Genomic DNA, 40520 nt, shown 5'->3' on the forward strand with positions numbered 1-40520 from the left:
ATCACGTCATAGCAGTTCTCATAAATCGATTGTAAAATTTGAAAATTTTGATTAAAATCTCTAAAAACAGGAAATTGCTGTTCTTTTGACGATAATGATTCTTGCCTCAGCGGTTTGCGCTTCCAAAACAACCTGCGAAACAACAAAACAATCTCCTTTCCCAAGAGCAAGGCCCAATTTTAAGACATCGTAAAAGCCAATAATCATTTTTTCCAAATTCCAGCTTTTTTAGTCCTGAAGACTTAGATCCCTTGCCACGACTAAAATGAATTGCTATCCAATACATTCCATGTATCAATAATCAATATTTGTGTATCGAATGACAAACAATAACAATCAGCATAGAGAGCCACAAGACGGGCAGTAAATCAGGCCCCTTTGATGAACCGGCCTATTTTCCTAAGGAAAGGAGAAGCAAACATTAATCGGTCAGATTTCTATAGTCGGCCCAATGTACAACTTGTATTGCAAACGTCCAGTTTTGTCGCAGGGTTTATGGTTTGGGTGATTCTTTCTTCCCTGATTCCGTTTATCAAGGAAAGCATATCCCTGACTTCCAATCAACAGGCATGGGTTACAGCAGTCCCGGTCATATTAGGCTCCTTGTTGCGTGTCCCGTTTGGATATTGGACCAACCGGTTTGGTGCCAGACGAATGTTTACAATAGCCTTCCTCATTCTGCTGCTGCCCGTCTATTACATCAGTGTCGCGGATTCATTTCTGGATTTGTTGGCGGGAGGGATGTTGTTGGGGATTAGCGGGGCGATTTTTTCGGTAGGTGTAACTGCGCTCCCCAAGTACTACCCCAGAGAGAGACACGGCTTTATCAATGGAATCTACGGAGCAGGAAACATCGGTACCGCTGTAACCGCTTTCTTTGCTCCGATAGTGGCCAAACAGCAGGGCTGGGCTGCAACAGTCAGACTTTATCTTGTACTGATTGCTGCGGTTGCTTTGCTCAATTTTTTGGCGGGAGACCGGAAAGAGCGGAAATCCGGCATTCCGCTGATGGAACAGATCAAGGGCGTATACCGCAATGAAAAGCTCTGGCTGCTGTCCTTGTTTTATTTCATCACATTTGGTTCGTTTGTGGCATTTTCCGTGTATTTGCCCAATTTTCTGGTAACCCATTTTCATCTGGACAAAGTCGATGCCGGCTTTCGGACGGCGGGATTCATCGTAGTGGCTACATTACTGCGGCCTGTTGGAGGATGGCTGGGAGACAGATTTAATTCGTTTCAGATTCTTATGTTTGTTTTCGGAGGTTTGATGGTGGCAGCCATTCTGTTGTCCTTTATGCCGCATCTGCCCCTTTTCACGGTCGGCTGTTTGGCGGTTGCTACCTGTGCGGGGATCGGAAATGGAACGATTTTCAAACTGGTACCGCTGTATTTCACCAAGCAGGCTGGCATTGTCAACGGTGTAGTGGCGGCGATGGGAGGATTGGGCGGTTTTTTCCCGCCGATCATCCTTACATTGCTGTTTAATTTGACCGGGAATTATGCGATCGGATTTATGGCCCTCTCGGAATTTGCTTTGGCCAGCCTGATCCTGGTGATCTGGATGTATTATCAAGAAAAGTTGGACCTGAAAGACCGCATTTTTGAACATACGGTGGAAGGAATCGTGGTGACGGATCCGAAAGGGGTCATTCAGGTGGTGAATCCTGCGTTTACGTCAGTGACCGGATACGAACCGAATGAAGTAATCGGCAGGAATCCCAATATCCTAAAATCGGGCAGACATGACCGGCAATTTTATGAAAACATGTGGGAGTCATTGGAGAAAAACGGGTATTGGCAAGGCGAGATCTGGAACAAACGTAAAAACGGAGATATTTATTTGGAATGGCTGACGATCAGCGCCATCAAAAACGAAGGGGGAGAAGTGAAATATTACGCGGGAACGTTCAGTGACATCTCGGAGCACAAACAAGCGGAAACACTGATTAACGCCAAATACAAACACAAACTGAAAAACAAGACAGGCTGCTGACGAACTTGTGTCGCAGCAGCCTGTACGTTAACAAAACAATAGGTTTTCCTCCTGTCAGGTTCCCTCTTGCCGACAATATCCCCTTTATCTCATCTACCAGAGTACGCATAGGGTCATGATCCCGCTTCAGCAGGGGGGCTGTCTCCGAAGAGTCGGGGTTGTATCAAGGAAAATTCAGTGAATAAACCCAACTTTTTGGGAAATACAACTACTAGGCTCTTAGTGAAAGGAGATCAGCATGAGCAGAAAAATCTCTCCCTTGTTGAAAAAACTCAGATATTTCGGGCAATCGCAAGAGATTGCAAGCCATGCCGAACTGTCACCCTACGAAAGGGATTCGGAAAAAGTCTATCGCCGCCGTTGGCAGCATGACAAGGTGGTTCGTTCCACCCACGGGGTGAACTGTACAGGATCCTGCAGTTGGAAAATTCATGTGAAGGACGGAATTATCACCTGGGAAACCCAGCAGACCGACTATCCGACCACAGGTTCGGATATGCCCGAATACGAGCCGCGGGGCTGCCCGAGAGGGGCGAGTTTTTCCTGGTATATCTACAGCCCGCTGCGGGTTCGCTACCCGTATGTGCGAAGCGCTCTTCTCCGATTGTGGAGAGAGGCGATGAAAGAGACCGGGGATCCGGTTGTAGCATGGAAATCAATTGTAGAAGATCCGGAGAAAACAAAACGGTATAAGAAAGTGCGGGGAAAAGGAGGATTCGTGAGAGCCGATTGGGATGAAATCAATATGATGATTTCCGCCGCTCTGATACATACCATCCGACAATACGGTCCGGACCGCATTTTCGGGTTTTCGCCGATTCCCGCCATGTCCATGGTCAGCTATGCGGGCGGTGGACGATTTCTGTCGTTGTTGGGAGGATCGTTGCTAAGCTTTTATGACTGGTATGCGGACCTTCCACCGGCAAGCCCGCAGATTTGGGGAGAACAGACAGATGTTCCGGAAAGCTCGGATTGGTTTAATTCCAGTTATCTGCTGGTCTGGGGATCCAACCTGCCACAAACGCGAACGCCAGATTCCCATTTTATGGTGGAAGCTCGCTACCGGGGCGCCAAGGTGGTCGCGGTCAGCCCGGATTATGCCGAGTTTGTCAAATTTGCCGACAACTGGCTGGCGATAAACCCCGGCATGGACGGAGCACTGGCGATGGCGATGACGTATGTGATTTTGAAAGAGTTCTATGTGGAGAAGCAGACCGGGTATTTTACCGACTATGTCAAGAAATACACGGATCTGCCGTTTTTAATCACACTGCAAAAAAGAGGCGACCAGTATGCGGCCAACCGCTTCCTTCGCGCCAGCGATCTGGGGCTGGCCTTGACGAATGCAGAATGGAAAACGGTTGTCTGGGACGAGAAGTCCAAACAATTTGCCGTTCCCAACGGCACCATCGGTCATCGTTGGGATCAGGACGGAAACTGGAATCTGCATCTGAATGATTCGGACAACCAACTGACGGGAATCGAACCGGCTCTTACCTTGCTGGGATGCGAAGACCGGATCGTAACCCTTGGGTTTCCCCACTTTGAGCAGGAAGAAAGAACTATTCTGCGGCGTTCTGTTCCGGTCAAGGAGATTCGACAAAACGGGAACACCCTTTACGTTACAACCGTTTTCGACCTGCTTTTGGCAAAAACGGGAGTATCTCGCGGACTACCGGGCGATTACCCGCAAGATTATGACGATCCGAAGCCTTATACACCCGCCTGGCAGGAGGCCATTACGGGAATCGACCGGAAGCTGGTTGCGCAAATTGCCCGTGAATTCGCTCGGAATGCAATTGATTCGAAAGGCCGCTCGATGATCATTATGGGCTCGGGCATCAACCACTGGTATCATTCCGACTCTATCTATCGGACAATCTTGAATCTGGTTCTGTTAACCGGTTCGCAGGGGGTGAACGGAGGGGGCTGGGCCCATTATGTGGGCCAAGAAAAGGTGAGGCCGCTGGAAGGATGGCAGACGGTGGCGATGGCTCGTGATTGGGGCGGACCGCCTCGGCTGCAAAACGGTACGTCATTTTTCTATTTTGTAACAGAACAGTGGAAATACGATGACCAGGCGATGGCAGAGCAGATTTCGCCCCTGTTTGGCCAGCCTCGCTACAGGCATGCCGGGGACTATAATTATTTGGCGGCCCGGCTCGGATGGTTGCCGTCATATCCTCAGTTCGACCGGAATCCAATCGAGATGTTTGACCAGGCCCAAGCGACAACGGATGAACAAGCGGTTCAATACGCAGTCAAACAGATCAAGCAGGGCAGTCTCAAGTTTGCCATTGAGAATCCGTCGGACCCGGTGAACTTTCCGCGGATCATGTTTGTATGGCGGGCCAATTTGATCGGCAGTTCGGCAAAGGGACATGAATATTTTCTCAAACATCTGCTGGGCACCCATCATGCAAATCTGAGCGGACAGAGCTTCGATTTGAAAACCGATGAAATCCAATGGTCGCAAAACTCGCCGGAAGGAAAGCTGGATCTGCTGATCAATCTCGATTTCCGCATGTCCGGCACGGGCCTCTATTCGGATATCGTGTTGCCAGCCGCCACTTGGTACGAGAAATACGATATCAGCAGTACCGATATGCACCCTTTCGTGCATCCGTTCAATCCGGCTATCGCACCGCCGTGGGAAGCTAGGTCCGATTGGGATTTTTTCAAAAAATTGGCCCGTACTTTTTCTGAGCTAGCTCCCAGATATTTCGAGACTCCCGTTAAGGATCTTGTTGCCACTCCCCTGCTGCATGACACGCGGGATGAGATCGTACAGGCATTTGGGCTGATCAAGGATTGGAAAAAAGGAGAAAACGAACCGGTTCCCGGAGTGAATTTTCCCCATTTGCATGTGGTGGAGAGGGACTATTCAAAATTATATGATAAATTTATCTCCCTCGGTCCGATGATCAAAGAACAGATTGGAGCGAAAGGTCTTGCCTGGCACGCCAGGGAAGAATACGACAAACTGAAGGCGATGCTTGGCACGGCCAACCAGACGTCAGAATGCAAGGAATGCCCCAGCCTGTTCACAGACCGCAATGTGGCGGAAACCATTCTAACCTTGTCCAGTACGACCAACGGCTCGTTGGCAATGAAGGCGTGGGCGGCGATGGAGCAAAAGACCGGACAGAAACTGAGGGATCTGGCGGAAGAACGGGCGGAAGAGCACATCACCTTCCAAGAGATCACCGCACAGCCGAGAAAAGTGATCTCCTCACCGGTGTTCAGCGGGACGGAAACGGGAAACCGGCGCTATTCCCCGTTCACCACCAACGTGGAACGGCTAATCCCTTGGCGGACTTTGACGGGCAGACAGCATTTTTATCTCGACCATGAAATAATGCTGGAGTTTGGGGAAGAACTGCCGACTTTCAAAGCCCCTTTGCGCAAGGCTGCCTTTTATGAGATCGACCGGCGCCCCGCAAGCACGGAGAAAGAAATCACCCTGCGCTATTTGACGCCCCATTTCAAATGGTCGTACCACAGCACCTACGGGGACACGTTACCGATGCTGACCATGTTCCGGGGCGGACCGCACGTCTGGCTGAATCATCAGGATGCGGAAGAGGTAGGGATCTCGGACAATGATTGGCTGGAAATGTACAACCGCAACGGGGTGGTGGTGGCAAGGGCCGTGGTGAGTCACCGTCTGCCGAGAGGTGTCGCGTTTATGTATCACGTACAGGATCGGTTGATTAATGTTCCGGGCTCCCCCATCAGCCAACTGCGGGGGGGAACGTTTAACAGCCCGACCCGCATCCATGTGAAACCGACCCAGATGATCGGCGGCTATGCCCAACTGAGTTTTGGCTTCAATTATTACGGGCCGACCGGCAATCAACGGGATGAGAAGGTGATCATCCGGAAGGTGGGACAGGAGGTGAACTGGCTTGAAGATTAAGGCACAGTTCGGCATGGTCATGAATCTTGACAAATGCATCGGTTGCCATACCTGCAGCATCACCTGCAACAACACTTGGACAAACCGGCCGGGGGCGGAATACATGTGGTGGAATAACGTGGAAACGAAACCGGGTATCGGCTACCCGAAAGAATGGGAAAATCAGGACGTCAACAAGGGCGGATGGGTATTGAACAACGGAAGGCTGGAACTGCGGGCGGGGGGGCGTGCGAACAAGTTGCTGCACATTTTTTACAATCCCGATTTGATGCCTATCGACGAGTACTATGAACCCTGGACCTATGACTACGAAAACCTGACTGACAGCCCGGAACGGAACCATCAACCAGTGGCGCGGCCCAAATCACAATTGACCGGTGAGTATATGGATCTTGCCTGGGGACCCAACTGGGAGGATGATCTGGCAGGGGTCTACCAGACTGGCAAACGGGATCCCAATATAATGGTACTGGAAGAGAAAGTGAAATTTGAATTCGAACAAACTTTCATGATGTATCTACCGCGCATTTGCGAACACTGCATCAATCCGCCCTGCGTGTCCTCCTGTCCGTCCGGGGCGATTTACAAGCGGGAGGAAGACGGCATTGTGTTGGTCGATCATAACGCTTGCCGGAGCTGGCGTTTCTGTATGACGGGTTGCCCTTATAAAAAAGTGTATTTTAATTGGAAAACCCACAAAGCGGAAAAATGCACCTTTTGTTTCCCGAGAATAGAAGCGGGACTGCCGACCGTCTGTTCGGAAACCTGCGTCGGACGGCTCCGCTATGTCGGCCTGGTCTTCTATGACTTGGACAAGGTGGAAGCAGCCGCTTCCGTTGCTGATGAAAAGAAACTGTACGAGGCCCAGTTGCGCATTTTTCTGGACCCGCATGATCCGGAGGTCATCCGGGAAGCTCGCAAAGCCGGATATCATGATGACTGGATTGAGGCTGCCCAGCGGTCGCCGGTCTACAAACTGGCTGTCACGCAAAAAATCGCCCTTCCTCTTCACCCGGAATACCGCACCCTGCCGATGGTTTGGTACATCCCGCCGCTTAGCCCGATTATGGGAGGTTTTGAAGGAACACCGGACGGGATTGATCCGCAAGTTATTTTTCCGGCGATTGACCAACTGCGTATTCCAATCGAATATTTGGCCAACATGTTGAGCGCGGGGGACACAGAAGTGATTCGAAAGGTACTGAAAAAGATGGTGGTCATGAGAAGCTACATGCGGGCTGTCAATTTGGGGAAAACACTTGACACGAGCATTCTGGAAGCGGTCGGGTTGACCGAACAGACCGTGCGGGACATGTATGAATTGGCCGCCATTGCCAAGTATTCGGATCGTTACGTGATTCCTTCCTCACACCGGGAGATGGCGGACAACATGTATCTTGGTCAGGGAACGGCCGGGTTTGATTTTATGGAAGAATGCTCTGGTTGTGCAGTCAATCACAGTCTTCCGGATGAGTACAAATTCGGAGTAGAGTATTGGGGAGATAACAGTGGACGAACATCAGAGAATCTTTAAACTGGCTTCCATTTTGCTGCAATACCCGGACCGGGAATGGACCGGAGATGAAGATTTGCGGTGGGAAATTTCCCGTTTGGATAATTTGCCCGTGCGGGAGTTATATCTGCAATTTCTGGAGTACCTGAAGAACACGGATTTTGAACGGCTGTGCGAGATCTATGTCAACACATTTGATTTTGCCGATAAAACCACTCTGTATTTAACCTATAACCTGTTTGGTGACAACCCGGAACGCGGCCCGGCTTTTGTGAAGCTGAAGGAAGAATTTGCAAACGCCGGATGGTTTCTTGCGGAGGGGGAATTGCCGGATTTTCTGCCGGTGGTTCTTGAGTTTGCCGCAATTGCCCGACCGGAACACGCCAAAAAAATCCTTATGATCCATAAACAGGCCATTGACCGGTTGTTAGCCGAACTGGAATCGTCCGACAATCCCTATCGGTGGGTTATGCGCGGATGTGTCCGGGCACTCGATTCCTTTCTGGCAGAAAGAAAGGTTTCTTAGGAAATAAAACAGGGAATGGAGGATTTTCCGTGAGCTTACTTGATCAATTCCTGTGGCTGATTTATCCATACATGATGTTGACCCTGTTTGTCGCTGGCCATATCTGGCGTTACAACACGGACCCATTCGGTTGGTCTGCCAGGTCCAGCGAATTTTTGGAAAAGAGCCGTCTGCGCCAGGCCAGTCTCTTGTTTCACTGGGGAATTGCGTTTGTGTTCTTCGGGCATGTGGCGGGAATTCTGATTCCCAAGCGTGTCTATGAAGCGATCGGGGTAACGGATCGGACGTACCATTTCGGTGCGGTTTGGATCGGCGGGGTTGCCGGAGTGGTCACCGTAATTGGCATCGTTTTGTTTCTTATACGCCGTCTGACAATCCGACGGATTCTGGTCAACAGCGGAAAAAGTGATTTGATTGTGCTGATTCTGTTGGCTCTCGTCATCGTCACCGGCTTTACGAACACAGTTGGGTATACGGCAACTGGGGGTACATTTGATTACCGGGAAACGGTCGGGCCGTGGTTTCGTGGTATTTTAACCTTTCGTCCTGCCACTGAATTGATGCTGGGGGCGCCGGCAGGCTTTCAAATCCATATCCTGACCGCCCTGCTGCTGTTCGGAATATGGCCGTTTACCCGCCTGGTCCATGTCTGGAGCTTGCCGCTTGAATACCTGAACCGGCGTTATGTGGTATATCGCAGCATGCGCCCGAAAAAGTTATAAAAACTTGATCTGCATCAATTTATCAATCATCTGAATCATGGATAGTAAAGGAGGGAGGATCAAACGGCGAGAAGGAGGAGAACTGCATATGGACGAGTTTACATTTAAAGATATGAAACAAATCAAACGGAGTAAATTGGGAAATCAAGTCCCGCTCGAACTGTTTCGCGCGATTCGTTTGATTGGCATGTATCAGGGGCTGCCCATGGGGGGAAAGGGGACCACCGTCACCGTGGGGCGTAAAATCGGCGAAAGCATGCCGGTGACTTCACTGGAGGATTTCACAAAACTGTTCCTGGAGTTAAAAATCGGGATTCCCAAGATTATTCGCCAAGATGACGACGGGATGAGGATTGCTATTGAAGATTGTTTTTGTGAGGGACTGCCTGTATTCAAAGGAAAGCTGGTTTGCGATTTGGAAGGCTCCATTATGGGAGGCGCGCTCAAAAAAATCATGGGGAAACAGGTGGCGGTCCGTGAAGTGAAATGCAATGTGAACGGGGATGAGCATTGCGAATATGAGATCAAATTCTATTGAAATCATGTTGGGAACCTATCAAAACCGCTGTAGCGGTTTGTTTACTCTTTGGCTAGTTGACTTAACCCGGCCGGGTCGAGAATTCGTATTTTTTTGCGATTATTCATTTCCAGAAGCTTCAATGTTTCAAAATGAGCAAGTTTTCGGCTGAGCGTTTCAGGGGTGACACCGAGTAAAGCGGCCAACTCCTTTTTTGCCACAGGCAGCCGGAAAAATTCTTTTGAGAAACCAACTTTTTCATGAAAAAACAGTAAAATTCTCGCCAGCCGGCGTTCCACTCGCAAGAGACTGAGGGCGCCAATCCATTCATCGGATTGGTACAGTTTCTCGCTCATAGCCAGCAGAAGGCGGTAGGTCATGTCCGGATTGGTTTCCAGTATGGACTTAAAGTCTTTTTTGTGAATCAGACAAACGATGGTGTTTTCGAGCATTTCGGCGTTCGCATAATGGTTCTTTTCCAGCAGGAAAGAGAAATGCCCGAAAAAATCCCCCGGAAACAGAAAGCGTATGATTTGTTCTTTCCCGACAGGAGACAGTTTTGTGAGTTTCACCACGCCTTGATGAATGATGTACAAGGTGTCCGAAGACTCTCCCTCGCGAAAAACAAATTCGCCTTTTTTATAGCTGCAGGTACGTATCACACTTTCCAAAGTACTGATTTCTTGTTCGGTTAGGCTTTCGAAAATCGGGACATTGGGAATACAAGAAGATTTGGAATAATAGTTCCCGCAGGACATACACTTCCTCCTCGTCGATTCTGTAATTAAGAATAACTGTAATAAGAATAACAAACCCCCAATCCATCGGTGTGACCTTGATCACATTTCGGATTGGGGTTTTGGGGTTTGCCCTGTTGGAGTCCGTCTCTGTCGGTCGAGGAATTCGCGCAGCACGCGGTTGAATTCCCCCGGTTTTTCAAGTTTGGCCATATGTCCGGCGTTGCGGAGAATCACCAGTTCCGAATTGGCGATATATTTGTGCATGAGCACCTGGATCCAGACGGGTGTGATGAGATCGCAAGCGCATCCAATGATCAGGGTCGGGACTTTGATCTTTGGCAGGAGACGCCGGTTGTCTACCTTGACGCAGGCCGCGACCGTTTCCTTGTAGGCTTTTACTTCCGGTGCGATCGCGCGGTGGAATCTTCGCACGATCGCCTCGTCCCGGGAATACAGGCATGTGAAAGCGGCCAACCGCGTGCGGACCGCTTTTGGCAGAACGTTGAGCCGCCACGTGTAGAGATTGTAAAGCAGGCCTGCCCAAAGATCCGGTACGAAAAAATACGTGCTGACAAGAATCAGGGACCGGCATCGCTCCGGTGCCAGCCGGTAGATCTCCTGGACAACGATTCCCCCCATCGACAATCCGCAGATGTGGGCCGATTCGATTTCGAGATGATCCATTAAAGCCAGCGTGTCTTTTGCGAAATTGTCGATCGAAATGCCTTTGGCGTTTACGGAACGTCCGTGCCCCCGCAAGTCGGGAATGATAAGATCATAAGCGTCGGCCAGGGCGTGTTGGTGTTCCCAGCCCTCCTTGCGCTCCCCCAAACCGTGTATCAGGATGAGCGGTTCCCCTGACCCGAGCCTGTCATAGTGGATCGTGGTGTCTCGAATCGTCGCGCTGAACATGGAAAATTACCTCACTCTACAGGGTGTAAGTAGCATATTCGGACACATCTTCCGTTGTGAAGTCGTCGTATCCGTTATTCCCCATAGCGGAAACGGACAAACGTTTGAATTTGTGAAAATTTTGTAAAGCGGGTATACAAAACGAACATATAAGTGTAAAATACATATAGATGATAATTGAAGGTGATGTTGGATGGCAGAAGGCAAGGAACAAAGTGGACTTGGCGGTCCACCCAAAAACTTTTTGGTGCCGTTTATCCTGTTGCTGCTGCACCGCGTACCCGTTCACGGCTACGAACTGATCCAGAAGCTGACGTCGCTTGGTTTCCAGGCTTTGGACCCCGGAAACATTTACAGGATGCTGCGTCAGCTGGAAAAAGACAATTACGTCCGTTCGGAATGGGACACTTCTTCCGGCGGACCCGCCAAACGCCTGTACAGTCTGACTGAGATCGGCGAGGCGTATCTGCAGACGTATGCGGGAGAACTGGAGCGGTACCAGTCGATGCTGAACCAATTTTTCAGCATGTACACCCGTATGCTCGATCTCTATATGCCTCCCTACCGCGCGGAGGGAGACATGGAGAAAAAGAGTAATAAATCCAAAGCGAGGAGGAATTCCGATGGAAGCGAAGGAGAAGAATGAAATGGAAACGAAATACCGGGTTGATGCGTTTGTTGATGCCGTATGGGACAATTATGAAGCGGGGATGGCGCGTGCCCGCAAACAGCTGCAAGACAGCGAGGATGCGTATCTTAACGCCTGCAGCGCAGCCAGAAAATGGTTTGGCGAACAGCGCGGCAATTTCGAGAATTACGTCAGGGATGTGACGAAAAAAAGCTACGATTTGCTGAACCTGCAGGAAAGCCAATTGGAAACCGTGGTCGAGAAGCTGGAAAACCTCGCCTGGACGCCGTTGAAATTCACGCTGGATCTGATGGAGCAGGCGGAAAAACGCTTTGAAGAAAACAGCAGGGAATTCGTCAAATTCCAGCGCGAACGCCGCAATGCGTGGACTCAACTGGCCGACGAATACGCCGCGATGGCGAAAAACAATCAACGCAGGTTTTTACGCACTCTGGAAGATAGTATTCGTCCGTTTGTGGGAGCGGAACGCTGACTTTTCCGAACTGCGAGATGATCAGGACGCCGATGTTCCGGCGTCTTTTGTCTGAAAAGGAAAAGTCTGCAACTCATCTGTAACCGAGGGCATGTAAAATTCAAACGAATGATCGTTTGGGGAGGTTATTATGCGGTTAAAGGACAAAGTAGCCCTTATAACGGGCGGGGCTAACGGTATCGGCAGGGAAACGGCGCTCCTTTTCGCGAAAAACGGCGCCAAGCTGATGATTGCCGATTTTGACGAGGACGAAGGGCTACAAACGCTGCAAGCGCTTCGCAAGGCGGGGGCCGAAGCCGAGTTTGTCAAAACGAACGTCAGCAATCTCTATGATGTGCGGCAGATGGTGGATGCCGCAGTGGCACGGTTTGCAAGGATCGATGTGTTGGTGAACAATGCCGGAATCACCCGTGACGGGTTTTTGGTGAAATTGGAGCCGGAGCAATGGGATCAGGTGATCGCGGTCAACCTGACCGGTGTATTTTATTGCACACAAGCGGTGGCCAAAGTGATGATCAACCAGGGGTCCGGCGTCATTCTGAATGCATCGTCGGTGGTCGGGCTTTACGGAAATATCGGACAGACGAACTATTCCGCCACAAAATCCGGGGTCATCGGAATGACCCGGACATGGGCGAAGGAACTTGGCCCCAAAGGGATACGCGTCAACGCGGTGGCTCCCGGATTCATCATGACGGGCATGACGGAGAAAGTTCCGGACAAGGTTCTCGAGCAGATGAAGGAAAAAACCCCGCTGCGCCGTTTGGGCCAGCCGTCCGATATCGCGAACGCTTATTTGTTTCTCGCTTCCGATGAAGCCGGTTTTATCAACGGAGCGGTATTAAGTGTGGATGGAGGATTGACTTTCTGATGCATTGCGCGACTGATTGGTTAGACAGCCGATCCCGCCTTACCCCTGACAAGACAGCGATTGTCGAGGCCGACACGGGCGTCCGCCTGACGTACAAACAGTTCAATCGACGGGCCAACCGTCTGGCGGGTTATCTGCACCGCCTCGGTCTCGGGAAAGGAGACCGGGTTGCACTGCTGGCTCCCAACTCTTCCGGTTATTTGGAGCTGCTGTTTGCGGCGGGAAAGATTGGAGCTGTGTTCGTGCCTTTAAACTACCGTTTTTCAAATTCCGAACTGTCTTATGTGCTCCGGGACTGCGGGCCGCGCGTGTTGGTGTATCACGATGCTTACGAGCCCACTGTCGCGGCGCTGCGGAAACAGGCGGAAATACCGGTTGTCCTGAAGGAATCCGAATACCAATCAGTCCTGTCGGAAGCCGGCGAGTTTAACGGATATGCGGAAACGGACCTGGAAGATCCCTGGGCAATCATTTATACCGGAGGCACCACCGGGTATCCGAAAGGGGCGATTTTGTCCCGCCGGGCGATTATCTGGAATGCGATCAACACCATCGTGAGTTGGGGAATCACGGCGCATGACATCACACCGGTATACTTGCCGATGTTCCATACAGGCGGATTGAACGCCCTTGCCACACCCGTCCTGTATGCGGGCGGCACGGTCGTGATCGGCAGAGAATTCGATCCGGTTTCCGTTATCCGCGTGCTGGAACAAGAGAAATGCACAATCGCCTTGTTTGTGCCGACCATGTATCATATGTTGATTCAGACGCCCGAATTTGCGGAAGCGTCGTTTTCCTCGATGCACACGTTTCTCTCCGGGGGAGCTCCCTGCCCGTATCCGGTTTACGAGGCCCTTTGGGTGAAAGGTCTCAATTTCAAAGAGGGATACGGCTTAACGGAAGCGGGGCCCAACAATTTTTACATCGATCCGCAGGATGCCAAACGAAGGATCGGCTCAGTCGGGGTTCCGATGTTCCATAACCGCGTCCGCCTGGTCGATCAAAACGGAAATGACGTGCCGGATGGGGAGACGGGTGAGATCTGGATTGCGGGGCCGCACCTGTTTTCCGGGTATTGGAACAAGCCGGAAACAACATCCGAAGCTCTGGTCGACGGGTGGCTGCGGACCGGCGATCTCGGCAGGCGCGACTCCGAAGGGTACTACTACATTGTGGGACGCAGGAAAGACATGATCATTACAGGCGGCGAAAACGTGTATCCGCTGGAGGTTGAACAATTGCTCCAATCCCATCCGGCGATCAGCGAAGTTGCCGTAATCGGCCTGCCGGATCCGAAGTGGGGAGAGGCGGTCACCGCAGTCGTTGTGACGGCGAAAGGCAGGCACGTGTCGGAAGAAGAGCTGAAAGCGTACTGCACCGGCAAAATCGCCGGCTACAAAATACCGAAGTCGTATCTGTTCGTAGACGAATTGCCCAAAACATCCGTGGGGAAAATCGACAAACAAAGAATCGTGCAGGAATGCAAAAAAATCGGTTGACACCGGCGGCCCTTGCGGAAGTTTCCGCAGGGGCGGTTTGCTATCCTTGAAGTCTTCGTTTCGTATCGACGTCATGGCCAGCCAGACGTTTTTCGAGGGATTTGCGCCAATTTTCCGATAAAGCGTCGACTTCGAGAAGCTGCTTGATTCCTTCCAGGTTGCTATTGTCGCGGTGCATAATGCGGTTTCCAAAGGCAACGGTGACTGCTTTCGGATGGCGTTCCAGAAGCTGCAATACCGGTTTTTCCTCCACCCAACCTTCTTGCAGCACCCGGAAGTAAAATCCTGTGTAACCGGTGTGTTGAATCCGGACTGGTAGATCGGGCGCGTCGTATTTTTTGGCCAGCTTGTGGCAAGGCTGCCGGGGCTGGCTGACTTGGACGATTGCGTCGCCCAAGCGATAAATGTCTCCGATGCAAACGTCCTGCTCCAGCATTCCAGCAACCGTCAGATTTTCCCCGAATGCCGCAGACGGCAAAGGACGCGCCAGTTCCTTTTCCCAATAGGGGTAATGCTCATGGGAATACACGCATACCGCTTTGTCCCGCCCCCCGTGATTGACCAGATCCGCTTGTCCGTCACCGGAAAAATTCGAGAACGACAAATAAATTTTTTCACGGACGGGGGTTTTGAAAATGCCGGTGGAAATTTCCAGCCCCTTGTACTCAAAAGCTGTCGGTTTCCCAACGTTGATCGAGATCACTTGTATGGGCGGCAAAAGCATAGCGCTTCCTCCAAATTCGGTTATTTTCGGGACGGAGTGTATGTTACGGCCCCGCATAATTTACCATACGTAAAATCATAACTTTGTCAACCTTTATGATGATATACAGCCAAAGAGGAGATTTACGCTTTGCAAACGAAAAAGGTATCCGAGACAAATTCGGAATTTTCAGGAACGGGAGAGCTTGAAATGAATCAACAACTCCATGTGCTTTCGACAAAATTGGTTCCTCCCCGTGTCAAAGCGCAATGCTTGCTGCGGCCGCGGCTGGATGATCTGTTTCGGCAGGCGGCCAACTACCCGGTCACGGTTGTGCAAGCGGAAGCGGGGTATGGAAAAAGCACGGCGCTGGCCACCCATTTGTATCCTTTTTTCGACCGGGTTGCCTGGTATACGGTGGAGGAAAACGAACGGGATGCGTTGCTGTTTCTGTACTATTTGATTCATGCGTGCAAGACCATCGATCCGGAAATCGGCGAACGGTCACTCCGATTCCTGGAAGCGGCGGATTCCCCCGTCGTTTCCGTCATTCCCCCTTGCGTGACATTGTTGTTGAACGATTTGCTGGAACGGGCTCCGGACCCCACCCTGCTCGTGCTGGATGACTTGCATGCGGCGGCGGAAGCGCCGGAGGTTCAAACCATCCTGGAGGTGTTGATTCGCTATCTGCCGCCGCAGGTGCATCTCGTAATCGGCACCCGAAACGCGCTGCATCTACCGGCCATTGAACGGTTGCGTTCGACATGCGATTTGTTGGCTGTGGGCAAGCGGGAGCTGTCATTCACCACCGAGGAGATCGAACGGTTGTTTCGGGAGGAATACGGCATCTTCCTCGCGAGTGAACAAATGCGAGAACTGCAGGAACAGACGGAAGGCTGGATTATCGCCCTGCAGATGGTCTGGAAAGGGCTCGAAAGAGGCGTCACCCTGTCCGAATTGTGGAAAGAGCAGCCGGAAACGGAAAGGCAACTGTTCCATTATCTGGCGGAAGAGGTGTTCGACCGGCAACCGGAACTGACCCGCCGGTTTCTTGAACGAACCTGCGTGCTGGAATCGATGGAGCCGGAGGTTTGCAATTTGCTCACGGGACGGTCGGATGCAAGCGACATTCTCTCGCAACTGGAACAAAACGGTCTGTTCGTGACGGAAACGGGGACCGGTCATTACCGTTACCACCGATTGTTTCGGCAGTTTTTGCTGACCCGTTTTTTGCTCGATGGCAGCGAGGAAGAATGGTTTGCGCTGCACCGGCAGGCGGCCGCTTTTTACCGTCAAAAAGGGGATTGCGAGCTGGCTTTGAAACATTATTACGAGGCGCAAAACCTGCAGGCGGTTGCAGAACTGCTGTTGGAACGGGGATCGGAATTTTTGCAGAGCGGCCGGCTGGAACTCCTGAAAAATTGGATCGAACGCCTGCCGAGCGACATGCTGCAGCGGCATCCCAAGCTCCTGTTCTGGCGGGGAGAGATTGACCGCGTCTCCTCCCGGTTTTCGGAGGCGGGCCACTGGTACACTTTGGCGGAGGGCGGTTTTATCCGGCAGGGGGATGTGTTGGGCCGCAGTCGGGTCTACCGCGGTCAGGCGCAATTGTATTTGGATACGATTCAGCCTGCGAAAGCGATCTATTGGCTGAAAAAAGCGGCGGAAGTCTTGGGCGACCACCATCCGGAAGAAACGGCTGCGGTGCTGCGGCTGATCGCGGAAAATCACACCAACAGCGGGCGTTTGCAAGAAGCGGAGGAAGTGTTGAAGCGGGCGAACCGGCTGATGCCAGGCATTCCCAAAGATGAATTGGACATACGGATCCATTTGCGAACAGGCCGGCTCGCTTTGGCGCGGCAATTGACACTTGAAATCATAGAGGAAGAACAGCGGGAAGGGGAGCGTCTGCGCAAGAGAATCGCCAAATCCCACCGGGAAAAGCATCTTTTGCTGTCCCTGATCGACGCGTTCATGGGAGAAGCGGCTTCCAGCCGGCGGAATGCCGAACAAGGCATTCGAATCGGCCGCGAACTGCAGTCTCCTTTTGTCGAGATGGTCGGGCACATCCGGCTGGGACATGCGGCAGTTCTTGCGGGCCGCCTGGAAGAAGCGCGGGAATGCTATCTCCGTTCCATTGAAATGAGCGACAGCTTGAAGGTGGAGCGGGGGAAAGTGGAAGCGCTGATGGGATTGTGCATCGCCCTGGGTCTCGCGGGAGAAGTGGAGCGGGCGGAACGGTATGCGCGGACGGGAGTGGAGCTGGCTCTTGCCGTGCACGACATGTGGTGTGCGAACATGATCCGCCTGTCCCTGGGCCTTATCCGAACCATGTGGGGGCAGTATGAAGATGCGCTGCCCTGGCTGTTGGAAGCGGAAAAAGGGTTCGCCGCCTGCGGGGACCGGTTCTGCCTCGCAAACGTCTTGTTGTGGCTCGCCATTCTTTACCGGAAAACCCGGCGGGAAAAAGAGTTTTCCCGCGTGATGCCGTTTCTTTTGCAGGAAGTGGAAACCGGCGGATATGAGTTTCTGTTTTTCAAAAGAACCTTGTTTGGACCAAGTGATCTGCAGATGATTGTCCCGTCGTTGCTGCAGGCCCGCGATCAACTCCGGCTGAAAACCGCGGACGATCTGCTCAGGCGGATGGGATTGAAAGAAATCCGGAAACATCCCGGCTATACGTTGCAAGTCCGAACCTTGGGGAAGTTCGCCGTCTTCCGGGGAGCGGAAGAGATCGGACGGAAAGAGTGGAAACGGGAGAAATCCCGTCAGCTTTTTCAACTGTTTGTCACCCGCAGGGGGCAATTCCTGCAGCGGGACGAAATCTGCCTTTTGCTTTGGCCGGACGCGGATGAGAACACGGCCAACCGGGATTTCAAAGTGGCGTTAAACGCGTTGATTACCGCCATCGAACCGGAGCGGGAAGCGCGTTCCGAATCTTTTTTCATCGAACGGTTGGACACGGCCTACCGGCTGCAGCAGAGCGTATCGGTCTGGATCGATCGGGACGAATTTGAAGCCCGCGCCGAAAAGGGGCTTGCGCTGGCGGAAAAAGCAAGGCAAACCGGAGCGGAAGCCGCAACAGAAGCCCTGGAAGAACTGGAAGCGGCGATCGCCTTGTACGCAGGGGACTTCCTGCAGGACTACCCGTACGAGGAATGGTGCGCCGACGAACGGGAACGTCTGCGGGGTCTGTATCTCCGCGCGCTGGAAAGAACGGCCCGCATCTATCAGGCCCAGGGAGCCTTGCATGAAGCGATTGGTTGCTGCGAACGCATTCTCGCGGCGGATTCGTGCTGGGAGCCCGCCTATCAAATCTTGATGTCCTGTTACCACCAGTTGGGAAACCGCAATCTGGTGATTGCCACTTACAAAAAATGCGCCGCGCAGATGGAAGACAAGCTCGGCCTGCCGCCGATGCCGGAAACGACGAGACTCTATCAGCGTTTGGTACGGGGGAGCGCGTAACCCGCCTGTAACCCTGCCCTGTTAGGATGGCAGCGGGAGGCGACTCGATATGACAACGATTGGAATCGTCAGCACCGGGGTGTATCTGCCGGACACATTTGAAACAAGCGCGGAGATCGCCGCGAAAAGCGGCATTCCGCAGGAAATTGTGGAAGCGAAACTAGGGATTGTGCGCAAAACGGTTCCCGGACCCGGTGACCACACCTGCCAGATGGGAATCTGGGCCGCGGAGAAAGCGCTGCAACAAGGGAATGTCGATCCCGCTTCGATCGATCTTGTCATCTGGATCGGGGAAGAACATAAGGAATATCCGCTCTGGACGGCGGGAATCAAGCTACAGCAGGCGGTTGGGGCGGTCAATGCCTGGGCGTTTGACGTACAGCAGCGGTGCGGGACGATGGTGATGGCTTTGAAAGTCGCCAAAGACATGATGTTGGCCGATCCCGGTATCCATACGGCACTGCTGGCCGGGGGCTACCGGAACTGCGATTTGATCGACTACAGCAATCCGCGTACCCGCTTTATGTACAATTTGGCCGCCGGAGGAGCCGCCGTCGTTTTGAGGAAAGGCCATACCGCCAACCAACTGTTGGCAAGCCATATCATCACCGACGGTTCCTTCTCGGAAGATGTCGTGGTGCCAGCCGGGGGGACCAAGCATCCGATTACGCCTGAGGCGATCGCGCGGCGGCTCAACTGCCTGGACGTGACAGACCCGGAAGGCATGAAACAGAGGTTGGAGCAGAAATCGATGGACAATTTCCGCAAAGTCATCGAACGCGCTGTCGGGAAAAGCGGCTATACCGTTTCCGACATCGATTATCTTGCGATCCTGCACATGAAGCGATCCGCCCACGACTATGTGCTGCGGCAGCTCGGTTTGCGGGAGGAGCAATCGTATTACCTGTCGGAATACGGCCACATCGGGCAGATCGACCAGATTTTGTCCCTGGAGCTGGGGCTGCAAACGGGCCGGATCAAGCCGGGCGATCTGGTCGTGCTGGTCAGCGCCGGCATCGGCTACGCCTGGGACGCCTGCGCGATCCGGTGGGGATGAAAGGGTACAAGGAACGGGTGTTGATGACCAGGACGTTTGGCCTGGTTTTTTGCATTTTACGGCAAATTGCACCGTTTTGTCCGGGGCAACCGGGCTGTGAAACGAACGCTGAATGAAAATCGGTGAAAATGTTGGTAGAGTCGGTTAAAATTAAACTGAGAAAGAGTTGATGGAAGTCGGCAGGAGGACATCGATGATTACGGGAGAATTAAAAAATAAAGTAGACAAAATTTGGGAGATTTTCTGGACGGGGGGAATTACCAATCCGCTGTCCGTCATTGAACAGTTTACCTACCTTTTGTTTATAAAAGGGTTGGATGAAGTAGAGACAACGAACGAAAAAGAGGCAACGTTCCTCGGTCTTGAGCATGCAGGGATCTTCCCGAAAGACAGGCAGCATTTGCGGTGGAACAGATTCAAAAATCTGGGAGCGGAAGAAATGTATGAAGTGGTGTCCAAGGAAGTCTTCCCTTTCATCAAGAACCTTCACGGCAACAAGGATTCCGCCTATGCCAAATACATGGATGACGCCATTTTTATGATTCCGACTCCGCAACTGCTTGCGAAAATTGTCGACGGAATCGATCATATCCCAATGAAAGACCGCGATACAAAAGGGGATCTCTACGAATATTTGCTGTCGAAAGTCGCCACGGCGGGGACGAACGGCCAGTTCCGCACTCCCCGCCATATCATCAAAATGATGGTGGAACTGATGAAGCCGACCCCTGAAGATATCATTGTGGACCCGGCGGCAGGTTCGGCCGGTTTTCTCGTGGAAGCGGGCGAATATCTCCGCAGAAACCGCAACGATTTGTTTTTGGTGCAAAGTTTGAAAGAACATTTTCACAACCATATGTTCTACGGCTTTGACATGGACCGCACGATGCTGCGGATCGGGGCCATGAACATGATGCTTCACGGCGTTGAGAATCCCAACATTCAATATCGCGATTCGCTGTCTGAACAAAACAAGGACAAAGATCGTTATACTCTTGTCCTGACGAATCCCCCGTTTAAAGGGTCGCTTGACTATGAAGCCGTATCGGCCGACCTGTTAAAGGTTGTGAAAACCAAGAAAACGGAACTTTTGTTTCTGGCGTTGTTCCTGCGTATGTTAAAACCGGGCGGGCGCTGCGCCTCCATCGTTCCGGACGGGGTATTGTTCGGCAGTTCAAAAGCGCATAAGACGATTCGCCAGGAAATTATCGAGAACCATAAACTGGAAGCGATTATTTCCATGCCAAGCGGCGTGTTTAAACCTTACGCCGGAGTATCCACGGCGATTATGATTTTCACGAAAACGGGTGCAGGCGGAACGGATTATGTGTGGTTCTATGACATGAAGGCGGACGGATTTTCGTTGGATGACAAGCGGAATCCGGTTGACGAAAACGACATTCCGGATATCATACAGCGGTTTCATAACCTGGAAAACGAAAAGAACCGGAACCGCACGGAGCAATCGTTCCTGGTGCCGGTGGATGAGATACGGGAGAATGAGTATGATTTGAGTATTAATCGGTATAAAGAGCAAGTATTTGAGGAAATACCATACGCTCCCCCAAAACAGATTTTACAGAAGGTTAAGCGACTGGAAGAAGAAATTATCGAAGGTATGAGGGAGTTGGAGGAGATGTTGGGGTGAAGTTAGGAAAATTAGTGAAAATTGTAGGTGGTGGAACACCAGACCGTAGAAACAGTCAATATTGGAATGGTGAAATAAATTGGATTTCCGTAAAAGATCTTTCGGAAGAAAAGATATACTCATCACTTGAAACTATAACGAGTCATGGATTGGAGAATTCTAGTGCGAAGCTAATTCCAAAAAGAAACATTATAATACCAACGAGAATGGCTCTTGGTAAGGTTGCAATTAACTTTATTGATGTTGCCATTAATCAAGATTTAAAGGCATTGATAATAGAAGACTCTACAAAGTTAGATATTTTTTTCCTTTTTTATTTTTTGAAGAGTAAAGCGAAGTATATTGAATCACAAGGAAATGGTGCTACAGTAAAAGGAATTACAATTGATGTCATCTCCAACTTGGAGGTACCACTTCTTCCACTAAAAATTCAACAAAGAATCGCTTCGGTTTTAGATAAAGCCCAAGAACTCATCGATAAACGTAAAGCCCAAATCGAAGCGTTAGAGCAATTAACGCAAAGTGTTTTTTTGGAGATGTTCGGGGATCCTTACAAAAATACAAAAAATTGGTCTATAATTCATTTGAGTGAAACATGCCAATCTATTAAAAGAGGGAAAACCCCAAAGTATTGTGAAGCTTCGCAAATTAAAGTGATTAATCAAAAGTGTATTTATTGGAATAAATTAGAAGAAAAAAATTGTAAGTTTTATAACGAAGAATTTAGAGATGCTCTTGATGAGGAAGATTTTATAAAAAAAGATGATGTATTAATAAATTCAACTGGAACCGGAACACTCGGTCGAGCCTTAGCAATAACAGATTTAAATGAAAATACTTTTATTGCAGATAGCCATGTTACCGTTGTTAGACCGAAAAGAGGAGAATTAAATCCTGTTTTTCTGGTTGAGCTAGTAAAAAATAGTTACGTCCAGAATGAAATCTATAAAACTTGTGTTAATGGCTCTACTAATCAAATTGAACTCTCTTGTACGAAGTTATCAAAGTTGAAGATCATATATCCTCCTGTTCGGATTCAAAACCAATTCGCGGAAATCGCCAAGAAAGTCGAATCCCAAAAAGAACTCCTCCAAAAAAGCTTAGTAGAACTGGAAAACAATTTCCACTCCCTCATGCAACGCGCGTTTCGCGGGGAATTGTGCAAAGAGTAGGTTCATTCTTGCCATCACCACCGAGAGTTGTTTCGCAACGGAGGGATCTCCTTGGTATCCAACTTCAGTTTTTTAAAAGGAAAACCCCATTACGAAAGCTTCACGGATGCCTGCCTGGAAGCGGAGAAAAGCCTGGTCGTGAGCCCGGCGACGTGCGCGATCCTGACACGCCGGGCGCTTGAACTTGCCGTGAAATGGGTCTACAGCTTTGACAGCGCTTTGCAAGCGCCTTACCAGGACAATTTGTCAAGCCTGATCCATGACCGTGCCTTTCTTTCCATTCTTGACCAGGGACTGCTGCCTTTGCTGCGCTATATCGTCAAACTGGGCAATGTCGCCGTGCATACCAATTCGTCCATTTCCCGGGACGAGGCGATTTTGTCGCTTTACAACCTGCACCAGTTTGTCTCCTGGATCGATTATTGCTATTCGGATGAACATACAGCTGGCGAATTTGACGAATCCTTGCTTCCCGTGGGCGAAGAAAAACGGGAACGGCCGGAAGAATTGCAGGATCTGTACGAACAACTGAGTTCGAAAGACAAACGGCTGGAAGAGATGATCAGGGAAAACGCCGAACTGCGTTCCCTTCTCACCGAAAAGCGGGAAGCGAATACCCGGGAGTATGACTTCCAGGTTGATGAACTCAGCGAATACGAAACGAGAAAGAAATATATCGATCTCGATCTGAAACTGGCCGGCTGGGAATTCAAAAAAGACGTGGCGGAGGAATATCCGGTTCAAGGTATGCCGAATCAGCAGGGAATCGGCTACGTCGATTATGTGCTGTTTGGCGATAACGGAAAGCCGCTTGCTGTCGTCGAAGCGAAACGGACCACCGTGGACCCCAACAAAGGCAAACAACAAGCGAAGTTGTATGCGGATTGCCTGGAGAACCTGTTTGGTCAGCGACCGATCCTATTTTATTCAAACGGGTTTGAAACCTACATTTGGGATGACCTGTCGTACCCGGCGCGAAAGGTGTCGGGCTTCTACAATAAAGAAGAATTAAGCCTGCTGATTGACCGCCGCGCGATGAAGCGGCCATTGCAAAATGTGGTGATTAACGACAACATCGCAAACCGTTACTATCAAAAAGAGGCCGTCCTGGCTGTCTGCGAAGCGCTTGCAAACAAACAGCGCAAAGCCTTGCTCGTGATGGCAACCGGCAGCGGCAAAACCCGTACAGCGATTTCTATCGTCGATGTGCTCACGCGCCATAACTGGGTAAAGAACATTTTGTTCCTGGCGGACAGAAAAACCCTTGTCACGCAGGCGAAAAACAACTTCACCCAGCTGCTTCCCAGTCTGACATTATGCAATCTGTTGGACAACAAAGACAATCCGGAAGAAGCCCGGATGGTATTTTCCACCTATCCCACGATGATGAATGCCATTGACGAGGCAAAGCGAAAAGATGGGAAACGCTTGTTCACAACAGGCCATTTTGACCTGATCATTATTGACGAGTCGCACCGCAGCATCTACAAAAAATACCGTGCGATCTTTGATTACTTTGACGGGATTCTTTTGGGACTCACCGCAACGCCAAAAGATGAAATTGATAAAAATACGTATGAAGTTTTTGACCTGGAAAACGGTGTTCCCACTTATGCGTATGAATTGGAAAAAGCGGTGACGGACGGCTTCCTGGTCGATTACCGAACCGTCGAGACAAAATTAAAGTTTCTGGAAGAAGGTATCTCTTACGACGAATTGTCCGAGGAAGAAAAGGAGATGTACGAAGACACTTTTGACGACGAGATGGGAGACGAGATTTCCAGCGAAGCGCTAAACGAATGGTTATTTAACGACGATACCATTGATCAAGTGCTGAAAATGCTGATGGAAAAAGGGATTCGCGTGGAAGGGGGCGACAAGCTGGGGAAAACGATCATTTTTGCGAAGAACCACAAGCATGCCGTTCGGATTGTCGAACGCTTTGACGCCTTATTCCCGGAATACAAAGGAAACTTTGCACGGGTCATCGACTACAGTGTCAGCTACTACCAGACATTGATCGACGATTTTTCGGATCGCAAAAAAATGCCGCAGATTGCCGTTTCCGTGGATATGTTGGATACAGGGGTAGACATCCCGGAAGTCGTCAACCTCGTATTTTTCAAAAAAGTCCGTTCCAAATCAAAGTTCTGGCAGATGATTGGACGCGGAACCCGGCTGTGTAAAGATTTGCTGGGTATCGGGGAGGATAAGACGCATTTTCTGATCTTTGATTTTTGCGGAAACTTTGAGTTTTTTCGCGCCAATCCAAAGGGAACGGAAGGGAAAATGGTCATCAGCCTGACAGAACGTCTGTTCAACGCCAAAGTGGAGATCATCAAGGAATTGCAGAATCTTGAGTTCCAGGATGAGGAGTATATCAACCACCGAAACGAACTGATTGACGATGCGGTGGGGCATATCCAGGCGCTAGACGACGAAAACTTCCGGGTACGCCAACACATTCAATCTGTACACAAATTCAAGAACCGAAACAATTGGAACTCTCTTACGGTGCTGGATGTCAACGAAATCAAGGAGCATATTTCGCCGATTCTTCCGCCGTATTCCGACGACGAGTTTGCCAAGCGGTTCGATCTGGTCATGTATGCAATTGAATTGGCCAAATTGCAAGCGAAAAACGCAGCGAAACCCGTCAATAGCGTCATTCGGACAGCCGAAGCCTTGTCCAGGCTCGGCAGTATCCCGCAAGTGCTGGAGAAAAAATACATTATCGAGAAAGTGTTGACGGAAGAATTTTGGGAAGAAGCGGATATTTTTGAACTCGAAGCGGTTCGCGAAGCTTTACGCGATTTGATTAAATTCCTTGAGAGAGAAACGCGGCGAATCTATTTTACGAACTTCAAAGACCAGATCTTGGAAGTCAGGGAAGGCGGCTCGATCTACAATGCGAACGACCTTCAAAACTACAGGAAAAAAGTAAATCAATACCTGCACGAACACCGGGATCAAATTGCGATCCACAAGCTTCGAAACAACAAAAAACTGACTGTACAAGACCTGAAAACGCTGGAGGACATTCTGTGGAAAGAGCTCGGTACACGGGAAGACTACCGGCGGGAGTTTGGCGACACCCCAATTACAAAACTGGTACGTCAAATTGTCGGCCTTGACCCGCAGGCGGCCAACGAAGCTTTCTCTGAGTTTCTGTCCAGCGAACGGCTCAATGCCAATCAAGTCAGGTTTGTCAAGCTGATTGTGGATTATGTGGTCAAAAACGGGGGAATCGAAAAAAAGGTACTGCAAGAAGAACCGTTTAAGACGGTCGGCAGCATTGTGGATCTGTTTAAAGATAACATGGAGGATGCCAAAAAAATTATTGGGATCATTGACGAGATAAACAGAAATTCCGAAGACATTGTTGGGGCATAATGTAGTTTTGTTCCAAGAACAACTTCTTGCTTCACATCGGAAAGTTTTCTCACGATCTGATAGGAATAAAAAGTTCACACTATCACTTCCGAAGCACGGACGGCGATGTCATCACGATACCACACCACGAGTCGGTTAAGGCGGTTTATATTAAGGATGTGCTCAAACGGATCGGGAGGTAGTCTTTTCCATCTTAAAGGGGATAGAAGCGAAATGCAAAGAGATCTTACTTACTACATGAACTTGCCTTGGACGATCATAATCAAAAAGCTACACGATGAGAGTGGGGAATATTTTTACGCCCATATTCTGGAATTGGGTGGATGCCAAAGCCATGGCGACACTCCGGATGAAACCTATCAAAATCTGCGTGAAGCTCTGGAAGGATATTTGGAAGTGAAATTGGAAAATGGGGATCCGGTCCCGGAGCCGGTTGGTGAGGAGGAATTTAGTGGAAAATTTGTGGTAAGAATTCCGAAAAGCCTGCACCGGCAGCTTTCTGTTGAAGCGGGGTTGGAAGGGGTATCGTTGAATCAATATGTTTTGTATAAATTGAGCCGTGGATCTCGCCTGTCGGTTTAGTGTTTTATTCACAAACGGCAGGTCACCCTGACTCGGCAAGACGTTCAAGGGTGACCTGCTTTCGCTTGTTTTGAGGTGCACTGGCCCCCCTGTAACGGCCATCCGCCGGGAAGGGGACGTAACTTTGTAACTCCCGTGTAACGACCGCACGGTAGAATTTAGACAAATCTGTCAATAAATTTTCAGAAATCGAATTGAGAAGGGGGCGCTTGCCATGCATCACAAGAGATGGAGCAGAATCGGCCTCGCAACGCTTCTGTCCGCGACGATGCTAACGGTTTCCGCTTGCGGCGGTTCCGCCGGAACGGGCGGAAACGACGCGAAAAAGCCGATCAAAATCGGGGTGGTCACCTCGAAAACCGGACCGCTGGAAACGTACGGAAAACAGGAGCTGAACGGGCTCAAGCTGGGGATCAAATACGCGACCGGCGGCACCAACGAAGTGCTTGGCCGCAAGATCGAGATTCTGGAAGAAGACGACCAGGGCAAGGCGGAAGAAGGCAAAAACAAAGCCCGCAAACTGCTTGAGGAAGACAAAGTCGACATTTTGCAGGGCACCGCGAGTTCCACCGTGGCGCTTGCCATTACCGATCTGGCAAAAGAGAACAAACGGATTTTTATGATCGATCCGGCGACGGCCGACGATCTTACTGGCAAGAATTTCCACAAATACGTCTTCCGCACCGGCCGCAATGTGGCGCAGGATTGGGCGACGGGGGCAAAGTATTCGGTCGACAACATCGGAAAAACGATCTATCATCTCGCGCCTGACAACGCATTTGGAAAATCCAGCGCGGCAGCCGCCCGAGCCGCGGTTGAAAAAGCGGGCGGACAAATCGTGGGGGAAGACTTTGCGCCGCCGACCACGCAGGATTTCACTCCGTTTTTGCAGCGGGCGCTGCAATCCAACGCCAAGGTGTTGTACATTACGTGGGCGGGGGCCACACCGCTTTTCAAGCAACTTAACGAACTGAAAGTCTACGAAAAAATGGCGGTGTTTACCGGCATCCCCGACATTGCCGGCATCAAGACGATGGGAGACGGAGCCGCCGGCATGCAGGGATTCACGACCTACTATCACTCGCTTCCGAAAACCAAAGAAAATGATTGGCTGTTGGAAAATCACAAGAAAGAGTACGGCTCCGTTCCCGATCTGTTCACCGCGGGCGGCTTCACGGCAGGCATCGCCATCGTCGAAGGAATCAAAAAAGCCGGGTCGACGGATGCCGACCAGCTGGCTGCCGCCCTTGAAGGCCTGACGTTCAGGGGAGCGAAAGGGGATTACACGTTCCGCAAAGAAGACCACCAGGCGCTGCAGCCGATGTATATCGTCAAACTGGAGAAAAAAGAGGGCGTTGATCATCTGGTTCCGACAATCATCAAGGAATTGAAACCGGAAGAAACGGCGCCGCCGATTACGGTTGCCAAATAATCGCCAAATACTCGACAGGATGCCCTGCCGGCAGCAGGGCATCTTTTGCAAAGGAGGGTGGCTTTCGTGTCAGACCGGTTATTGGAAGCGAAAGGCTTGACCATTCAATTCGGCGGCCATGTCGCTGTCGACGACGTATCGTTTCGCTTGCGGCCCGGTGAGTTCAAATCGATCATCGGGCCCAACGGGGCGGGCAAAACCACATTTTTCAATCTGCTTGCCGGGCAGTTAAAACCGACCGGCGGGGCAGTTTTCTTTAAAGGAACAGACATAACGGACCTGTCCGTGCATGAGCGTACCCGGTTGGGCATCGGGCGCTCGTTCCAAATTACCAACGTGTTTCCGGACTTGACCGTCCTGGAGAATGTCCGGCTTGCGGTGCAGGCGAAAAGCGGGGTTGGCTTCCGGCTGTTTTCCCACTCCAAAAAGTTTCGGCAGTTTGAGGAAACGGCGCATCAACTCCTGGAAAAAGTGCATCTCGGCCCGAAAGCGGCCCAGTTGGCGAAGCATCTGCCGCACGGGGACAAGCGAAAACTGGAGATCGCGATTCTTCTGGCACTGGAACCGGAATTGCTGCTGCTTGACGAGCCGACGGCAGGCATGTCGTTGGAAGAAGTGCCCACGATTATCGAACTGATTCGTTCCTTGAAAGAATCCGGCCGTCACACGATTCTTTTGATCGAGCACAAAATCGACATGGTGTTGGACTTGTCCGACTCGTTGGCCGTGTTGTTCAACGGCAGACTTCTCGCAGACGGCACGCCCGCCGAAATTATGGGTGATGAGCGGGTGCAGTCTGCGTATCTGGGAGGACTCTATGAAGACGCTGTTAAAAGTTGAAAACCTGCAAACCTTTATCGGCCAATACCATATTTTGCAGGGCGTCGACCTGGAAGTGAAGGAATCCCGGGTGACGGTGATTCTCGGCCGCAACGGAGCCGGCAAGACGACGACCCTGAAGACGATTATGGGCATCACGCCCGCACGAAGCGGGAAAATCGTTTTTCAGGGCGAAGAGATCCAACGGTTTGCGCCGCATCTGGTGGCATTGAAAGGGATCGGGTACGTGCCGGAAGACCAGGGCGTATTTTCCGATTTGACCGTGGAGGAAAACTTGAAACTGGCGATTCGCCGCCATGACGACGCCACCAGAGAACGCCTGGAAGTGGTGCTGCGGTTGTTTCCCGATTTGAAAACCGCCTGGAAGCGCAAAGGCGGCAACCTGAGCGGCGGACAAAAACAGATGCTGTCGATCGCGCGGGCGTTTGTCAACGACAATCGGCTGCTCCTGATCGACGAGCCGAGCAAGGGGCTGGCCCCGATCGTGGTGGAGCGGGTGATGGAAGCGATTGTCGAATTGAAAAAACATGCGACGATCGTTTTGGTGGAGCAAAATTTTCTGATGGCGAGCGGCGTCGGCGACGACGTGTTTATTCTGGACGACGGCCATACCGTCTACAGCGGTGCGATGGCCGATGTGAAACAGGATGAGGCGCTGAAGAAAAAATACCTCGGAATCGGAGCTTGATTCGAAAGGAGAGACGCGATTGTGTCGCTTACAGTCAACCTGTTTTTAAACGGCGTTTCTCTCGGGATGCTGATTTTCCTGATCGCGGCGGGGCTGTCCTTGATCTTCGGATTGATGGGGGTTTTGAACTTCGCGCACGGCGCGATTTTTATCTGGGGCGCGTATGCCGGCTGGACCGTCTACGGTTTGACGGGAAGTTTTGCATTGGGGCTGTTGGCCGGCGCGGTGACGGGATGGGCGCTCGGCTGGCTGCTGGAGCGGTTTTTTGTCCGTCCGTTTTACGGCGACCACATTGCGCAAATTCTCTTGACACTGGGACTGATGATCGTTTTGACGGAATTGCTGAAAGTCGTCTGGGGACCGAATCTGCAAAACTTTGACAAACCGGGCGTTCTGCAGGGTGCGGTGACGATTCTTACCGATGCGTTTCCGGTTTACAAGCTGTTTGTGATCGGGATCGGAGTTTTGGTCGTCGCGGCGGTTCACCTGCTGCTGACGCGAACCAAATATGGGATGGTGATCCGCGCCGGGGTGCAGGACCCGGTCATGGTGCAGGCACTGGGGATCAACGTGAGACGGGTGTTCTCGCTGGTCTTCGCGTTTGGAGCCGCTTTGGCCGCGTTTGGCGGCGTGATGTTCGGGCCGTCGTTCGGATCGCTGTTCCCGGAACTCGGGATGCAGAATCAACTGCTTGCTTTTATTGTGGTGGTGATTGGCGGAATCGGGAACTTTGCGGGGGCTTTTGCCGGCAGTTTGCTGGTCGGGCTCAGCCAAACGTTTATGGGGTACTACTGGCCGGAAGCGGCGCTGGCGGTCAATGTGGCTCTGATGGCGATCGTGCTGATGGTCAAACCGGAAGGCCTGTTCGGAGTGCGGAGGTGATGGGAATGATCAACCGGTTCTTTGCCGAAAAAAGCGTGTTGGCTGTGTGTCTGGCGCTGTTGGCGCTGCTGCCCTTTGTCAGTTCCCGGACCTTTCTGGCAACCATGATCCAGATCTTCATTGTCGCGGTCTACGCGATGAGCTACGATTTGCTGCTCGGGTACACGGGGATTGTGTCGTTTGGGCATGCGCTGTTTTTTGGAACAGGAGCATATTCGGTGGCGATTCTCAGCGCAAAGACGGAGAACCCGAACATGATTTTTTGGGGGATTCTGGCGGGGGTCTGCATCACCGTGGTCCTGTCGGTTCTGATCGGAATCCTGTCCCTGCGCGTCAGGGATGTCTATTTTTCAATGATTACGCTTGCGTTCGCCGAACTGTTTTTTATCGTTGCGGAGAAGTGGAACAAGATGACGGGTGGCAACGACGGAATGAGCTTTTCCGTACCGGATTTCCTGCGGGACCGTACCGTGCTTTATTATGCGGCGCTGTTGTTTCTTGTCGCGATGTACCTGTTTTTGCGGCGGGTGGTCGATTCCCCGCTGGGACGCACGCTGCAGGCGATCCGGGAGAACGAAAACCGTGCGGAATCGCTTGGGTACAACGTGCTTCGATTTAAGGTGGCATCGCTTGTCATTTCAGGGATGGTCGCCGCTTTGGCAGGTGCGATGCACGGGATCTTCCAGCGGTTTGTGAACACTTCGGTGCTCGGGCTGGACAAAACGGTCGAGGCGCTTCTGGCGACGATCATCGGCGGAACGGGTACGCTGGTCGGCTCGGTGTTGGGGGCGGGCGTGCTCCGGTTCGCTCAGGATTGGCTCACATCCTTGTCGAAGGTGCACCCGATTTTCGAACGGTGGATGATCATCTTCGGGGCCGTGTACATCGTGATTGTGATGTTTTTTCCAAAAGGGATTGTCGGGACGCTGCGCGACAAAGGTTTTGCCAAGAGGCAAGCGGTTTCGGAAAACGCGGGAGATGACAAAAGTGAGTTATCCATGAAGAACTGCGGGGGAGTCTAAGATGGAGGGCAGGTCAATTCTGGATCGGTTGATTGACATGGGATCGATTATCCAGGAATTGGTGCCGGAAGAGTGTGCGATTGCCGTTTGCGATCTGCAGCAATTGTTGGCTTATTTCCCGGGGCCGCAGATGAACCACGGCGTGAAAGTCGGCAATCCTTTGCTGCCGGATTCCGGGATGGGACAGGCAATTTTTTCGGAAAAGCGAATTGTAACCAAGGTGGGGCCTGAGCTGTTCGGATTTCCGTATGTGGTGGTAGCGGTGCCGGTCAGGGATCAAACCGGGAGCGTGATTGGCGGAATTTCCCTCTCGATGTCCCTGGAACGGGAAGACAAGCTGCTTGGGATTGCCAGAAAATTGCAGGATACCATGCTGGTGGTGAATCAAACTTCCGCCAGCCTGTCTGCGGGATCGGCTGAGCTTGCCGCCATCGGGAAAAACTGGGGAAGCGTTGTCGCGAAAATGACCGGTATTACCGAAGAAATGGAACAAATTACCAAAACGGTCAACAATATAGCAAAAGAAACGAATATCCTTGCCCTGAACAGCGGAATAGAAGCGGCCCGACACGGCGAAAAGGGCCGGGTGTTCGGTGTCGTGGCCGCGGAGATGCGCAAACTCGCCCTGCGGGTCAGCGAGTCCGCCAACCGGATCGCAGGCGATTTGCAGACGATCGGCAAAACTTACGGGGAGTTTCAGGAACAAATTGCGGATCTCGAACAGGTTGCCACCAAGATTGCGTCCGCCGCGGACGGGCTGATTGGACAGGTCGGTGAAATGGATGAGATTACCCGGCAGATGCTGAATCTCGGAATCCATTAAAAGAGTCCGTCAAAAAGATCACGCTCCAGAAAGGAGAATGGGTATGAGGAGATGGTGCAACCGGCTGAACATTCGTTTGGCTGCGATTCTGGTTTCACTGACGATGATCGCGAACATGTTGCTTTGTCCGGCGCCGCCAGCCAGCGCGGCATCCCCCACGCTCAGTTCCACGGCAAGCGATCCGTTTCCGTGGGAGCGGGTGGAACTTTGGGCGGACACCGCGTCACAGATGATCAACGGGCAGGAACCTGTTGTCAAGGTCGCCCTGCCGGAAAACAACAAGGTGCGAAATTGGTTCCCCGCTGATATTTTCGTTAAGGACGGAACCAGTACCGCTTCCAACGACTACAATTTCGGCGATTACGGGCACCTGAAAAGCAACAGGTTTTTCCTGCTGGGATACGGACCGGGTTGGAATAATGCCACAAAACCTTACCCGGTATTGCTGGTACACGGAGCTTCGGATGATATGAACCGGGCATGGGCCCACCCGTGGGACAAACAGACTCCCGCTACCATTGCCAATCCCGGTCTCATGCAATACCTGGCGAACAAGGGATATGCCGTATTTGCCATTTCGTTTCCGCATGTTCACGGCAACAACCTGATCCAGGGAGAACTGATCGCCGGCGCGATTGACGTGATCAAGTCCCGCACCGGGGCGAGCCAGGTGGATGTGGTGGCTCACAGCAAGGGGAACATGGCGGTGGCGGCTTATTTGAGTTCGTTGAATCAGGAATGGTCCGATACCACCTGGATGACCGACTATCGGGGCGACGTTCGGAAATACGTGGCTGTAGCGGCTCCTTTTAAAGGGCTGGACACCATGTTCCGCTACTATACCGCGAACACCACGGTCATCAGCAATAATTCGGACAGCCCGGTGGCTTTCTGGGAAGCTTATATCTATTACGCTTACCGGTATTACAAACGCTGGGACATGACAAGCACATACAGCGGAAATTTCTATCAGGGGCAGACGCAGCTTTTGCATAACTGGGTGGATGATCCGGATCATCCGATCAGCTTTAACGCCGAAAGCTGGACATCCGACGCCAATGAAACCATGCTGGACCTTTATTACGGCGGCCAGAGCCTCTATGTCACGTCGGAGGGCATCGACAGAGCGATCAGGGATCCTTCCGGCACTAACGGCACAAGCAATTTTGTCGCCAAACTGAATGCGAAAGGACTCGATCCGAACGTCAAGCTTTACGTCCTGTACGGCACAAACCAGGTCTGGGACCACACTTGGTGGGGATATCCGATTGGGGAAAAGGCTGACGCCAGTGACGGACTGCTCTTTGTCGCTAGCGCGACCTACACCCAAGGGATTACCAGGCGGGGGGCGCCGCTTATGGCTAAAACGGGGATGAACCATAACCATCTGGATATTGCCCGGAAGAATGATGCGATGGCCTGGATCGAGCAGCAGTTAGCCAACTGATTAAGTTAAATTGGGAGGAGCTCGTGATGCCGCACATGAAAGTGAATGGGGTCAATCTGTATTATGAGCAAGCGGGCCGTGGAGAGACGGTGTTGGTGCTCGTGCATGGAAATGTCGCTTCCGCCCGCTGGTGGGATTTGGTTTGGGAGAAACTGGCCGGGAATTATACGGTGGTGCGGATGGATCTGCGGGGTTGCGGTCGCAGCGAACAGCCGGGATACGGACACGAGATCTCTCAGTACAGCGCCGATGTAAGAGCGCTAGTGAATGCATTGGGGCTGAACAGCGTGATTGTGGTGGGACACTCGATGGGCGGCGCCATTGCGATGGACATGGCGGTGACGGAACCGCAACTCGTAAAGGGAATGGTGCTTGTAAATCCGGCACCGGCGGAAGGGATTGTGACACCTGAGGAACGCAAGCCCTTGATTGAAAAGATGATTTGCGACCGGAACCTGATGAAAATGGCGCTTGCCGCCGTCGTGCCGACTGCCGCACAGGGAGAGTTTTTCGAATCCTTGGTGGATGACGCGATGGTTGCCGGACCGACGATCATCCCCAACTATACATCCCTTGGCGAAGCGGACTACCGCGAGAGATTGGCTGACGTGGACATCCCGGCGCTGATCGTCTTCGGCGCGCAGGACAGCTTGCTCACGCTTGACATGATGGAGCGGACCCGGGACGCCATTTTGGACAGCGAACTGGTTTTGTACGAGGGGATCGGCCATTCGCCGAACGTCGAGGCGCCGCAGCGCTTGGTGCAGGATATTGAGAGGTTTGTGAAGAAAAGGATATCGTAACCGATTTTTTGCTGGAGTTCGCATTTTTTCGCGGTAACGGGAATAGGCTGTACGGTCGAATCATAAATAAAAGTTCCGGGAGGAGTCGGAAAATGAAGGAGGTTTATCTGGTTTCGGCAGTACGTTCGGCCATCGGTTCGTTTGGCGGTTCCTTCAGGGAGATGATGCCGGGGGAACTGGCGGTTCCGGTGTTGCGGGAAGCGGTTGCGCGGGCGGGAATTCAGGCCGGGCAGATCGATGAGGTGATACTCGGCAACTGCATCCAGCGGACGGACGAGCCGAATGTGGCCCGTACCGCCGCTTTGAAAGCGGGTTTTCCGATTACGGTCACCGGTTATACGATCCAGCGGCAGTGTGCGTCGGGTCTGCAGGCAATTCTCAGCGGCATGCAGCAGATCCAAACGGACAATGCGGAGATCGTTGTGGCCGGCGGCGTCGAGGTGATGAGCTCAAGCCCGTATGTGCTGAAGCAATACCGTTGGGGCGAACGACTCCAGCACGGGCAGGTGACCGACACGGTATGGGAAATACTGGAAGACCCCGTTCATAAGATTATGATGGGAGAAACGGCGGAACGGGTGGCGGACAAATACGGAATTGCCCGGGAAGAGCAGGATTCCCTGGCATATGAAAGCCACCGCAAGGCATTGGCCGCCCAGGAGTCCGGCCGCTTTGACCGTGAAATCGTAACGGTCACCGTTAAGGCGGGGCGGAAAACGGAGGAGGTGTCAAAAGACGAACACCCGCGTGCGGATATTTCACTCGAGGGGCTTGCGGCATTGAAGCCGATTTTTCGGAAAGACGGCACGGTCACGGCGGGGAATGCGTCGGGAATCAATGACGGAGCGGCTGCCGTGGTGTTGATGTCAGGCGAAAAAGTGCGGGAATTGGGTGTAAAACCGATGGCACGCCTGATTGCGGGCGCGGTTGCCGGTGTGGAACCGGATTTGATGGGATACGGACCCGTGCCCGCCGTACGAAAACTGCTTGCGAAGACGGGTATGCGGCAAGACGAGATCGACATCTGGGAAATTAACGAGGCGTTTGCCGCCCAATATCTGGCCGTCGAAAAACTGCTCGAATTGGACCGCGCAAAAGTCAATCCGAACGGTTCGGGAATCTCGTTGGGACACCCGATCGGCTGTACCGGAGCCCGAATCACGGCCACGCTGGTGCATGAACTGCACCACCGCAATCTGCGGTATGGCGTGTCCACCCTTTGCGTCGGCGGGGGAATCGGCGTCGCCCTGCTGGTGGAACGCGCATAAACGACATCGCGCGTAAGGCTGTGCCAGACCGTTATAGAAACCCGGGAGTGCTTCTTCCGGGTTTCTGTTTTTGTAACTGAATTGTAACGGATGAAAGTTAATATAATACTGATTTTTCAGTTAATAGAATTCAAGATAAGGGGGAAAAAGAATGAATTTCAGGAGTTTCAAAAGTTTGAAGGCGTTTGGTTCTGTCATTCTGGCGGTCATTCTGTTTCTATCTCTGCTTCCTGTAACGCATGCGGCGGGTTCCTTTACGACCCAAACTTATAACAACCGGACCTACAAGATTTATGTGCCGGGCGGTTATCAGGCGGGTACAAGAGTGCCGCTTGTGGTCATGCTGCACGGTTGTACGCAGGACCCGGATCAATTTGCGACCGGGACGCAGATGAACGCGATTGCCGAAACGAACAACTTTATCGTCATCTATCCGGAACAACCCTCTTCCGCTCATCCGAACAAGTGTTGGCACTGGTTTGATCCCGCCCACCAGTCACGCGGAAGTGGAGAGCCTGCTTTGATCGCGGGCATGGTCAATCAGGTGAAAAGCCAATATTCGATCGACGACAACCGGGTGTTTGTGGCTGGTTTGTCGGCTGGAGCTGCGATGAGCGTAATTATGGGAGCGACATATCCGGATGTATTTGCGGCGATCGGAGTTGGTTCCGGGTTGGAATATAAAGCGGCAACCAATGAAACGAGTGCGTGGACGGCCATGTCAAACGGCGGACCGGATCCGGTTCAACAGGGGAACGCGGCTTATACGGCGATGGGAAATTACAAAAGAGTCGTTCCGACAATCGTTTTCCATGGTACTTCTGATTATACTGTGTACCCGGTCAACGGACACCAGGTCATTTCACAGTGGGCGCAAACCAATGACCTGGCTTCTGATGGAACGGATAACAACAATATCGACGATACCGCCGATCAAACGGTTACCGGTCAGGTTCCGAACGGTAGAAGCTACACCCGATACGTTTACAAAGACAATGCCGGTGCGATCGTGATGGAAAAATATATGGTGGACGGTATGGGGCATGCCTGGTCCGGTGGTAGCAGCGCGGGTTCATACACCGATCCGCAGGGTCCGAATGCCAGCCAGATTATGTGGGATTTCTTCAATAGCCATCCTAAAAACGGCGGTGGTGGCGGAATGGACACCACACCACCCGTAACAACGGCTTCTCCGGCTGGCGGCACTTACAGCAGTTCGGTGAATGTACAACTTTCCGTCAATGAACCGGCAATAACGTACTATACGACAGACGGCAGCACTCCCACCACCAGTTCCACACAGTATACCGGACCCATTTCGATCAGCGGCAACACCACGTTAAAATTTTTCAGTGTGGATACTGCGGGCAACCAGGAAACGGTCAAAACCGAGACTTACACAATCGGCACCGGCGGTTCCTATACGTTCTCTTCCATTGCGGCGGAAGACGGTTTTGTGGGAGCTCTTTCCGCCGACGGGTTGAGCGCCACGGTGCATAAAACAGGAGACAAAGGCATGTATAATACGGATACCTATCGCACCATTCTCTCCTTTGATACTAGTTCGATCCCTGACGCTGCGACGATTCAAAGCGCCAAGCTGCGCATCTATCGAAAATCCCTGTCCGGTTCGGTTAGTGGAGTCTCCGTAGACATTAAACAAGGGTATTTCGGAACGAGCGCTTCCCTGGAACAAGGCGATTACAACGCTGCCGCATCCGCTTCCAATATCGGCACCCTCAGTGTCCCGATAACGAATAACGCCTATACGGAGCTTACTCTCCCGGCAAATGCGTTGAATTATATTAACAAGACGGGCAAGACCCAATTCCGTTTGAAGGCTTCCACGCCGGCGGATTTTGCGTCGGACGTTTTGGAGATTTACGGTGGGGAGGACACGAACTATCTTCCGCAACTGCTGATTACAACAAACTGACAGTTTACGGGAAACACCGATTTATCGAATGGTTAACATGAACTGGTTCCAGCTCTCTTTTGCTGGAATTGGTGGTGGGTGAGGCTGGCAGCATCCCGCTGGGATTTGATCCTTACTCGGGAACTGTGATTGCAGCCTCTGCCAATCTTGCGCTGGTGCCGGCTTGGTTCACCAGTTTCCCTTGCTTGACGCATATCTCTGCGCGGCGGTTGGGATCGGGTTGCGCTGGCCGCCGGCGCTTATTTTTTTCCTGTACCGCGGCCGGAGGTGGTGCCGACGTTTTTAATACCCATCCTACGGATGATCTTTCTGCTATAATATGGGTATTGGGAGGGATGATTAGAAATGGAAGAAATGTTGAAACAAATACTCGATAAACTGGGCCGTTTAGACCGTATAGAAAGCCAGATGAAAAACATGGAAAGCCAGATGGGAAGCATTGAAAATCAGATGAAAAACATGGAAAGCCAGATGAGAAGCATGGAAAGCCAGATGAGAAGCATGGAAAGCCAGATGAAAAGCCGGTTCGACACGTTGGAGACGGAACTGGGCTTTATCAAGCAGGATGTTCGCAAACTACAAGATGATATGGAGTCTGTAAAAGGAGATATTTCTACAATCCATAAGCGTTTGGACTTCCAGCTTGCGAAAGTTGCTCGCCACGAAGAGCAAATTCACATGCTCAAACATAAGCAGTAAACAAAAGGGGCTAGGTACCGACTCCCGTAGGTGGCTGGCCCGGAGGGATTACACATGCAGATTAAAGTTGGCGCCCGTACCGTTGACCTGAAACTCCGAACCGATCCCAACCTGGAAGAGACAAATCTATAATCCGGAAAAACAGCGAAAAAGAAAGGCCAAGGTACAAGAAGTTCGGGTCAAAAACAAAGCCAAACCAACTCGAGGGTGAGTTCCAGCAGATTCAGAAAAGGCGTACTTGTTGCGAATATGCCTTTGCAGAAGCGCGGGATGGATCGCGCACGGAGTAGCGGGCTGAACTGCATGCAGGAGCAGGCGCTGCTGACCGCAATCGTTCAAAATCCGAAAAGGTCATGCCGTTTAAGAAAAAACAACCTCAAACCGTATTTTGGCATGCCGAAATCCCGGAATCGGTGACTGGGGGAGAAACGCAAACCTCTGTGATTTCCAGGTTATTTTCGGTTATTTTTCCGTTCATAAGGCCATTTCACATCGTAAATCGGCATTTTTCACCGGACTTCTAAATTTGGTTTTCAGAAAATCCATCGAACGACAGAGAGAAATCGCTATGTGAAAGATTTCACCCCTTAAAATTTATTAAAAAACTGTCTTGACATTGTGTGCCACTATAAAATGAAGGTGTCTCTGATTCGCGTCAATGGAGAACAGCAGCTCGTTCGGAACGAAATTCAGGGGTATGCCAACGAAGCATTCCGGGCGATTGGGACACAGGCACCACCTCGAGTGCTGAAAGAGGGCTGGCAGTCAGAAATGTAGTGGTAGGTTGTCCGCAGAATGCCCACAACCTCAAGAGCGGTGGGCATTCTTGTAGGGCATCGTGTCAAACTTGAGTTTAAGAAAAGCAGATATCTCCATCTCATTCTTGTTTTGTGTGTGGGAGTCATTAGTTTCCATGAGATTACCTCATATTCCTTTTGTTTTTATTTTATTATAGACCCCCATGCCGCTACGGCGGAATGGGGGTCTATAAAGCCTTAGTTTGGTTAAATTAAACTAAGGTTTGAAAAAGATAAGATTATAACCTCACACTTTATTTAATTCCTTTAATATAGATTCATTTCTGTGCCTTAAAATGTGCTCATGTTTTCTTTAAAAACCCGCCAACGATAATTCATTGAACTCGTATAATATTTTTGAACGATAAAGTTTTCTTGTGGTAGTTCAATATAATATGTATCGTTTCCGATATATTTAACAGATCGGGCATATTTGATTTGGCTGATTTCGTTTATTAATTGATGATCTCTAGTAATTTGATCACAGGTCAAAATTTTAAAAGGATTAAATTCGGCTATAGTTAAAGAAATTATAACGGATACCAAGATAATTAATGCTTTTGAAAATGTCTTGTCCATATTCCTCATCCTACCTCAATAAATAGTAATTTGCCCACAATACTCTAGTCTTCACGTATACTATTTTTAGTCTCTTCTAGGAACGTATTCGAGCATTATTAAAAAATCGTCAAAAAATCCAGCAAAAAATCGATGTTTGTCCCTATAAACAACATCCCCATTGTTCTTAAGCAATACCCCGCTCGCGGTCTATACAACAGCAATCTGGGTTCCTTCGGATTGTCTTCAATCTTGTTTCTGAGTTTTTGAATGTATTTTCGCACCCGTTCCGAATCGGTGTATTCATCCCAAACCTTCCGTACTATTTCGAAGGTGGGAATCACTTTACCGCGATGCATTGCCAAAAATAAAAGTAATTCAAATTCTTTGCCCGGCAAATGTTTCTCCTCTCCTTTCACAATTACTTGATGCCCATCAATGTCAAATATCTTGCCTTGACAAAGTTGAAGCTGTCCTGCTTCGATAACTGAGTCATCCGATTTATTGAATCGGGAATTCGCAAGCAAATCCGATTCGCGTATGATAACCCCTATTACTTTACCGGAATCAAGCAGATCTTCCAGACCAATCATTTGAACAAACTCGATTTTTTTCTCACGAATGATTTGACATAAAATATCCAATTGTTCGGGACGTTCATACGTAATCACGAATTTCAACAAAATCCACCCCAGTTGATCATTTTTAAGGGAACCGGATGTGGTTGTCTGTCGAATGTTTTCCCTTTCAAACTTTATGTTATATGATCGGCAGCATCATGTAAATATGTCCCAATCTTCCTTACATTTGTAAATTGTTGTTCCAACGCATGCCGTAGATCCGGACGATTTCGGCATCCATCAAATGACAGAACGCACGGAATTCGGGTATAATTTTCATTATTGCCGTTCTTTTTCAAGAAAGGAGAGGTGAACGTGTATCTGACCCTGTTTGAAAACGATCA

General features: G+C 51.1%; 32 protein-coding genes. 27 read left to right on the top strand and 5 right to left on the bottom strand.

What is annotated here, in order from left to right:
- Positions 1 to 420: 420 nt before the first annotated feature.
- The 6 genes from AC4ED1_RS13990 to AC4ED1_RS14015 all read left to right on the top strand — a co-directional run bounded on the left by AC4ED1_RS13990 (position 421) and on the right by AC4ED1_RS14015 (position 9213).
- Entirely contained in the window at positions 421 to 1995 is a 1575-nt protein-coding gene (locus AC4ED1_RS13990) for a nitrate/nitrite transporter (protein WP_490939704.1), read from the top strand.
- 238 nt (positions 1996 to 2233) lie between these two features.
- Positions 2234 to 5914, top strand: coding sequence for a nitrate reductase subunit alpha (locus AC4ED1_RS13995; RefSeq protein ID WP_490939645.1), 3681 nt, complete (start codon positions 2234 to 2236; stop codon positions 5912 to 5914).
- Positions 5904 to 7448: a nitrate reductase subunit beta gene (gene narH / locus AC4ED1_RS14000; protein ID WP_490939647.1), complete on the top strand. Its 1545-nt coding sequence runs from the start codon at positions 5904 to 5906 to the stop codon at positions 7446 to 7448. Before AC4ED1_RS13995 ends, narH begins: the two co-directional genes overlap by 11 nt.
- Positions 7423 to 7953 carry a nitrate reductase molybdenum cofactor assembly chaperone gene (narJ, locus tag AC4ED1_RS14005; protein ID WP_490939649.1) on the top strand — a complete coding sequence of 177 codons (531 nt, stop codon included), beginning with the start codon at positions 7423 to 7425 and terminating at the stop codon, positions 7951 to 7953. The genes narH and narJ overlap by 26 nt, the downstream gene beginning before the upstream one ends.
- Positions 7954 to 7982: 29 nt before the next feature.
- Positions 7983 to 8675, top strand: coding sequence for a respiratory nitrate reductase subunit gamma (gene narI, locus AC4ED1_RS14010; RefSeq protein WP_490939651.1), 693 nt, complete (start codon positions 7983 to 7985; stop codon positions 8673 to 8675).
- 88 nt (positions 8676 to 8763) lie between these two features.
- Entirely contained in the window at positions 8764 to 9213 is a 450-nt protein-coding gene (locus tag AC4ED1_RS14015; protein WP_490939653.1) for a V4R domain-containing protein, read from the top strand.
- A gap of 41 nt (positions 9214 to 9254) precedes the next feature.
- Here AC4ED1_RS14015 and AC4ED1_RS14020 read toward each other — a convergent pair whose 3' ends face one another.
- Complete coding sequence (locus tag AC4ED1_RS14020; protein WP_490939655.1) at positions 9255 to 9950, bottom strand: Crp/Fnr family transcriptional regulator; 696 nt, start codon at positions 9948 to 9950, stop codon at positions 9255 to 9257.
- Positions 9951 to 10031: 81 nt separating this feature from the next.
- Entirely contained in the window at positions 10032 to 10844 is an 813-nt protein-coding gene (locus tag AC4ED1_RS14025; protein WP_490939657.1) for an alpha/beta fold hydrolase, read from the bottom strand.
- Between the two features lie 193 nt (positions 10845 to 11037).
- Between AC4ED1_RS14025 and phaQ the strand changes: the two genes are divergently transcribed.
- From phaQ to AC4ED1_RS14045, 4 genes are all read left to right on the top strand, one after another.
- Positions 11038 to 11490, top strand: coding sequence for a poly-beta-hydroxybutyrate-responsive repressor (gene phaQ, locus AC4ED1_RS14030; protein WP_490939659.1), 453 nt, complete (start codon positions 11038 to 11040; stop codon positions 11488 to 11490).
- Complete coding sequence (locus AC4ED1_RS14035) at positions 11468 to 11965, top strand: hypothetical protein (protein ID WP_490939661.1); 498 nt, start codon at positions 11468 to 11470, stop codon at positions 11963 to 11965. Before phaQ ends, AC4ED1_RS14035 begins: the two co-directional genes overlap by 23 nt.
- Positions 11966 to 12095: 130 nt before the next feature.
- Complete coding sequence (fabG, locus tag AC4ED1_RS14040) at positions 12096 to 12836, top strand: 3-oxoacyl-ACP reductase FabG (protein WP_490939663.1); 741 nt, start codon at positions 12096 to 12098, stop codon at positions 12834 to 12836.
- Positions 12836 to 14338 (top strand): acyl-CoA synthetase, encoded by a 1503-nt coding sequence (locus AC4ED1_RS14045; RefSeq protein WP_490939665.1) that lies wholly within the window; start codon positions 12836 to 12838, stop codon positions 14336 to 14338. Before fabG ends, AC4ED1_RS14045 begins: the two co-directional genes overlap by 1 nt.
- Positions 14339 to 14378: 40 nt before the next feature.
- Here AC4ED1_RS14045 and AC4ED1_RS14050 read toward each other — a convergent pair whose 3' ends face one another.
- Positions 14379 to 15062, bottom strand: a complete 684-nt coding sequence (locus AC4ED1_RS14050; RefSeq protein WP_490939667.1) for an MOSC domain-containing protein — start codon at positions 15060 to 15062, stop codon at positions 14379 to 14381.
- Positions 15063 to 15251: 189 nt separating this feature from the next.
- On the opposite strand from AC4ED1_RS14050, the gene AC4ED1_RS14055 reads away from it, so the two are divergent.
- The 17 genes from AC4ED1_RS14055 to AC4ED1_RS14135 all read left to right on the top strand — a co-directional run bounded on the left by AC4ED1_RS14055 (position 15252) and on the right by AC4ED1_RS14135 (position 38201).
- Complete coding sequence (locus tag AC4ED1_RS14055) at positions 15252 to 18509, top strand: AfsR/SARP family transcriptional regulator (RefSeq protein ID WP_490939668.1); 3258 nt, start codon at positions 15252 to 15254, stop codon at positions 18507 to 18509.
- Between the two features lie 49 nt (positions 18510 to 18558).
- Complete coding sequence (locus tag AC4ED1_RS14060; RefSeq protein WP_490939670.1) at positions 18559 to 19566, top strand: 3-oxoacyl-ACP synthase; 1008 nt, start codon at positions 18559 to 18561, stop codon at positions 19564 to 19566.
- 193 nt (positions 19567 to 19759) lie between these two features.
- Positions 19760 to 21214, top strand: coding sequence for a type I restriction-modification system subunit M (locus tag AC4ED1_RS14065; protein WP_490939672.1), 1455 nt, complete (start codon positions 19760 to 19762; stop codon positions 21212 to 21214).
- Positions 21211 to 22386, top strand: coding sequence for a restriction endonuclease subunit S (locus tag AC4ED1_RS14070; protein WP_490939674.1), 1176 nt, complete (start codon positions 21211 to 21213; stop codon positions 22384 to 22386). Before AC4ED1_RS14065 ends, AC4ED1_RS14070 begins: the two co-directional genes overlap by 4 nt.
- Before the next feature lie 51 nt (positions 22387 to 22437).
- A complete protein-coding gene (locus AC4ED1_RS14075) occupies positions 22438 to 25779 on the top strand; it encodes a DEAD/DEAH box helicase family protein (RefSeq protein ID WP_490939676.1) in 3342 nt (1113 codons plus the stop codon).
- Positions 25780 to 25992: 213 nt separating this feature from the next.
- On the top strand, positions 25993 to 26361 hold the full coding sequence (locus AC4ED1_RS14080) for a type II toxin-antitoxin system HicB family antitoxin (protein WP_490939678.1): 369 nt from the start codon (positions 25993 to 25995) through the stop codon (positions 26359 to 26361).
- A gap of 214 nt (positions 26362 to 26575) precedes the next feature.
- Positions 26576 to 27793, top strand: coding sequence for a substrate-binding domain-containing protein (locus tag AC4ED1_RS14085; RefSeq protein WP_490939680.1), 1218 nt, complete (start codon positions 26576 to 26578; stop codon positions 27791 to 27793).
- A 66-nt stretch (positions 27794 to 27859) separates the two neighbouring features.
- Entirely contained in the window at positions 27860 to 28633 is a 774-nt protein-coding gene (locus AC4ED1_RS14090; protein WP_490939682.1) for an ABC transporter ATP-binding protein, read from the top strand.
- Positions 28611 to 29321 carry an ABC transporter ATP-binding protein gene (locus AC4ED1_RS14095; RefSeq protein ID WP_490939684.1) on the top strand — a complete coding sequence of 237 codons (711 nt, stop codon included), beginning with the start codon at positions 28611 to 28613 and terminating at the stop codon, positions 29319 to 29321. The genes AC4ED1_RS14090 and AC4ED1_RS14095 overlap by 23 nt, the downstream gene beginning before the upstream one ends.
- A gap of 21 nt (positions 29322 to 29342) precedes the next feature.
- Complete coding sequence (locus AC4ED1_RS14100) at positions 29343 to 30203, top strand: branched-chain amino acid ABC transporter permease (protein WP_490939686.1); 861 nt, start codon at positions 29343 to 29345, stop codon at positions 30201 to 30203.
- 5 nt (positions 30204 to 30208) lie between these two features.
- On the top strand, positions 30209 to 31225 hold the full coding sequence (locus AC4ED1_RS14105) for a branched-chain amino acid ABC transporter permease (protein WP_490939688.1): 1017 nt from the start codon (positions 30209 to 30211) through the stop codon (positions 31223 to 31225).
- Between the two features lies 1 nt (position 31226).
- Positions 31227 to 32048, top strand: coding sequence for a methyl-accepting chemotaxis protein (locus AC4ED1_RS14110; RefSeq protein ID WP_490939690.1), 822 nt, complete (start codon positions 31227 to 31229; stop codon positions 32046 to 32048).
- 43 nt (positions 32049 to 32091) lie between these two features.
- Positions 32092 to 33495 (top strand): esterase/lipase family protein, encoded by a 1404-nt coding sequence (locus tag AC4ED1_RS14115; protein WP_490939692.1) that lies wholly within the window; start codon positions 32092 to 32094, stop codon positions 33493 to 33495.
- A gap of 26 nt (positions 33496 to 33521) precedes the next feature.
- Positions 33522 to 34298, top strand: a complete 777-nt coding sequence (locus tag AC4ED1_RS14120) for an alpha/beta fold hydrolase (RefSeq protein WP_490939694.1) — start codon at positions 33522 to 33524, stop codon at positions 34296 to 34298.
- 92 nt (positions 34299 to 34390) lie between these two features.
- Complete coding sequence (locus tag AC4ED1_RS14125) at positions 34391 to 35566, top strand: thiolase family protein (RefSeq protein ID WP_490939696.1); 1176 nt, start codon at positions 34391 to 34393, stop codon at positions 35564 to 35566.
- A gap of 151 nt (positions 35567 to 35717) precedes the next feature.
- Positions 35718 to 37502, top strand: a complete 1785-nt coding sequence (locus AC4ED1_RS14130; protein WP_490939698.1) for an extracellular catalytic domain type 1 short-chain-length polyhydroxyalkanoate depolymerase — start codon at positions 35718 to 35720, stop codon at positions 37500 to 37502.
- Positions 37503 to 37847: 345 nt separating this feature from the next.
- Complete coding sequence (locus AC4ED1_RS14135; RefSeq protein WP_490939700.1) at positions 37848 to 38201, top strand: hypothetical protein; 354 nt, start codon at positions 37848 to 37850, stop codon at positions 38199 to 38201.
- Between the two features lie 1088 nt (positions 38202 to 39289).
- On the opposite strand, the gene AC4ED1_RS14140 is transcribed toward AC4ED1_RS14135, so the two are convergent.
- Positions 39290 to 39577, bottom strand: coding sequence for a hypothetical protein (locus AC4ED1_RS14140; RefSeq protein WP_490939702.1), 288 nt, complete (start codon positions 39575 to 39577; stop codon positions 39290 to 39292).
- A gap of 98 nt (positions 39578 to 39675) precedes the next feature.
- The gene (locus tag AC4ED1_RS14145) at positions 39676 to 40227 is read right to left on the bottom strand and encodes a winged helix-turn-helix domain-containing protein (protein ID WP_490939706.1); all 552 of its coding nucleotides are present in this window, start codon (positions 40225 to 40227) and stop codon (positions 39676 to 39678) included.
- Positions 40228 to 40520 lie beyond the last annotated feature (293 nt).

Source organism: Effusibacillus sp. SKA8, from assembly GCF_058273125.1.

Excerpts from the sequence above, each read along its gene's own strand:
- AC4ED1_RS14120 (WP_490939694.1), top strand. The coding sequence starts at position 33,522 with ATGCCGCACATGAAAGTGAATGGGGTCAATCTGTATTATGAGCAAGCG.
- AC4ED1_RS14060 (WP_490939670.1), top strand. The coding sequence starts at position 18,559 with ATGACAACGATTGGAATCGTCAGCACCGGGGTGTATCTGCCGGACACA.
- AC4ED1_RS14125 (WP_490939696.1), top strand. The coding sequence starts at position 34,391 with ATGAAGGAGGTTTATCTGGTTTCGGCAGTACGTTCGGCCATCGGTTCG.
- AC4ED1_RS14020 (WP_490939655.1), bottom strand. The coding sequence starts at position 9,950 with ATGTCCTGCGGGAACTATTATTCCAAATCTTCTTGTATTCCCAATGTC.
- AC4ED1_RS14015 (WP_490939653.1), top strand. The coding sequence starts at position 8,764 with ATGGACGAGTTTACATTTAAAGATATGAAACAAATCAAACGGAGTAAA.
- phaQ (WP_490939659.1), top strand. The coding sequence starts at position 11,038 with ATGGCAGAAGGCAAGGAACAAAGTGGACTTGGCGGTCCACCCAAAAAC.
- AC4ED1_RS14055 (WP_490939668.1), top strand. The coding sequence starts at position 15,252 with ATGAATCAACAACTCCATGTGCTTTCGACAAAATTGGTTCCTCCCCGT.
- AC4ED1_RS14065 (WP_490939672.1), top strand. The coding sequence starts at position 19,760 with ATGATTACGGGAGAATTAAAAAATAAAGTAGACAAAATTTGGGAGATT.
- AC4ED1_RS14105 (WP_490939688.1), top strand. The coding sequence starts at position 30,209 with ATGATCAACCGGTTCTTTGCCGAAAAAAGCGTGTTGGCTGTGTGTCTG.
- AC4ED1_RS14050 (WP_490939667.1), bottom strand. The coding sequence starts at position 15,062 with ATGCTTTTGCCGCCCATACAAGTGATCTCGATCAACGTTGGGAAACCG.
- fabG (WP_490939663.1), top strand. The coding sequence starts at position 12,096 with ATGCGGTTAAAGGACAAAGTAGCCCTTATAACGGGCGGGGCTAACGGT.
- AC4ED1_RS14095 (WP_490939684.1), top strand. The coding sequence starts at position 28,611 with ATGAAGACGCTGTTAAAAGTTGAAAACCTGCAAACCTTTATCGGCCAA.
- AC4ED1_RS14035 (WP_490939661.1), top strand. The coding sequence starts at position 11,468 with ATGGAAGCGAAGGAGAAGAATGAAATGGAAACGAAATACCGGGTTGAT.
- AC4ED1_RS14110 (WP_490939690.1), top strand. The coding sequence starts at position 31,227 with ATGGAGGGCAGGTCAATTCTGGATCGGTTGATTGACATGGGATCGATT.
- AC4ED1_RS14130 (WP_490939698.1), top strand. The coding sequence starts at position 35,718 with ATGAATTTCAGGAGTTTCAAAAGTTTGAAGGCGTTTGGTTCTGTCATT.
- AC4ED1_RS13995 (WP_490939645.1), top strand. The coding sequence starts at position 2,234 with ATGAGCAGAAAAATCTCTCCCTTGTTGAAAAAACTCAGATATTTCGGG.
- AC4ED1_RS14115 (WP_490939692.1), top strand. The coding sequence starts at position 32,092 with ATGAGGAGATGGTGCAACCGGCTGAACATTCGTTTGGCTGCGATTCTG.
- AC4ED1_RS14140 (WP_490939702.1), bottom strand. The coding sequence starts at position 39,577 with ATGGACAAGACATTTTCAAAAGCATTAATTATCTTGGTATCCGTTATA.
- AC4ED1_RS14080 (WP_490939678.1), top strand. The coding sequence starts at position 25,993 with ATGCAAAGAGATCTTACTTACTACATGAACTTGCCTTGGACGATCATA.
- AC4ED1_RS14085 (WP_490939680.1), top strand. The coding sequence starts at position 26,576 with ATGCATCACAAGAGATGGAGCAGAATCGGCCTCGCAACGCTTCTGTCC.
- AC4ED1_RS14025 (WP_490939657.1), bottom strand. The coding sequence starts at position 10,844 with ATGTTCAGCGCGACGATTCGAGACACCACGATCCACTATGACAGGCTC.
- AC4ED1_RS14045 (WP_490939665.1), top strand. The coding sequence starts at position 12,836 with ATGCATTGCGCGACTGATTGGTTAGACAGCCGATCCCGCCTTACCCCT.
- AC4ED1_RS14135 (WP_490939700.1), top strand. The coding sequence starts at position 37,848 with ATGGAAGAAATGTTGAAACAAATACTCGATAAACTGGGCCGTTTAGAC.